General features: G+C 58.2%; 41 protein-coding genes and 7 pseudogenes (2 of these 48 only partly in view). 20 read left to right on the top strand and 28 right to left on the bottom strand.

Features of this window, described 5'->3' with window-relative positions; all coding sequences use genetic code 11:
* The 5 genes and pseudogenes from BRA471DRAFT_RS38145 to BRA471DRAFT_RS08415 all read left to right on the top strand — a co-directional run.
* Positions 1 to 134, top strand: partial view of a hypothetical protein gene (locus BRA471DRAFT_RS38145; protein WP_157234026.1) — the 3' portion only. 73 nt of this gene lie to the left of the window's left edge; the window shows 134 of its 207 coding nt (coding positions 74-207); its start codon lies off the left edge, out of view; its stop codon occupies positions 132 to 134.
* Positions 135 to 890: 756 nt separating this feature from the next.
* A pseudogene (locus tag BRA471DRAFT_RS08430) lies at positions 891 to 1,372 on the top strand (pyridoxal-phosphate dependent enzyme); the annotation flags it as partial.
* Positions 1,373 to 2,039: 667 nt separating this feature from the next.
* Positions 2,040 to 2,279, top strand: a complete 240-nt coding sequence (locus tag BRA471DRAFT_RS37395) for a protein L (RefSeq protein WP_088930952.1) — start codon at positions 2,040 to 2,042, stop codon at positions 2,277 to 2,279.
* A gap of 1,228 nt (positions 2,280 to 3,507) precedes the next feature.
* A complete protein-coding gene (locus BRA471DRAFT_RS08420) occupies positions 3,508 to 3,807 on the top strand; it encodes a S1/P1 nuclease (protein ID WP_157234025.1) in 300 nt (99 codons plus the stop codon).
* Positions 3,808 to 3,889: 82 nt separating this feature from the next.
* A complete protein-coding gene (locus BRA471DRAFT_RS08415; RefSeq protein WP_035973708.1) occupies positions 3,890 to 4,279 on the top strand; it encodes a hypothetical protein in 390 nt (129 codons plus the stop codon).
* 1,309 nt (positions 4,280 to 5,588) lie between these two features.
* Here BRA471DRAFT_RS08415 and BRA471DRAFT_RS08410 read toward each other — a convergent pair.
* Positions 5,589 to 6,161, bottom strand: coding sequence for a GNAT family N-acetyltransferase (locus BRA471DRAFT_RS08410; protein ID WP_007606211.1), 573 nt, complete (start codon positions 6,159 to 6,161; stop codon positions 5,589 to 5,591).
* A 1,573-nt stretch (positions 6,162 to 7,734) separates the two neighbouring features.
* On the opposite strand from BRA471DRAFT_RS08410, the pseudogene BRA471DRAFT_RS08405 reads away from it, so the two are divergent.
* A pseudogene (locus tag BRA471DRAFT_RS08405) lies at positions 7,735 to 9,381 on the top strand (MFS transporter).
* A gap of 258 nt (positions 9,382 to 9,639) precedes the next feature.
* On the opposite strand, the gene BRA471DRAFT_RS40070 reads toward BRA471DRAFT_RS08405, so the two are convergent.
* The 5 genes from BRA471DRAFT_RS40070 to BRA471DRAFT_RS08380 all read right to left on the bottom strand — a co-directional run bounded on the left by BRA471DRAFT_RS40070 (position 9,640) and on the right by BRA471DRAFT_RS08380 (position 13,903).
* On the bottom strand, positions 9,640 to 10,719 hold the full coding sequence (locus BRA471DRAFT_RS40070; protein ID WP_050992580.1) for a methyl-accepting chemotaxis protein: 1,080 nt from the start codon (positions 10,717 to 10,719) through the stop codon (positions 9,640 to 9,642).
* A 99-nt stretch (positions 10,720 to 10,818) separates the two neighbouring features.
* The gene (locus BRA471DRAFT_RS08395; protein WP_157234024.1) at positions 10,819 to 11,607 is read right to left on the bottom strand and encodes a hypothetical protein; all 789 of its coding nucleotides are present in this window, start codon (positions 11,605 to 11,607) and stop codon (positions 10,819 to 10,821) included.
* Positions 11,608 to 12,639: 1,032 nt separating this feature from the next.
* Positions 12,640 to 13,323 (bottom strand): hypothetical protein, encoded by a 684-nt coding sequence (locus BRA471DRAFT_RS40260; protein WP_007606209.1) that lies wholly within the window; start codon positions 13,321 to 13,323, stop codon positions 12,640 to 12,642.
* A complete protein-coding gene (locus BRA471DRAFT_RS08385; RefSeq protein WP_007606207.1) occupies positions 13,314 to 13,514 on the bottom strand; it encodes a hypothetical protein in 201 nt (66 codons plus the stop codon). Before BRA471DRAFT_RS08385 ends, BRA471DRAFT_RS40260 begins: the two co-directional genes overlap by 10 nt.
* 200 nt (positions 13,515 to 13,714) lie before the next feature.
* Positions 13,715 to 13,903: a hypothetical protein gene (locus BRA471DRAFT_RS08380; protein WP_007606206.1), complete on the bottom strand. Its 189-nt coding sequence runs from the start codon at positions 13,901 to 13,903 to the stop codon at positions 13,715 to 13,717.
* Positions 13,904 to 14,080: 177 nt separating this feature from the next.
* Here BRA471DRAFT_RS08380 and BRA471DRAFT_RS38140 point away from each other — a divergent pair, with 177 nt between their 5' ends.
* The 3 genes from BRA471DRAFT_RS38140 to BRA471DRAFT_RS38135 all read left to right on the top strand — a co-directional run bounded on the left by BRA471DRAFT_RS38140 (position 14,081) and on the right by BRA471DRAFT_RS38135 (position 16,702).
* Positions 14,081 to 14,242 carry a hypothetical protein gene (locus BRA471DRAFT_RS38140; protein WP_007606203.1) on the top strand — a complete coding sequence of 54 codons (162 nt, stop codon included), beginning with the start codon at positions 14,081 to 14,083 and terminating at the stop codon, positions 14,240 to 14,242.
* Positions 14,243 to 14,687: 445 nt separating this feature from the next.
* Positions 14,688 to 15,032: a hypothetical protein gene (locus BRA471DRAFT_RS08375; protein ID WP_157234023.1), complete on the top strand. Its 345-nt coding sequence runs from the start codon at positions 14,688 to 14,690 to the stop codon at positions 15,030 to 15,032.
* A gap of 1,385 nt (positions 15,033 to 16,417) precedes the next feature.
* The gene (locus BRA471DRAFT_RS38135) at positions 16,418 to 16,702 is read left to right on the top strand and encodes a hypothetical protein (protein WP_157234022.1); all 285 of its coding nucleotides are present in this window, start codon (positions 16,418 to 16,420) and stop codon (positions 16,700 to 16,702) included.
* Between the two features lie 2,066 nt (positions 16,703 to 18,768).
* Here BRA471DRAFT_RS38135 and panC read toward each other — a convergent pair.
* The 8 genes and pseudogenes from panC to bioB all read right to left on the bottom strand — a co-directional run bounded on the left by panC (position 18,769) and on the right by bioB (position 26,707).
* A complete protein-coding gene (gene panC, locus BRA471DRAFT_RS08365) occupies positions 18,769 to 19,716 on the bottom strand; it encodes a pantoate--beta-alanine ligase (protein WP_007606199.1) in 948 nt (315 codons plus the stop codon).
* A gap of 13 nt (positions 19,717 to 19,729) precedes the next feature.
* A complete protein-coding gene (gene panB, locus BRA471DRAFT_RS08360) occupies positions 19,730 to 20,602 on the bottom strand; it encodes a 3-methyl-2-oxobutanoate hydroxymethyltransferase (RefSeq protein ID WP_007606198.1) in 873 nt (290 codons plus the stop codon).
* A 68-nt stretch (positions 20,603 to 20,670) separates the two neighbouring features.
* A complete protein-coding gene (locus BRA471DRAFT_RS08355; RefSeq protein ID WP_007606197.1) occupies positions 20,671 to 21,483 on the bottom strand; it encodes a CoA ester lyase in 813 nt (270 codons plus the stop codon).
* A 680-nt stretch (positions 21,484 to 22,163) separates the two neighbouring features.
* Entirely contained in the window at positions 22,164 to 23,450 is a 1,287-nt protein-coding gene (locus BRA471DRAFT_RS08350) for an adenosylmethionine--8-amino-7-oxononanoate transaminase (protein ID WP_035974775.1), read from the bottom strand.
* Positions 23,451 to 23,561: 111 nt separating this feature from the next.
* Positions 23,562 to 24,080: pseudogene (gene bioD, locus BRA471DRAFT_RS39560) on the bottom strand (dethiobiotin synthase); the annotation flags it as partial.
* Positions 24,077 to 25,231 carry an 8-amino-7-oxononanoate synthase gene (locus tag BRA471DRAFT_RS08345; RefSeq protein ID WP_007606195.1) on the bottom strand — a complete coding sequence of 385 codons (1,155 nt, stop codon included), beginning with the start codon at positions 25,229 to 25,231 and terminating at the stop codon, positions 24,077 to 24,079. The gene BRA471DRAFT_RS08345 and the pseudogene bioD, both read right to left, overlap by 4 nt.
* 77 nt (positions 25,232 to 25,308) lie before the next feature.
* Entirely contained in the window at positions 25,309 to 25,662 is a 354-nt protein-coding gene (panD, locus tag BRA471DRAFT_RS08340; protein WP_007606192.1) for an aspartate 1-decarboxylase, read from the bottom strand.
* A 49-nt stretch (positions 25,663 to 25,711) separates the two neighbouring features.
* The gene (bioB, locus tag BRA471DRAFT_RS08335) at positions 25,712 to 26,707 is read right to left on the bottom strand and encodes a biotin synthase BioB (RefSeq protein ID WP_007606176.1); all 996 of its coding nucleotides are present in this window, start codon (positions 26,705 to 26,707) and stop codon (positions 25,712 to 25,714) included.
* Between the two features lie 366 nt (positions 26,708 to 27,073).
* Here bioB and BRA471DRAFT_RS08330 point away from each other — a divergent pair, with 366 nt between their 5' ends.
* The 3 genes from BRA471DRAFT_RS08330 to BRA471DRAFT_RS08320 all read left to right on the top strand — a co-directional run bounded on the left by BRA471DRAFT_RS08330 (position 27,074) and on the right by BRA471DRAFT_RS08320 (position 29,450).
* On the top strand, positions 27,074 to 27,379 hold the full coding sequence (locus tag BRA471DRAFT_RS08330) for a Dabb family protein (RefSeq protein WP_007606174.1): 306 nt from the start codon (positions 27,074 to 27,076) through the stop codon (positions 27,377 to 27,379).
* A gap of 98 nt (positions 27,380 to 27,477) precedes the next feature.
* Positions 27,478 to 28,872: an aminodeoxychorismate synthase component I gene (gene pabB, locus BRA471DRAFT_RS08325; RefSeq protein WP_007606172.1), complete on the top strand. Its 1,395-nt coding sequence runs from the start codon at positions 27,478 to 27,480 to the stop codon at positions 28,870 to 28,872.
* Positions 28,869 to 29,450: an aminodeoxychorismate/anthranilate synthase component II gene (locus BRA471DRAFT_RS08320; RefSeq protein ID WP_007606170.1), complete on the top strand. Its 582-nt coding sequence runs from the start codon at positions 28,869 to 28,871 to the stop codon at positions 29,448 to 29,450. The genes pabB and BRA471DRAFT_RS08320 overlap by 4 nt, the downstream gene beginning before the upstream one ends.
* Before the next feature lie 312 nt (positions 29,451 to 29,762).
* Here BRA471DRAFT_RS08320 and istB read toward each other — a convergent pair whose 3' ends face one another.
* Positions 29,763 to 30,506: an IS21-like element helper ATPase IstB gene (gene istB, locus BRA471DRAFT_RS08315; protein WP_007605871.1), complete on the bottom strand. Its 744-nt coding sequence runs from the start codon at positions 30,504 to 30,506 to the stop codon at positions 29,763 to 29,765.
* 11 nt (positions 30,507 to 30,517) lie between these two features.
* Positions 30,518 to 32,050 (bottom strand): IS21 family transposase, encoded by a 1,533-nt coding sequence (istA, locus tag BRA471DRAFT_RS08310; protein WP_083843304.1) that lies wholly within the window; start codon positions 32,048 to 32,050, stop codon positions 30,518 to 30,520.
* Positions 32,051 to 32,362: 312 nt separating this feature from the next.
* On the opposite strand from istA, the gene tnpB reads away from it, so the two are divergent.
* Entirely contained in the window at positions 32,363 to 32,704 is a 342-nt protein-coding gene (gene tnpB / locus BRA471DRAFT_RS36575; protein WP_007606167.1) for an IS66 family insertion sequence element accessory protein TnpB, read from the top strand.
* 44 nt (positions 32,705 to 32,748) lie between these two features.
* Positions 32,749 to 33,612: pseudogene (locus tag BRA471DRAFT_RS36570) on the top strand (transposase); the annotation flags it as partial.
* A gap of 227 nt (positions 33,613 to 33,839) precedes the next feature.
* On the opposite strand, the pseudogene BRA471DRAFT_RS08300 reads toward BRA471DRAFT_RS36570, so the two are convergent.
* Positions 33,840 to 34,845 (bottom strand): annotated as a pseudogene (locus BRA471DRAFT_RS08300) (IS110 family transposase).
* 63 nt (positions 34,846 to 34,908) lie between these two features.
* On the opposite strand from BRA471DRAFT_RS08300, the pseudogene BRA471DRAFT_RS38130 reads away from it, so the two are divergent.
* Positions 34,909 to 35,274 (top strand): annotated as a pseudogene (locus BRA471DRAFT_RS38130) (transposase); the annotation flags it as partial.
* A 336-nt stretch (positions 35,275 to 35,610) separates the two neighbouring features.
* On the opposite strand, the gene BRA471DRAFT_RS08295 reads toward BRA471DRAFT_RS38130, so the two are convergent.
* Both BRA471DRAFT_RS08295 and BRA471DRAFT_RS08290 read right to left on the bottom strand, forming a co-directional pair.
* Positions 35,611 to 37,122: a porin gene (locus BRA471DRAFT_RS08295; protein WP_007606166.1), complete on the bottom strand. Its 1,512-nt coding sequence runs from the start codon at positions 37,120 to 37,122 to the stop codon at positions 35,611 to 35,613.
* Between the two features lie 1,562 nt (positions 37,123 to 38,684).
* Positions 38,685 to 39,393: pseudogene (locus BRA471DRAFT_RS08290) on the bottom strand (CoA transferase subunit A).
* A gap of 825 nt (positions 39,394 to 40,218) precedes the next feature.
* Here BRA471DRAFT_RS08290 and BRA471DRAFT_RS08285 point away from each other — a divergent pair.
* Both BRA471DRAFT_RS08285 and BRA471DRAFT_RS40255 read left to right on the top strand, forming a co-directional pair.
* The gene (locus tag BRA471DRAFT_RS08285; RefSeq protein ID WP_007606164.1) at positions 40,219 to 41,628 is read left to right on the top strand and encodes a malonyl-CoA decarboxylase; all 1,410 of its coding nucleotides are present in this window, start codon (positions 40,219 to 40,221) and stop codon (positions 41,626 to 41,628) included.
* A gap of 1,209 nt (positions 41,629 to 42,837) precedes the next feature.
* Entirely contained in the window at positions 42,838 to 42,930 is a 93-nt protein-coding gene (locus BRA471DRAFT_RS40255; RefSeq protein ID WP_341850300.1) for a hypothetical protein, read from the top strand.
* Positions 42,931 to 43,049: 119 nt separating this feature from the next.
* Here the strand turns inward: BRA471DRAFT_RS40255 and BRA471DRAFT_RS36565 are convergent, their stop codons facing one another.
* Positions 43,050 to 43,859: a Crp/Fnr family transcriptional regulator gene (locus tag BRA471DRAFT_RS36565; RefSeq protein ID WP_007606162.1), complete on the bottom strand. Its 810-nt coding sequence runs from the start codon at positions 43,857 to 43,859 to the stop codon at positions 43,050 to 43,052.
* Between the two features lie 689 nt (positions 43,860 to 44,548).
* On the opposite strand from BRA471DRAFT_RS36565, the gene BRA471DRAFT_RS08280 reads away from it, so the two are divergent.
* The gene (locus BRA471DRAFT_RS08280; RefSeq protein WP_083843182.1) at positions 44,549 to 45,673 is read left to right on the top strand and encodes an IS630 family transposase; all 1,125 of its coding nucleotides are present in this window, start codon (positions 44,549 to 44,551) and stop codon (positions 45,671 to 45,673) included.
* 294 nt (positions 45,674 to 45,967) lie between these two features.
* Here BRA471DRAFT_RS08280 and BRA471DRAFT_RS08275 read toward each other — a convergent pair whose 3' ends face one another.
* From BRA471DRAFT_RS08275 to BRA471DRAFT_RS08265, 3 genes are all read right to left on the bottom strand, one after another.
* Positions 45,968 to 47,152, bottom strand: coding sequence for a Xaa-Pro peptidase family protein (locus BRA471DRAFT_RS08275; protein ID WP_035974773.1), 1,185 nt, complete (start codon positions 47,150 to 47,152; stop codon positions 45,968 to 45,970).
* 453 nt (positions 47,153 to 47,605) lie between these two features.
* On the bottom strand, positions 47,606 to 48,541 hold the full coding sequence (locus tag BRA471DRAFT_RS08270) for an electron transfer flavoprotein subunit alpha/FixB family protein (protein ID WP_007606159.1): 936 nt from the start codon (positions 48,539 to 48,541) through the stop codon (positions 47,606 to 47,608).
* Positions 48,541 to 49,290, bottom strand: a complete 750-nt coding sequence (locus BRA471DRAFT_RS08265; protein ID WP_007606157.1) for an electron transfer flavoprotein subunit beta/FixA family protein — start codon at positions 49,288 to 49,290, stop codon at positions 48,541 to 48,543. Before BRA471DRAFT_RS08265 ends, BRA471DRAFT_RS08270 begins: the two co-directional genes overlap by 1 nt.
* 991 nt (positions 49,291 to 50,281) lie before the next feature.
* Here BRA471DRAFT_RS08265 and BRA471DRAFT_RS08260 point away from each other — a divergent pair.
* Positions 50,282 to 51,052 carry an SDR family oxidoreductase gene (locus tag BRA471DRAFT_RS08260; RefSeq protein WP_007606155.1) on the top strand — a complete coding sequence of 257 codons (771 nt, stop codon included), beginning with the start codon at positions 50,282 to 50,284 and terminating at the stop codon, positions 51,050 to 51,052.
* Positions 51,053 to 51,246: 194 nt separating this feature from the next.
* Here the strand turns inward: BRA471DRAFT_RS08260 and BRA471DRAFT_RS08255 are convergent, their stop codons facing one another.
* The 4 genes from BRA471DRAFT_RS08255 to BRA471DRAFT_RS38120 are packed head-to-tail and all read right to left on the bottom strand — an operon-like array spanning position 51,247 to position 55,018.
* Positions 51,247 to 53,658, bottom strand: a complete 2,412-nt coding sequence (locus BRA471DRAFT_RS08255) for a CoA transferase (protein WP_007606151.1) — start codon at positions 53,656 to 53,658, stop codon at positions 51,247 to 51,249.
* A 40-nt stretch (positions 53,659 to 53,698) separates the two neighbouring features.
* On the bottom strand, positions 53,699 to 54,070 hold the full coding sequence (locus tag BRA471DRAFT_RS08250; RefSeq protein WP_007606150.1) for a hypothetical protein: 372 nt from the start codon (positions 54,068 to 54,070) through the stop codon (positions 53,699 to 53,701).
* Positions 54,060 to 54,674, bottom strand: a complete 615-nt coding sequence (locus BRA471DRAFT_RS08245) for an ABC transporter permease (protein ID WP_157234020.1) — start codon at positions 54,672 to 54,674, stop codon at positions 54,060 to 54,062. The genes BRA471DRAFT_RS08250 and BRA471DRAFT_RS08245 overlap by 11 nt, the downstream gene beginning before the upstream one ends.
* Positions 54,671 to 55,018: a hypothetical protein gene (locus BRA471DRAFT_RS38120; RefSeq protein WP_256379924.1), complete on the bottom strand. Its 348-nt coding sequence runs from the start codon at positions 55,016 to 55,018 to the stop codon at positions 54,671 to 54,673. The genes BRA471DRAFT_RS08245 and BRA471DRAFT_RS38120 overlap by 4 nt, the downstream gene beginning before the upstream one ends.
* A gap of 248 nt (positions 55,019 to 55,266) precedes the next feature.
* On the opposite strand from BRA471DRAFT_RS38120, the gene BRA471DRAFT_RS38115 reads away from it, so the two are divergent.
* Complete coding sequence (locus BRA471DRAFT_RS38115) at positions 55,267 to 55,404, top strand: hypothetical protein (RefSeq protein ID WP_157234018.1); 138 nt, start codon at positions 55,267 to 55,269, stop codon at positions 55,402 to 55,404.
* Positions 55,405 to 55,439: 35 nt separating this feature from the next.
* Here the strand turns inward: BRA471DRAFT_RS38115 and BRA471DRAFT_RS08240 are convergent, their stop codons facing one another.
* A protein-coding gene (locus BRA471DRAFT_RS08240) for a carboxyl transferase domain-containing protein (protein WP_007606149.1) crosses the window boundary here: on the bottom strand, positions 55,440 to 57,671 show its 3' portion. It continues 1,167 nt past the right edge of the window; the window shows 2,232 of its 3,399 coding nt (coding positions 1,168-3,399); its start codon lies beyond the right edge, outside the window; it ends in the stop codon at positions 55,440 to 55,442.

The following is a 57,671-nucleotide window of genomic DNA, read 5'->3' as shown; positions in this document are numbered from 1 at the left end:
CCGACGCTTTGGCGGCAGAAACGGAGCAACAACTGCTTCACAGCCGCCGGTCTGGCGTCGCAAAGGAATCCCTGCACCTCCTTGCAGGCCTCCGCATGCAGCTAATCGAGCGGGCGAGACGGCTGAGCAGCTGAGGATGGCTGGCGACCAAACCGAGGTGCAAGGATATTCCATCGCCTGGCCCCAACCTGCCGCCGAGCTCGTACGCTTCCCCGATCGAGAGAGGTCGAATGATTTCGACGGCGACAAAGCGGGGTCTTCGGTCTGGTGAGCGACAATCATCAAAAATGCTTGAGTGCTGTTTCTCATCCCAGGCAAGCGAGACTGTCCGGGAGAGATCGATGATTTTGCATACATGAGGAATGGCCGCACAGAATACAAAAGTTCGATGGGGCGGATCAATACTATGCGCTTAGGCTCCACCTTTCAGACCTCGGGATGAGGGTTGCTCGTGCAGCCCAAAATCGTCAATGCGAACACATGGGCACTGCCGCGTACAGCAGCGCACGCCGACGGGGTTTCGTAAGCGTTCGGACATCAGCTTCGGCGCGGAATTTTTTTATGAAGTTTGTCCTCGTAGCCATTCCTTCGCAGTGAATCGCCAATGTGGCCGCCACAACAAGCCGCATGACCGTATCCGGGCCGTTAGCCGATACAGCCTTGGCGAGCAGTCGCACGCCGTTTACCGCTCCGCTCTTCGATGGTTGTCGGCTCGCAAATGTCGCTTTGAAATACTCCGACTTTGGTCCCTTCCGGAGAAGCGGCCCGACAGCCCCCCTAGGACAAGGAGATTCCGCCTTTGGACAGCAATTCTGTGTTCGCGTACCGCTTTTCATCGGCACGAATGACGTGTTCTATTTGAAACACTTGCGACGCAAGAAAGTCTAACCATGTTGCTTCTCAACCAGCACACCGATCACGGCGCTCCTCTGGCTGCCTCCGATGCCAGGACGCTCAGCCTAGAAGCTGCGCACGAAGTCGAGCGCTTTCTTGAGCACCGAGATGGTCACAAGGCAACGCCGCTCATTCGTTGCCAGGTCTCGCCCGTGAGATCGGGGTGAGTTCGATTAACCTAAAGGATGAGGGCCATCGACTCGGTCTGGGTAGTTTCAAGGCCTTGGGCGGATCCTACGCCGTGATCAGGCTGATATTAGAGGAAGTAATTGTGCGGCTCGGCAGGGCTATTGACCCTTCCGAACTTCACATACCTGAAGTGAAGGACGTGGCGCGGGCCATGACGGTATCGTGCGCCACGGATGGCAACCATGGTAGGTCGGTAGCGCACGGGGCCCAGTTGATTGGCGCGAACTGTGTCATATTCGTTCATTCAGGCGTCAGCGAGGAGCGTACCACCGCCTTTTCTCGTTTCGGCAAAGCGTTTCGGCGATTTCTGCAATGCAGAGAGCAACTCCGATCCATCGGCTTGATCAGTCAAATCCAACGCCCCATGCTCCCCATCTCGATCTGCTTTGGCCTTTCTCGTTGACGGGATACCAATCGATGGTCAAGAGCTGCCGCGAGCCGCGTTCCCGACTGCATCGTTTTCAGCGACGTTGTCCCCATGGGTGGCCTTCCTCCCACCGGGCTTTTGATGGAGTTGCACATAGCGGCTGTCCAATAAGAGGTTCTGCGTTGTGTGAAGTAAGCATCGCTGAGACGGGCGTACGTTTCCAAGCACATTTGTCCCTGCTTGCTCCTGCGGCTGGGCGTGCGCATGAGAGAGGTCGATAGGATGACGCCTCCAGCGCTCCTGTGCCTGACTGTTCGAGGCTCGATCCTTTATCGCGCCACAGGCGAAACGGCGCAGGAATGCTGCGCAGCGCGGGCAAAAACGCATAATCCGAGCGCAGTCGTATGACTAACTTTGCCGCGCGATGGAGGGGTCGTACGTTGTTGGTGGGCAGCTGTACGAGACGGCACAGTTGAGTTGCGTCGAAACTCTGGACGTTGCTTGCCCAGGTGCGGTTCATTTCCCCGGCACTCGCGCCTCGAAAGCGAAGGCCATCTGGCAACATAATTAGTCGATTGGAAGAATTGGAATGGCTACGTACAAGAACGTGAACTATCTGGAAAAATCTAGCAGCGAGGCTTTTGATCAGGATCACGGTCCAGGAGCGACGGCTCCCTTTGCCGGAATTTACCGATGCATGGGGTGTCATCGCGAAATCGGCATTGCATCTAAGCATGTGTTGCCGCCACAAGGGCATCATGCGCACACGCAGGCGCAAGGATCGATTCGATGGCGATTGATCGTGTATGCCGACCATGATCCGAAATAGTGCCAAAGTCCGACGAAAGTCGGACTTTTTCTTTTTGGCATGCTGCGACTGAAGGCCACACTCGATTGCTGCGGCACGTGGTCGTTGCCGGTATGGATGGTCAAATGAACACGCTCCTTTCGGTTCAGCCAAATAGCAACATGTTCGACGTGTACGTAAACGACAAACGTGAATTGCTGGTCGTGCCTCGGGGGGCTCGACTACCTGTCATCGGAGCGATCGGTAAATGGCGAAAAAAGAAGACTCGGGTTGTCAGTGTCAGTCATGAGATCAGGTTGGCAGTCCAGAAGGACGGCCACTACATGCGAAAACTGAGAGATCTGAAAAAGCAATAGCAGATCCGTCCGGACTCTCGACCAGGGCATCCGGCAACGGCTGTCCGGACGGCGAGTAGTCCCAGGCGCGCTTGCATCTTTTCCGATTTGATCTTGTCTCCCGGATTGATCGAGTAACGCCAATAACCGGCTGAGTCTCGGCTCAGCGAGTATAGGTTGCCTGGATGTGTCCCCTCCTACTCCGTAGGTGGACTTATCCGACTTGGCACGGCCTGACCTAAGCTATCGGCATGGACTTAGTTAAGAGCAGGTCCGGCTTGTGCGCGCGGCTTCAGAGCAACACAAGCATGAGCGGACTTGATCGAGGAATTTAAATGAATACAAATGCGAGCAGACTGGAGCAGAGCAGTGCGATGCCCGCGGCCGTCAGAGCCAGGAGGCTCCCTGAGACAAGGTCGTGATTGCGCATGAACGCCCTCGATCGCGCCATAAAGCGAGAGCAGCGGCTTGCCTCGCATTATTCGAGCGGTTTGATACTTATGATTCAAATTCGCTGCATTGTTGCTGCCGATATGTGGATAGAACGCATTTTTTCTGCATGATGGGGCCCAGCTTCGCCGGCTTGCCGCAAGAGCAAACCGATATCAGTTCCTGTACTTTACAACCCAAGGGCGTTCATCTATTGGACGCTGCAACGCTTGCACAATTCTTCGTTCCAACACACCTGCTGTGAGCCGTTTCATAATTGCAATACAGCTCTTCGAGTAATCTCCTGACATGCGCGGACTCCTGATCGTACTCACCGTTTTTGTGATCATGTTGGCGGCACGTGGCCAGCACCAAAATGGTTTCGTGCCACGCCCGACCGCGCCCATGCCACCAGTCAGCGTGCCCTAATTCGATGACTTGGGTCGGGCAGCAAAGATTCCACTTGATCAATATTGGGGAAGCTCGTGACGTTGCTCAAACTCATACTCCCGATCTGCACCGCAGCTTTCGTGTCCAGCACCTCTTCCGCCCTGGCGTGGGGGCAACTAGGTCATTCCGTTATTGCGGAACTGGCGCAGCTACACTTGAGTCCGGCCGCACAAGCCAAGCTCAAGGAGCTAATCGGGGACACCTCTCTGGCCGCCATTTCGAACTGGGCCGATGAGTACAAATTCACGCCGGAAGGAAAGAACACCTATCGATCGCATTTTGTCGATATTGACACGGAACGTTCGACCTACGACGCAGCGATTGCAAGGACATGAACAATCAGGGCTCCTGCATCGTGCAGGGCCTTCCGGCAGCCATCGCGGTCCTGAAGGAAAATCGAGCTCCCAAGACGACAGGTTGCGCGCGCTCAAGCTCGTGGTTCATCTTGCCGGGATCTGGAGCAGCCGTTGCATGCAAGCGAACGCAACCGGCGGCAACAAACTGCATGTCGTCTTGCTGGCCAAGCGCTCCGACGGCACGGGATACACGAGGGCGTCAACCTTCCACAGCATGTGGGACGACTCTCTTATAGACCTTCAGGCCTATTCGTGGGGGAGCTACGCGGACGCGCTCGATGCCAATCCATTGCCAACGGTGGAAGCGCCGCCATATGACGAGGCACGCATCGCGGCCTGGGCGAACGATACGCACAGTCTCGGAATAAGGGCTTACCAGCTTCTGCCGCCAGGAACGCTCGATCATAACGACACGGGCCCCCTGTGGACATCAACAACGATTACGCTGTAGCCATAAAAGCGGACTTGGATGGCGAGTTGGCAAAAGGGGCAGCGCGCCTCAAAGCCATTCTCGATGACGTACTCGGAGGGTCTTAGGCCGGCCTTTCCTGAAGCTCTGGCACCTATCGCGTTGTTAACTCTTCATCGCAGAGATGATCGCTCCCGGCTCGCCATGACGGCAGGCTATTATGCTTAGAGTGGCCTGCTCACGAGAGAAATGTCAGGGCGCTCGGAAACTCTCACGCTTGAACGACGTTTATGAGGCAATCGCCCTCTCGGCATTCGCTCGCAATTGGATGATCCATTTTCGCCGCGCTGAACGTCAAAGCTCGCCCGGATATCACGAGAGTAATGTCGGTTGCACCCCGGACTTGCTATTGGGCGAGCGGAACGGCCATTTCTCGCCTAATCCAAAGAGTGACGACGGTAATGACGGTTGAAGCGTGGCTGCCGGCCACTTTCCCGCAGCAGTGGCGATGCGGCCGAAGTCTTCGAGACGACAGGACTTGACATCGGTACGCCAAGCCATCCCCGGTGACGGCGTTTGTGAATGAAACTCCCGCGCTTGCGTTGGCTGGGGATGATTGTTGTTAAACCATGGCGAACCGACCGGGGCGCAGCGGGTCGCCGTCGTAGGCAGTAGGCCGACCATCAGGCGGCACAGACGAGCGGGCGCGTCGGGCATCAGGCGGCGCAGATGAGCCGGCAGGTCGGCCAAAACCTACGCGGCGCGGCACCCCTCGCAGCCGCTGCCTGCCCTCAGCAAGAGAACGCCATAACGGTTGAGCTGATGAGCTGATGATGAGCGCATGGACGTTGGTGCCTCTGACTGCCGCGCGAGCGCCGATCGTTGCCCGTTGGCCCGCTTTTACCGCCTCGCCCTAAGCGAGTGCCTTGACCAAGTCGGGTCGATGGCTGGGCCTTACCCGCCGGGCCAGCTTTGGCCAAGTGACCCCGGCGCCGCTTTCCCAGACTCCCAGTCGACTCCTCAAGGTCCTGGTTCGGAGCTCAATCTGTGGCCGCTCGCGCTGCGGACACCTGCATAGGCGAGGCTAGCGCCGCTAGTGGGGTGGCAGCTTGCAAGCATGCGCTCGGAGGGGGATCGACCACACAGCGTCGGCCTCTGTTTCTCGCGTGAAGCGGATTGAACCGCAAGCATTCCGATGGCTCCCTCCGACGTCGCTGGCTTTTGCCTTTGGACCTTGGACAAGAGGACTGCTTAATTATGGCGAGCGGATCGGAGTGCGCTGCTGCGCGCCCTCCGATATATCGACCGAGCAAGCTCATTGTGGGCCAAGTGGTTGGCCGCGAATCGTCGCTCAGGCAAATCTTGCAGCGGATGAATCCGCAATACGGCGTCGGGGTGAACGTCGTTGACGAGGGCTCAACCGCGATGGCCCTGGAGGACACAGTTGCGCTCGCCGGCTGGCCACGTCATGCAATGGCAGTTTGAGCCGGGGCCCGATCTCTGCAAAACCGGCCTTGAGGTACAGTGCCGACTTGGGGCTACGGCTCCACACCTGCTGATTAGGCGCTCCCACCTCAAGCTGGCCCCAGCCTTTCTTCGTCCCCAGGGCCGCTGCGGCCTCAATGAGGCGCATCGCAATCCCCGACGACCGTTGATCCGGAACGACATAGAGCTCGGTAATTATGCCGTAACTTCCTCGCGCAAAAAGGGCGGCGCCCTCTGATAACATGATGATGCCGACTGGGCATTCCTGTGAAAAAGCGAGAAAGCCTGAGACGTGCTCCTTCATCGCAAGGAGGTCGGCGACCAGCTGCTCATCTAGTGTTGCCTGCGTGTGGCCCGCCCCAAGTTCGGCGAGCAGCGCAGTAACCATCCGGGTCACCGTTGTAGCATCATCGACAGACACTTCACGTGTGGTTACCATGTCACATTCTCCTTCTCACTACGTAGTTCAGCCGCTGCGTCAGCCCGGAAAGCTGCCGCGGTAATCGCCCAGAGCAGATATGCTGTCATGTTGAACGCCAGATGACACCTTGCTTCACACCATTGAGAGGCGATAACCATTAGCTCTGCTCCTGGCAAAGACCATCACCCGACGATCGAAGGAGCGCGGCTGCGCAATAGCCTCGCGACCTGCAATTTCAACACCGGGACGGAACGATTGAATTAAACAACAAGGGCGCCCCCTCGCTCGAACGCTCGGACGTGCGTCGTCCAGCGATAATGCGTTGCTCGAACAAGTCATTTCAGATCAGCAGCGCTCCGTTCTTGCAGCACGATCAGTTAATCAATAGTCTCAAAGAACGATTGATCGCGCGAGTCGAAGACGAACTATATTCCATCGCAATTGGAAAACTTGCTTTCTTAGATCGACGGCGCACGGATCATTTGTTGTCGCGTTATACTATTCAAGCCTTCAACTCACGATCTCGATCAAAGTTCGCCCGCACTGATGATCCCGTAAACGCCTCTCCTCCTGCGGGCCACTCGTTCAGTCGTCCGAACTCCTTCTCTCGATCCCGCGATGCTAGGGTTAGTTGCATGATGGCACCCCCTCCTCTCACGCCGATGTGAGGCGAACACGAGCTACCCGGGCAGTTCGGAACAAGGTTGCGGTGATCCATACCGGCAATCGCCACCGACACACCATGCCTCCCCAACTTTGTCGCGGTTAGTCAAGATCGGTTACTACCATCCATCTCGATTACGGATTTCAGTGCACGAAAGAACCATACAAGAAGACATCGGCGATTTACCGAAGCTATGAACTTATCATGCGCCACTCACGCTGATGAGGGGCTAAACGGGACATGTCGTTTCGACTTAGGGTTCCGCAAGCACCACAGATCGACATGGTTTCTCGGAGTTGGTATTGATTTTTTTGCAGAGCTTGCATACAACGCGAGCCCGCGTCTGCCTGGACTACCTTAGCCGAGCCTTGCTCGCTGCCATTATTTTTAGGTTGTGGGCGTGCGCTGAATCCGTTCGGATGAAACTGTTCGAATGGTCTTACGCGGCTGTTCGTCAGTTATGACGATGAAGATCCGAGCGGCTTGGATGCTGCAGCTTAGGGGGCGTTTGCGTCTCGGCGATCACCGCGCGCGTCCAAGCCACCTCTGAAAGCGCGATGATGGCAACCAAGCGGAGTGCGCGCGATTTTTCTTCGCTTCATCGCTTTATTGCGAGAGATTTCTGCACTGCTGATGCAGTAACCTAGCAATTGCCGAGAGCCGGCACTCTAGAACGATGGATGCAGGTGGCGCTGCTAATCCATCTGCGCTCGAAGCTGGCCAATGTGAGAACAATGTAAATTACGAGCTAAATCACGGGCTTATAGCCGTGGCTGATGATATCCCACTAGAGTGCGAGCGCCTCTATTAAGAATGACGTCTACAACCCAAGGACAAGCATTACCTGATCCTTGGCCGGAAGCTGCGCGTCATTGCGCCTCTTGGCGTTCGGACTTCTCGGTTCAGGCAGGTACGGCAAGGGCTGATATGAACGAGGCACGCAAACCCCAGACGTTGGTCGCCGACGGCATCACAGCGCCGCTCCGGCATATCACCTTTCGTCGCATCTGGCTGGCGGGCCTCCTCTCGAACGTGGGGGCTCTGATTCGGAGCGTCGGGGCTGCGTGGGCTATGACCCAAATGACCTCGTCGGCCGACATGGTCGCGCTCGTTCAGACTGCACTGACGCTTCCGATCATGCTGATTGCAATGCCAGCAGGAGCGGTAGCGGATATGCATGACCGCCGAATCGTGTCGCTGATCTCGCTCGGAATCACACTCATCGGTATAAGTGCGCTGACGGTGCTTGCATGGCACGATTTGGTCACACCGCTCCTGCTGCTCGCGTTTTGCTTCGTCGTTGGGAGCGGCTTGGCGCTAATGGATCCGACGTGGCAATCTTCGATAGGTGAGCAAGTGCCGCCCGACGCATTGCCGGCCGCGCCGCGCTGAACAGCATCAGCTACAATATCGCGCACTGCGTCGGCCCAGCCCTCGGCGGCATCGTCGTTGCGACCGCTGGCGCAGTCGCTGCATTCGCATTAAACGCGCTGCTTTATCTTCCCCTGATGCTCGCATTGCTGCTATGGAAGCGCGTGGTCCCACCCTCCCGACTGCCGCGTGAACAGTTCAGCCGCGCCATTGTCTCCGGCATTCGATACGTCACGAATTCCCCGTCCGTTAAAATCGTCTTGATCCGTTCGATAGTGACCGGTGTAATTGGCAGCGCGATCATCGGCCTGATGCCGATAGTCGCGCGAGATCTCCTGCATGGCGGCGCGCAGACCTATGGGCTCCTGCTGAGCGCCTTTGGTCTCGGAGCAGTAATCGGCGCACTTTATATACCCGAGATGCGCAAGCGTTTGAATGCCGAGCCATCCATTCGCGCCTGCGCGCTATCGATGGGTGGAAGCCTTCTCACAGTGGCTCTGAGCCGCGATCTGATCTTGATAGCGACCGCACTGGTGCTGGCGGGGGGCCGTATGGATGATGGCATGGGTGCTGTTCAACGTCGGCATACAGCTGTCAGCGCCCCGCTGGGTTGCCGGGCGCTCGCTCGCGGCTTATCAGGCGGCGGGATCAGGCGGGATTGCGATCGGTAGTTGGGGTGGGGGCAGGCTGACTGACGCCGCTGGTGTCGACACTGCGCTTCTGATGTTAGGCGCCCTATTGCTGCTCTCGCCTCTGATAGGCCTCCGGTCACCCATGCCGTGCATCGGCGCCCGGGGTCAAGAAGCCGAGCTGCTCGAGGATCCTGACGTGCAACCGGCGTTGACCGGCCGGAGCGGCCCTTTGATCGTCCTCCATAACGCGATGCTGGCAGTCCAGCTCTTCCGTCAGCGCAACGGCGCCTATGGATGATCAATCGCGCGCGACATTGCCGACCCGGAATCGTGGACGGAGCGCTATCACTGTCCGACTTGGTTCGACTACCTGCGTCAGCGTAACCGTGCGACGGTATCGCAGCGCGCGCTGGAGAGGGAGGCGGCATCGTTTCACATCGGTCATGACCCTGTGCGAGTTCGTCGCATGCTAGAGCGCCCGTTTGGATCAGTGCGCTCGAAGGACGACAACTCCAACCGCTTTGAGAGCGACGTCCTACTTAACGAAAATACCCCCGCCAGGAGCCGATAGCGCCAGCCTCGTTGGTGACGACTAAGCGGACGTCCATCTTTCCGAAGACCTCGCTCCGACATTTCTTGCGTCGGTATCAGAGTTGAGCGTAGGCGGCTGATCGATTGCACCTACGCCGGTTCGGTAAGCCTCAAAGCAGTGCCCCTCGCGCGCCTCGCAGGAAACACCGAATCCAGCTGCGAAGGACAATCAATAATTGAACTACGCGAGCGCGCGAGTTGATATCGCAGCTAGGCTGCTTGCACTCTCCCGAGGAAATTATCTAGCTCGTGCTTCAGCCGAGAGCTTTCCTCGGACAGCAATTCGGTGTACCTCAGCACCTGCATCGAAGCCCCCCGGTTTCTTTAGCGCGATGGGTGACATCACTGGCGCTTTCCGCCACCCGAGTAGTTCCGGCAGCAGCTTTCTGCAAATGAACGCCACTTTCTCGCTCGTCGTCTTCTGTTTCGCGATCGAGGCGACGACCCCCTTGGCGATCTCCGAAATACGAGCGATTATAACGCCTGTCTCGGTAATTGCGCCGACCGCTTCGGTGGTCGCGGTCTGAATGCCGTCGATTTGCTCTCGGATCTCAACGGTCGCTTGCGCCGTCTGCGTCGCGAGAGATTTCACTTCCTGGGCGACAACCGCAAAACCTCTACCGCGATCGCCGGCGCGCGCGGCTTCGATCGTCGCGTTCAATGCGAGCAAGTTGGTCTGGCGCGCAATCGCCGCGATTAGCTGAACCACGCTGCCGATCCGCTCGGCTGCGGCGGCCAAATCAACCATGCGCTGATCGCTAACTTCGGTTTTGCGAACCGGATCGCGGGCCATATCGGCGGTCGCCTCAACCTGGCGGCCGGCATCAGCAATCGTTGTCGCCATTTCGCTTGTCGAGGCCGCAACACGTTGGACATTGGCGGACGCCTCTTTCGATGAAGACGCGACCTGAATCGAGAGCTCCCGGCTTTGATCAGCCGAACCAGTGAGGCTTCGTGCCGACGATTCAAGTTGTGTGGAGGCGGTCGAGACGTTATCGATCACCTGCCCCACGGCTGCTTCAAATTCGCCTGCGAACCGAGCGATCTCGGCTTTACGCTGATCGGCAACAGTCTGATCCCGTTCGGTCTTGGCGTCGAGTTGCGCCTGTACCTTCTCGCGAGCTCTCAGCTTAAAGTTCTCTACTGCTTCGGCCATCTCACCAAGCTCGTCCCTCCGACCCAGACCTGGCAGAACCACATCAAACTGCCCTTGGCCGAGTTGGCGCATCGCCGACGCCATCAAAGCGACTGTTTTGGCAATGCGTTGACCGAACAGGAAAGCGAGTACGCCTACGAGCAGCGTTGCTAGCCCTTCCACCAGACCAACTTCTGCCGAATCTCTTCCGCCCGCATTTCCGCGGCCTGCGAATAGGCGTCAGCAACAGTCATGATTCGCACGATTACCGGGCGAATGCGGTCAGATTTGTCCCAGATCGCTTACCTGGTCGGTCAGCGTTTGCTGCGTTACCATGAATGACACAAAATTGTCTTTGTAAGCGCGAGCAAGTTTGAGAATGTCAGCTTTCGCTTCTGCAGGCAGGCTCGCCTTAGCAAGCTCGGTTTCAAACTCCGTCTCCAGGTTGGTCAGTTTTTCCCCATTGTCTTCGCCCCGCAGGATGAAGTCCTTTTCGTGCCGACGCATCATCAGCATCAAGATCGTGAGGCTCGGCTGGTTCGCTTCTGCCAGCTGTTGCTCCGCGGCGTGCACGGCCTTACGCAACTTGCCCTGAAATCCATCATCTTCATTGAAGCCGAGGTTGCGTTGAGCTGAGACCACGTTCTGAAAGCGGGTGGCAAAGAGATTGATAATCGGCTGCAGGGCGACGGCCTGCTTCAGCGGGCTATCGTCCGGCAAAGCGGACACCAATGTTTGCAGGCGAGATAGGGTTTCCATCTGACGCTCGTGATGATCGGCATGCCTCTTGATCAGCATTTCAGTCGGCCTGCGGCGGAAGTCGCTCGCGATTTGGCCGGATTCCAAGAAGCTTTGTGACAACGATACAACAAGAGCTTTCAGTTGATTGCTAGCGCTCGACTGGCGCTGGATCAGGCTCGCATAGTTCCAAGCGGCAATACAATTGCAGCCGTGACAACGACACCGGAAAGCCCGAGCAGCGCCATTTGCTCGCGCAGTCCGATTCGGAGTGCGCGGCGGATCGATGATCTCCGAGAACCACAGCAGGCAATGCCGCTCATTCTTGTCCATTTGCTCATGGGTTGACCCTGCAGGTGGTGTCCGATTGGCGCTCTGAACGCGCTTCAACGTTTAGCGAAAAATCGAGTTGTTTGGCTCGCGCGGTCGATAACAAGCCGCTGCGTAGTTTAGATTGATTTCGAAATCCTGAACTCGTGCACGAAAGGCGCACGTTATATCAGCAGAAATTGATTTTCTGTCCCGATCAAAATGACAGCGCTCCGATTTCCGGTTCGACGATTTTGCGTCACGGAGCAACCGCCGCGATTGAAGCATCGTTCGCGCATAAAACATGCGAAATTAGCATCTAAATGGAGATAAGCAGCGCGAAGAATCGGCTATGCGGATACGCAACTTGCGCGGCCGGACACGTCGCGCAAGTTCTGGAGTACTCGGTGAGTGGTCGATCTACTCACTTCAATACTCCCTTCAGTCGCCCGCTTTGGGCGTTTCCTCCCTGACTTGGCCGTGCGAAGACCTTGCACGGCCATTTTTCTTGGCTCATCGCGTCGCCAAGCCCAATCGAGAGCTTAGCGTTGACGTCGCCCCTCTTGAAGTGCGTGGACATCAGTAACGACTTCTGAAAAGAGGAATCCGCGCCTCCTCTGTCTGTCAGAATCGGCCGACAGGAGATCATCGAGGTCTGATTGGGTTATTCCGGAGACTGCGTAGAGCTGGGGTGAAGGTTAGAAGTCCCCGCGCTCAGGCTGATTTCTGATTAGGTCCATAGTATTCGCTGGGACGGCGGCCGGTGCTCAAGGCGATCAACAGACGATCGCTGGTACTCTCAACGTCTAACGCGGGATCCGTCTTTGCATCAATCCCGAGCACGCAGAGGTTCGCGGGCGCGCCCTCACGCCAACTGTCCGCGGCCCAATCGGGCCTTCGGCAGGCACGGCTGTTACGGCATGCACCAGCACGAAGACCCATCGCTACCGCGATCGATGCAGTCGTGGACAACTGTCTGGTTTGAAGGTGAACAAAATCGTCCGGCCGGCTCTGCTTAAATTACGTCAGGTTGGCACCCCCATCTCCGCCGCCAACTCAGCAGCCGTGCAGCCATATATTGAGTGCAACTCGGCGGTGGCGGGCACCTAACCCCTGTCCTACAGCATCCTTTTGAAGGATCTCAAAATGACGTCGACATATTGGAGGTGTTCGATCAAACGTGCATAAGCTCGCGTTGCCGACGCGCGGCGCATGCACATCCCATTGCGGGTTTCCACTTGCGGCTGAACGCACTACCAATTTCTGGAGGACCACTTCAGACGAAGATGCACGGAGCACGGCTAAAAGCGAGTCTCGCTTCGCGGTGCGACGTTGCTGCTGACGTTCATGACGCCGCCGAACCGACTCGACAGCTGGGGGTTGAGCCGCCATCGATGTCAGTTGCTCGGGAACGGCTAGCTCCGTCTCTGGCATCGCTTGCGCGGGACTCGGCCGCACCTCCATGAATTTGAGGGTGACACGGCCCGCATCGGTGATGCGCCATCCGCCGTTCACACGCTCAATGAGCCTCTGGGAAAAAATATCGAGGTTCGGCACACGGGCGGCCAATCTCTTCGTGCGCTCGGCCCAATCCCGACCGCTCGTCGCTAAGATGGCCATGTCGCGTTTAAGATCCACCATGCTCGCGAACCCATCGGGATAGCTCGCCAGAATCTTGAGGACTGTGACCTGGAAGTTCACGTGAGTGATGACATCAACTTTGCCGACGGCTAGCGCCACATAGTCGGCGCCTCGCGAAGGGCGTCTCGGCCGATCTGTTTGAGGCGGTCGGGCATTGTCTCGCCTCCGCTGGCCGCCTCCAGAAGTTTCGATGCAACATGCGCGCGGACGCCGGTCTCGTCCCGCGAAATTTCTTCGCAGACTTCGTCAAGGACCGCGCGCAGCAGCGCGGCAGTGGGGCCATCGAGCATTTCAAGATCTCCCCTCAATCTTTCGTGAGGAGGATAGTACGTACTGGACGCTCCTTGATTCAAGTGGATCAAGAACACCCCGCAACCAAATGCGGCTTCTCAGGAGCGACCTCGACGATCTCTCGGCGCCTGTAGGTCGCCTTCGAGCCCGCCCAGTCTTAGACCCTCCCGAACTCCGCACGGACTAGCTGCCGGTTGCATCATTTTTTCGCACTGCTTCTCTGGCACAGGCTGGCCGGAGCAGACGGCTGCTCGGGTCGCCCGAGTTCGCACCCGAGCAGCATCAGGTTGTACTGCAGCCAGATCGTTTGCTGCTTCTCCCGCTTGCTGCGCCGGCACAAGGCATTGGCGTACGTGCCCATCCGGAGTCGATAAAGGTGGTTGGTCATAGCTTGCCCTTACGCGCCCCGAAGTGAGGTGGCTTCATCGCAATCCGTCTTCGAACCAGAATAGTCAGTTCACGAAGACGCTGCGCTTGCACCCTTCATAATAACGATCTACCGAACGTGATTAACGCATGAAGGAATGGGCTAGCGACGGAATTCGGCAATTGTCGCGGATTTTGGATGAATTTCATTGCGCCGACCCGGATGATGAACACCGGCGATAAGCAACTGACCCTGCGCGGCCCCACGCTGATCCGAGTTGCCCAAAAGCCCGCATGGCCCCGGATCGACGTCTTAGCAACGTTGAAAACTGCTTGCGTATCTTCCTGGCGGGCGGCTTGAGGAAAAGCTCTACTCAACAGCCATTCATAACCTCTTGTCGCCGCTCAATCTGATGGCATGTCAGTTCACGCGTAGGGCCGAGTGAGACGAACAGTCGAGCTTGCGCGAAATGAGCAATCTCTCAGCGCGCCCGACGCTCCGGCTTCTATCAGATCTCTGAAGGGGCCTCCGGGCGTTTAAGCTGTACGCCACGTACAAGGCGCCTCCTTGACATCGTCGTTGCAATCGCAACGCGTGATCCGTCCGAAACGTACCGACTATTTGATTTCTTTCCTACCAGCGGCATGGTTCCTCCTTTCAAGCTGAAGTAAGTGGGACAACCAGCGATGGAATGCTGCTTACGATGTATTACTTATCCTTCCAACTCGATCGACCGCAGCTCCGGTCACGGTCAAGAGTCTTCTGCAAAGTATGCCATGTGTACGGTCTGTGACGCTCTGTTGTAGTGCCGAACAAGCAACGAACCTGCGCCAACCGTGGCCACATCAGCCGCGAAGGCAAATCCGAAATGCTGGGAACGAGCGAGCACCGCATCTTTTCTGCCAGTAGCTGTTGTCCCTCTTCCATCAACGAGGTCGGCGAGCCAATGCTTCGCTTCTATTTCAGTCTTGCTGGGCAGCAAAATGTCGACGACCCCTTTGGGCTGGCATTCGAGAACGAGCTGCAGGCGTTTCGTGCGGCCGAACGATTTGCGAGCGACTTAGCAAGTGTTCAGCCTTCGCTACGGGGCACAACTTGGGTGGTCGTCACACGTAAAGATCGAGACGAAATATATCTTATAGGCATATGATCGATATCCCGATTCGCGCCAATTCGAAGCTCGCGATACGCCCGCGTGTATCGCAGGCACGCGACCGAAGACAGGCGCGTCTAAGTGCGTTTGGCGAGACATGCCATCTCAAGCTAGGCGCGCAATCTCCCATCCAACGCACTATCGCAACAAGAGCGAGCCTTGGCTGCGCTAGGCGCAGCAGGTGGACTCGAATAGCGCTATCCGCTTCGTCGGACCTTTCGAAAGACGACCTGTGGGCCGTCGGCCCACAGCAGCTCAGCCAGCCGTTCACGTCCTCCCCTCCGCCGCACATACTCATCTGAGTATTGCAAGTCATGCTCGATCCGGTCCGCCTCAGACACAAGGATGTCTCTGGCGTCCGGCGACCGTGATTTCCGGCACCGGAGCTCAATCCTTTGCAGGGCTCAGCCGGATTTGACGCGCGGGTTATCCGTCAGTCCTGGGCTGCTCGCCGGCACGAGTCGCTGTGTTGAGCCACGACATCGAGGCTGCCCCGATCTGAAACCAGCAGGACGCTACGGTGATCAAGGCCTGGAGGCCGAGAGGAAAGATACCTATCGGGTCATCGGCGCTTGCTGCAAGGTAAGGGACGCTTGCTGCAAGGTAAGGGAAGAGGACATCGCTAAAATGGCTGCGTCGGTAGCAATCGTGATCGCAGCAATGTCTCCTTGACCTCACATCTCGCAGATAACCTGGTCCTAAGAACCGACCACATCCGGCGCAGGTCCTATGCCCACACGGAGAATTATGATTTACGAGGATGAATCGCATCGCGTTGGCTCGTTAGTGCCTTCAGGTTAGCTCTCTCGACGGCTTAGGCATGTTTCGCTGGAGACAATTGCCGTCCCTGACGAGCCGCAACAAGCAGGAAGCGCGGATGGTTCGCCTTCGGCGAGTCCACGAATGCAGGTTACGCATCGTGATGAGCAGCAGCACGGGGTGAGCCGGGGAATAGAATACGATAGGCGACAGATCAGCAGGAGATTATCGCGGCATTTTCCCCATTGCGCTCTCCCGCCGGGCGCATGATGCACGTTGAGCTTCATTCGCATGAGCTCCATGTACTCTCCTTCAAAGTCTCTCTGACACCCGATGAGTTGCACTAGACCACGCGCAGCCAGCGAACCATTTGTGGTCGGCCTCTCGGCGAGCCGCGAAGCGGTCTTCGCATTTCTTGGAACAAAGAGCAGTCCGTCAAGAAAAATGACGGATCAACCCGAACCTTCCGCCGCATACGCCGCAACACGTTACCCTACCATCGCTGGCATTACGGAAGCTGTTACGCATGTGAACCTCCTATTGATGTTACGTGGTCAGGCTTCGTGCTTCTATCAGCGCAGCACACCCGCACGCCAGGTGAGGCGTCGGCCTGTCAAGTCTCATTGCATGAACAGATCCGGACGCAACCGGTTGAGTGGCGCCTGCTGGGCGAAGCGGCACGCTCAATCACGTGCTTCGCAAGCCCGATCTTGATTGTTAAGAGTATCGATATTTCAATCCTGCTTAATGCAACCGATTTAAACCTTGGCGCTGTAATCCAGCGTATGGCCCGAATCGGTCGACGCAAATTGACCCCCAACGCCCTGGTGATTTTTGGCGCGCCTTTGGTTCGCCAGAATCGGACTCTTCCCGAGGAGTTTTCGGCCAATAGCTACTTCGGCCACTGACTCCGAGGACATCCGTGTTACGCGAGCCTCCTGGGTCGGCAGCGCATTGATGTCGCTGCGCATCGAGATTGATCGCTTCGGGCCAGAGGTCCTGCCTTGGGTATCGACATAGCGGCCGGCATTGAGGAAAGGCTTGACCCCGTTGAGCCCGAAGCGCTGGAGTTTGCCTTGGCTCCGCGGGTTGTCCCGAACGTGTCCGAGAGCCCCGACTCCCGATGCATCGCGTGGCGCAGCGCCATCACTGCCTCGCGCTGCGCATCCGACAAGAAGCTGTTGGTGCGTGCGCTCATGGGGCTTGGCTCCGTCATCTGCGCACTTCGCCAGGCGAGACCATCGACGTGCGAACATCGGACGGCGCTGCAGAGGACCATCGGTGGCGGCCGCGTCGACCTGTTCGATGCAGTAGCAAGTCTGCCGAGCAGCGCAAGCAGACGCCGAGTACCGCGCACCACGCGTGGTCGACCGCGCACTGTTCGCCGGCCTCGTCGTAAAGCGGCTTTACGCTGCCGATCGTGGCAACCATCTTCGACGGGGCCTGAAAGCCAATGGCTTAAGTGGCAGGTCCGCCAGAGTGCGCTTCGCCAATGGTCCCGAGTGCCACCATGATGCAGATGGCGACCAGCCGAGCCCCTGCCCTGCGCCTCTTTCCGCTTCAGATGCTGCGGCGCATGGCCCGACTTATTTAGCTCCAATCGCTTGGCTTGCGTTGTTCCTAGGAGAGGCGCTAAATGAAACAACTGCGTGTGGAGCTTCCTAAGCTCTCCCTCAAAGTCAGCTTGGTACTCTGTAAGAGGTATTGAGCCAGTTGCGGCCGGCGAACCATTCGTGGTCGGCCTCCCGGCGAGCCGCGAAGCGGTCCACACATTTCTTGGTGCAAAGGGCAGTTCGCCAAGAGTAGTGGCGGATCAGCCCGAACCTTCCGCCGCAGACGCCACAGCACTTTACTGTACCATGGAGGGCATTCTGAGAACTGTTGCGCATTCTCGCCTCCTGTTGATGCCATGCAGATAGCCGCCGCGCCTCGCCCGCACGTCAAGTGCGGCGTCGGCATTTCAAGTCTCGAAGTATGAACGGCCGGCGCAACGTTGACATGAAGTGCGCCTGCTGGGCGAAGCGGCACGCTGTATAGCGTATCTACGCCAGCCAAATCTTGATGGTTAACTATACCGATATTGCGATCCTACTTAATGCAATGTTTTGCGGTTTGCTGCTGTAATCCTGCGTCCATCTCGGATGAATCAACGAATTTCGATTGATCTCGCAGCGATTGCGCGCAAGCTCCGATCGCCAGCAATCTATGAGACCACCTTTTTGCTCGGCCCGCCGGGATGGACGGGATCCGATCAAAATACTTAGAGAGCGGGCGAGAACGTTGACGTGCCATTCTGAGCTGCTTGAATCCCGCGCAGGAAGCGGTCTCGTTAGCACCTTAGCTGTGAACTTGCCTTGACGCCGTCTGTATCGAATCCTACTTCACGACAGGAGGCGCACATGAAATACGCGATTGGACTACTCCTTGCCGGGTTACTCGTCGGTTCAGCACTGGCTCAAAAAAGTCATCGAGAACCTATGCTGATTGAGCAGATACGTCCCGGAGTGACCTACGAGGACTGCGTCACCCGGTGCCAAAAGTGCGGAAGCGGCAAAAATCCGTACTGCATCAAGAATTTCTGCACCGGTTATCCTCCCCGAAAGCCCGGCGCGGCACCGCTGCCAGTGGTCTGCCCACAATACTCATAGGCCAGTCACAGTTGGCAGCCTTTTTCATTCGGCGAACGTCGCCCTTGGCCTGTCGATCTTGAGATTGACTGATTGGGCTTCGGAAGGAATCGTAATGCCCTATGAACCGCCAAGGCTAATCGCAGCCAATTGCACATCGGCCGATCGCGATGCCGCAGCGCTACATCGAAGCAATCTTGCCCGATTTCTTGTCAAGCCAGAAGTGCGGCGTCCGTGTCGTCGTAGAGTGTTGCCCTATTGGTCGTGCGTCCCGTCGACGATATGCTCGACTTGCTTGTCGAAGATCGCCTATCGCAATCTCACCGGACCGTTCGGCTCGGCTGTCTTTACGATGAAGGCATCGACATCCGGTCGCAGGTCAGTGTGTCCTGTACTCGGTCGTCGAGCCAATGTAATTCCGGTACGGTCTTCGACGGTGCCGGCGCATCCGCTTCCGGGTTAAGGACCACATTATCAATCAGCCGGGTCCCGCCGACGTGGGCTGCCACGCAAAGAGCCGCAGGATGGCTGAGGGGGCTCGCGGCGGGTTTCAGAGTGTCGGCATCGACGAGCTCCACATAATGCAGCGGATCGACTTGATCCAAATGACGCCTGGCAATTGCTACGAGAACGTCGACCTCGCGCTCGCCTGCTCGGAATTTGGCGTCTGCCGCGAAGAGAGCGCGGCTAATGCAAAGGGCGCGCTGGCGCTGTTCGTCGTTTAGATAACGATTGCGACTGCTCATCGCGAGACCGTCCGGTTCTCGAACAGTTGGCACCGTGATGATCTCGACTGGAAAGTTGAGATCCGTGGCCATCCGACGCACGACAGCGCATTGCTGAAAGTCCTTTTGTCCCAAGAACACGGCATCTGGCTGCACCATATTGAGCAGCTTGCACACGACCGTCGCTACACCGCGAAAGTGCCCCGGCCTGAAAGCTCCACACAACGGCTTTGAGAGTTCGCCTGGTTCGACAAAGGTCTCAAAGCCTCCGGGATAGACCTCCCGCGGATCCGGTGCAAAGACGATCGAGACACCCCCATCTCGGCACAGCCTTTCATCACGAAGAAAGTCGCGCGGATACGTGCTGAGATCCTCATTCGGCCCAAACTGAGTGGGATTTACAAAGATACTTACGACCGTAGCGTCGCTTTGCGCCCGGCTTGCCTCGACCAGCGCCAAATGACCCTCGTGCAGGTAACCCATCGTCGGGACGAACCCGACGCGCCTGCCAGCCTTGCGAGCTTTCGCGAGAGCCAAACGAAGCCCGGCGAGCGTTGTAATCGTTTCCATGTCGATTTCCACGTCAGGGTGAATTCGAACGCGTCCAGTTTGAGATCTGGTCTTCGAGGCCTTTGGGAAGCCGATAGGATTCCTGCAGGGTCGGAAATGTGCCATTGCGGACGTCCGCGGCCCAGCGTGACAGCGCCTCCTGCAATAACTTAAAGCCCTCTACATAGGCGCGAACGAATCTGGGACGACGGCCTTCTGTCAAGCCCAGCACATCATGGAATACCAGGACTTGACCCGAGCACTCCGGTCCTGCACCGATCCCAATTGTCGGTATCGTCAGGGATTCGGTCGCTCGTGCACCGAGTTCGGCGGGGATGCCCTCCAAGACCAGCGCGAAGCATCCTGCCTCCTGGAGTCTGCGCGCATCGTCGAGCAGGCGTATGGCGTCGTCGGCTCTCTGGCCCTGTACCTTGAATCCACCCATGACATTGACGCTCTGCGGAGTGAGGCCAAGATGGCCCATGACAGGAATTTCGCAGTCGACCAGGGCGCGGACTGTCTCCACACGATTGGCACCACCCTCCAGTTTCACGGCGGCGGCGCCACGCCGCACAAAATCGCCCGCGTTGCGTATCGTCTCCTTGATACCGAGATGAAAGCTTAGAAAGGGCATATCGGCAACGAGCAAGGCGCGGGGCCTTGTGCGCACGACAGCTTCGAGGTGATGTTTCATCATCGCCATGCTGACCGGCAAAGTGTCTTCGAATCCGAGGCAGACGTTTCCGACGCTATCACCGATAAGGATAATGTCGACGATGGGATCGGCGATACGTGCCGTAACCGCATCGTAAGCGGTGCTCATTACGATACGACGCTTTTGCTCCTTCCATCGCTGCAGAACAGGAATCGTGACGCGTTCAATGTGCGGCTCCGAAGTGTAGCTCATGCTAGATTCCGATCTATCCAGTGCTGGGCTGATCTCATCGACTGCCGCCGCCATCAAACCTTCAGCTTTCAGCGGAGCGGCGCAGTTTTCGCTCTGGCAAGAATAGAGCGAGCATGGTTTCGGACCGGGGTATGGACCATGGTGCCATCGACTGCAACCGCGCCCTCCCCCGCCGTAAGCACCTTGTGTGCCCAGGCGATTTCTCCTTCGTCGGGGCGAAAACCTGCGCTAATTGGCCCAATCTGACGAGCATGGATCGCGAGTTTTCCGCCGAATCCGAGATCGCGGGCATAGCGGGCGTCTTCCCTCGCAAGGTCAGCGTCATCGACCGAGGTCGTGACGCCATCAAGTGGAGGCACTTTTGCTGCAAGTCGGGAGGCAAGCACCAGACTGGATCGCGCGAAAAGCAAGGCTTCACGGGTGTGGGAGCACCCCAGTTCGGCGAAGAAATCGATAGAGTCGAAAGCTAGTCGATTTATTCCGGGGAACGCCGCAATTTCGAAGGCATCCCTGAGCCCACGGGCTGTCTCAATGAGCGCAATTATCGGTAGGCGCCGCCTTAGATCAGCTGCCAACCGCAACAGGGGCCTGCCTTTTTCCGCCTTTGGAAGGACAACTCCATCGATGGGAAGCGAAGAGACGAGCGCCACGTCATCGCTATGCCAGGGGCTACCCATTTCGTTGATGCGCACGAGGACGGAATGATTCGAAAGACCAAGGTAGAGGTGAAGGGATCGACGCGCTTCGCGTTTTGCCTCCGGCGGGACCGCATCCTCGAGGTCCAGAATGACGGCGTCCGCCCCCGAAGCGGCGGCCTCCTTGAACCGCTCAGGCCGGTTTGCCGAAACAAAGAGCGGCGCAATAACGTCGAGCCCGGACATCTGCATCAATCCACTTTCGCTCTCAGAGACTCAAGTTGCCGGACGATCCACAAACGCAATGGTTCATGGACATAAAACGCGGGCAACAGCCATGAACGCCACCAATCTCTCGAAGGCAGCGCCCGCGATGGGCACGCGGACTCTTCGATGTGGTCCGTCTGATTGGATGCAGTCACAGCAAGCAAGCCAGACTCGTTCCGCCAGCGCCCTTCAACTTTCGAGAGGCAAAAGGCCCACGCGGCTTACCGAGCTAGATTTCGCGAATAGCTCACAGCTGAACGCGCATCCGATGACCACTTGAGTCTACCTGCATAGCGGCGTTTGTAATTGGAGAAGCGCCTCCATTGTCCTCGACGCACGCCAAGCTGGCGCAGGAGTTCAGCGATTTTAGGCATTTTAGGCAAGATTCCAGCCAAACTGGCAAACGAGCCTGGCTCCGCTCAATTAGCCATCTTCCCTCGTCATCCAACAAATGCCGGTTCTGCACACTGCTACTGGTCGGGAGGGCGGGCACATCGCATTTCCGGGCCATGACGGTGCCAGGCGGGCGGCTTCACTAGTGCCTGCTTACAGCCGAATAGCTGTAGAATTCTTGTCTGAGCCTGGCTCCTGGGACACTGAGGGTCACTTCGGAGATGATCATTCTAGCTGCCCAAACGACCAAAGCTCCGTCCCGATTGCTAGCCTCCGGACACGCAGAGTCCGTCCACCGCATCGGCAGCATCTCGAATGCCGGCGTAGATTTCGTCAAGATCTGCTGCCGTTACGCAATAAGGCGGCATCACGTAGATCGTATTCCCGAGTGGTCGTAACAACAGATTTCGGTCTTTAAAGAAGGAGTAAAGCTTTGGACCTATGCCCGCGAGATAGCCAGCATCGTCAACTTTGAGATCGAGCGCGGTGATAGTGCCGGTCCGACGGACGTTCTCAAAACGCGTGTCGGCGCGGAAGGGCTCGATTGCCTCTTCTTGCATAGCTGCGACCGACGTCACGCGGCCACGGGTTTCCGGAACCTCCCAGAGTTCCAAGTTCGCCTTTGCAGCGGCACAGGCGACCGGGTTTGCCGTATATGAGCTGGAATGAAAGAACGTACGCGTTCGATCACTCGAATAGTGAGCTTCAAAAATCTCTTCACGGCAGAGTGTCACAGCGAGTGGAAGCGCTCCTCCCGTGATTCCCTTGGAATAGCAGACGATATCGGGCGTAACATTCGCGTGCTCGCAGGCGAACAAGGTTCCGGTGCGGCCCCAGCCTGTCATGATTTCATCAGCAATGAAAAGGATGTCCGAGACCTCGCAGATCCGCTTCATCTCTCTGAGCACCCAGGACGGATACATCAGCATGCCACCTGCCCCCAATATCAGGGGCTCCACGATAAAGGCCGCCGGACGTTCGTTTTGGCATGCAGATGCAAGCGCATTAAGCGTTTCCCGCTCTCGTCCTTTCGCGGGAAACGGAATGGAGGTAACGTCGAACAGCAATGGACCGTACGCTGCATTGAAGACGCCGCGAGCACCAACCGACATGGCTCCCACAGTATCGCCGTGATACGAATGTTGCATCACCACAATGCGTGTTCGTTCTTTGCGGCTGTGATGCCAATAACCGAGCGCCATTTTTATTGCCACTTCCACACTAGCTGAGCCGCTGTCGGAAAAGAACACATAATCAAGGCCGCGCGGAGCAAGTCTCAGAAGTCGTGCTGCAACTTCCTCAGCGGGATCGTGGGTATAGCCGGCGAAAATGATCTGGTCGAGTTTGCCTGCCTGTTCTTGAATGGCGCGTACAATCGGTGGATGACAATGACCATGGGTCACGACCCACCAGGATGAGATTGCGTCGATGATACGGCGACCATCTGCCGTGTGGAGATAGGCGCCATCGCCACGCACGACCTTGCTCATTTTGCCTTCAAGCGCGTGCTGCGTAAATGGATGCCAGATGGGTGAGGTCTTCCTTTGCTTCATGGTCTCAAATCGTCGTGGATGAAATGCGGATTTGAACGCAACCTTAAGCCTTTTCGATGTGAGCGGAGAAAGCAACGGCAATCGCCCCAACCAACGCACCCCTCCGATTTCGCAAATTGCGTTCTCAGTTTCGGCATTTTGATCACCGATGAATGCAACCCCGAGAATAGGAATCTGGCGCCTTCGCAGCGCTTCTATCGACAGCAGCGAATGGTTGATCGTGCCCAACGCCGTGCTCGCGCAAAGCACGACTGGAAGCCGCCATCGCTCGAAGATATCCACATAGAGTGTGCCGCCATCTAAGGGCACCATGAGCCCGCCGGCGCCCTCGATCACGAGAGGCCGGTCCCCAATGTCCGGCAGGTTGAGCGAATCGATATCGATGCGAATTCCGTCAAGCTCGGCGGCATGATGGGGCGAAGCGGGCGTTCGAAGCCTATATACCTCCGGCACGATACGATCAGGCGAGAGACCGCCTAGCTTTGCGACAAGCTGGCTATCAGTCTCTTCGTCAAGCCCAGCCTGAATCGGCTTCCAATAATTGGCTCCGATAAGATCGGCGAGCCCTGCGCAGAACACCGATTTCCCGATGCCCGTACTTGTGCCGGTTACTACTATCCGCAGGCTCATCGAGGCCAGCCCATGGTCTGCTCCATCAGAGCATCGAGCATCGTACGCACGTCCTGCTCTCCAACGTTGAGCGTTAATGATATTCGCAATCGGGCTGTGCCTGCCGGTACGGTTGGCGGTCGGATTCCGCGAATATCGAAGCCACGCTCCTGCATCGCCGAGGCGAGCTGCATCGCTTGTGCATTGTCGCCGACGATATAAGGCACAATGTGCGAGTCCGAAGGACATCGTAGACCACGCGCCTTCATCTCGCGATGTGTGAAAGCGACCAAGTCTGCCAAGCGCTGCTGCCGTTCGGGTTCTTGCTGCAAGATCAACAGCGCCTCGCGGATGCCAACTGCCATCAAAGGCGATGGCGCAGTCGCGAAGATAAACGGACGAGAGCGATTGATCATGAAATCGCGCATCGCCTTGGAGGCAGTTACAAGTGCCCCCGCAGCGCCCAGAGCTTTGCCGCAGGTATGGATGACCACCAGATTTTCACTTTTCTCATAGGGCGCGGTTAGTCCTCGTCCCTGGTCTCCGTACACACCGGTGGCATGCGCCTCGTCCACCATCAGGAACGCCTCATGCCTGCTCGCGATCGCGACCAGGTCTTTAAGCGGCGCGAAATCGCCATCCATGCTGTAGACACTTTCGACGACGATCCAGACGCGCCCCATTCCGCCCTCGGACCGCCAGGCACGGATGGTGTCTTCGACTGATTGGGGATCGTTATGACCGCTTATCCGAAACTCCGCCCGGCCGGCTCGCGCGCCTTCATGGATACTCGCGTGCACAAGAGAATCGAGTATGAGTAGATCGCCGCGCTGCGGCAGCGTTGTCAGGATAGCGAAGTTTGCGACATATCCGCCCCCAAAGAAAAGCGCCGTCTCCGCACCAAAGAACCTCGCAGCTTCCGCTTCGAGATTTTCGTGCTCCTCGCAATTTCCACGGAGAAGTCGTGATCCGCCGGCTCCAATCGGTATGCCCGCCTCGAGCGCAGCCAAGAGAGCGTTTTTCATACGCGGCGCGCTCGCGAGCGCCAAGTAGTCGTTCGAGGTGAAATCAACCCCCGCTCGGCGCTTCAGAGTTCGCAAGCGGTTGTCATCTTTCAGGGCACGCAAGGCCCGAACATAGGTGTCGACATTGCCGATACCGGCAGGGTTCATTGCTCACTCCGAGGACAGATACGAGCCGGCTTTGATGGCCGCAAAGGACACAAATCGAGGGACCCGACGAGCAGTTGCTAGTCTGACAGAATGCGGTTTTCCCGGCCGACCCGCACGACGCGTGGCCTGAACGTCCTTGCTTCCGCGTCATCAAACAACGCATATGCAACAATGATTATCTTGTCTCCAGGCATTGCCAGTCTCGCGGCCGCACCATTTAAACCGATTATGCCCGACCCTGGCGGCGCTTCGATCACGTTGGTGGCAAACCGCGCTCCAGTGTCGATGTTGTAGATTTCAACGCGTTCGTTGGTCAGAAATCCTGCCGCTTGCGATAGGGCGCGATCAATGGAAATCGAACCTTCGCAGTGCAGATCGGCTTCGGTCACGGATGCCCGGTGGATTTTGCCTTTCATCAAAGTAATCTTCATTGTTCACCTGAGCTGGCGTTTTTGCGCATAGAGCGCTCGCAGATCCGCTTCATGCAAGATTCGATTTGACGCTGAGTCGGACTAGCAAATTCGCGTCAGGGTCGCGCTGCGGATTCTTGGTGGTCAGCAGCACATCACCCATGAAGATCGAATTTGCTCCGGCAAGGAAGCACCGCGCCTGCAGTTCATCGGTCATATATTGGCTTCCGGCGGACATCCGGACGACGCTCTTCGGCATCATGATCCGGGCGGTCGCGACCAGGCGAACCAAGGCGATCGGATCGGGGCGCTCAACGGTGTCATTGACGGGCACACTCGAGACTTCATTCCACAGGTTGATCGGAACGCTTTCCGGATGGCTCGGCAGATTGGCTAGCAGCACCAGCATGCCGAGCCGGTCTTCGACGCGCTCGCCCATGCCGATAATGCCGCCGCAGCAGACCTCGATTCCGGCCTCGCGGGCATGCGCCAGGGTGGCAATGCGATTCTGCAAGGTGCGGGTGGTGACTATCTTGCCGTAGAACTCCGGCGAAGTATCAACGTTATGATTGTAGAAATCGAGCCCAGCCCCGGCGAGCCGAGCAGCCTGCGTGGGCGTCAGCATGCCAAGCGTGACGCATGTCTCCATGCCAAGATCCTTGACTGCGCTAACCATCTCGCAGACCTGATCGAGATCGCGATCTTTTGGACTACGCCAAGCCGCCACCATGCAGAAGCGAGTGGCGCCGGCGTGCTTGGCGCACCGCGCCGCCGCTACCACGGCGTCGGGATCCATCAGGCGGGTGGCTTTTAACCCCGTGTCGTAGTGCGCACTCTGTGAGCAGTAGCCGCAATCTTCCGGGCAGCTGCCTGTCTTTATGCTGAGCAGGCTTCCCGTTTCGACGTGATTTGGGTCGAAGTTCACGCTATGAATGCTCTGCGCCTGATGCATCAAGTCGGAAAATCGAAGGCCATAGAGCGCTTCGGCTTCGGCAAGCTTCCAGTCATTGCGGACCGGAGCAATGGTTTTGCTACCGTTCTGCTGGTGTCCTACAGCAGCAACCATAAGATCGGCTTCCCACTAGCTAGATTGTCGGGCGCAGCCCACAACCGGAGCTTCTACGCTCTCCCGAATGGGGAAAAATCGCCAACTTTCATCAAACGCGCGCGCATCATGCGCCTAGTTGTGCTTTGGCGCGGAAATCCGTCGTCAAGCTCGGCCAGCTCAGTGACTCGTGAAGATAAGGCCGAGCGCAGTGCGGCCGGGTTCAGACCGGCGGGAGCGGCGCGGATGGCGAAGTCTCGCTCATGTCGCGCACGTTGGGGACACTGGGAGACCTCGTCGGCCCCAACAGAAGTGGCGGCAGCCGTTGCGGTGAAGCCGATCCCGAGATAATTGAGAGACCCAGTCATAGGATCACGACCCTCATCCATGATTCGTCACATCGTGTTGTTTACTGCCAAGGATAAAGCTCACATCGATCGTATGATGGAGGGATTGTCGATTCTGACCACAATTCCACATGCGCGCCGGATCGAGGTTGCTCGCAACCAGAAGAGCGATCAGATAGGAAACGAAATTGACGTTGTGGTCTATGGTGAGTTCGACAACGAGATGGAACTCGCATCCTACAAAGCGCATGAGCTATACAAGGAATCGATCAGGCGGGTACGACCGCTCCGAGAGATACGGTTCGCGGCCGACTACTATGTATCAACAGAGCCGGTGTCGCACTGAATGGACTTAATAACCCGAGTTACCCTGCAAAAGGCAGCTGTAGATTGTGGGCCCCCGATCAGTCGTTTTCATGAGTTTGCGGCAGGCGGCTGATAGAGATGCATGTCCGCGAGTTGCAGTGGATTGAGCCTGTCCCGGCGATGCGACGTCTCGCGCATCGCCCGCACCTCACGTTTCTGGATAGCGCGGCGCGACATAAGTTGCTCGGACGCTACTCGTATCTGACCTGCGACCCGTTCAGCACCTATAGGGTCGATGACGGGCAAGCGAGCTGCAACGGAGCGGCTCTCGACGGAGATCCATGGACAGCTCTTCGCGAGCTGCTCAATAAATATCCCCAAGAGCATCACGACGATCTGCCGCCATTTCAAGGAGGTGCGGCCGGTTTCTTTGCTTACGATCTGAATAGGACATTGGAGCGACTGCCGCTGCCGGCAATTCCCGGTCAGGGTTTGCCGCAATCCATGCTGCATTTCTATGACATGGTCCTCAGCTTCGATCACCGCGACAACAGATGCTGGATTGTTTCTACTGGATGGCCGGAGCAGGATTCCGCGCGTCGAAGATCGCGCGCACACCGACGAGCGGACGAATTTGTTGGACTGCTTGCTGGCTCAGAAACACCCCGAGATTTCTTGCCGGGCAAAGCGGGCGCGTGGCATTCAAACTTCAGTCGGGAGGGCTACATTGCGGCGGTAAGCCGGGTTATCGAGCTCATCCTTGCTGGAGACGTGTTCCAAGCCAATATCTCGCAGCGCTTCAGCGCCAAGCTACCAGCCTCATTTGATCCGCTTCATTTCTATTCCCAGCTGCGGGCATTCAATCCGGCCCCGTTTGCAGCTCTCCTACGGTATGGCGATCTCACCATCGCATCGAGCTCCCCGGAACGCTTCCTAAAGCTTGATGGGAGGCGTGTCGAAACGCGCCCCATCAAAGGCACGATTGCGCGGTCTGGTGAGTCCAGGGAAGACCAGCGTCGAGCCGAAATGCTAGTTACATCCGCAAAGGACCGGGCTGAGAACACGATGATCGTCGACCTTCTGCGCAATGATTTGTCGCGCGTTTGCACCGCGGATTCAGTCGATGTTCCCGCGCTTTGCAAGCTCGAATCCTATGCCTCAGTCCACCACCTCGTCTCGGTCGTTGCAGGTGAGCTTGCACCAAATCGTGATGCTGTCTCGCTTCTTTGCGCTTGTTTTCCCGGCGGCTCAATTACTGGGGCCCCAAAGGTACGATCGATGGAAATTATCACGGAGATCGAGGGTGTTGCACGCGAGGTCTATTGCGGGTCGATCGGCTTCATCGGCTTCAACCGGCGCATGGACACGAATATAGCGATACGCACTGTAACGATAGAGAACGGCCTGGCTGCTTTTCATGCAGGAGGCGGTGTAACGGCAATGTCCAACGCGGAGGCCGAATACGAGGAGACGCTGGCCAAAGCGCAACGAATCTTTGACGCGTTTGATGCTGTCACATCCGGTGTATCTTGATTGTCATAATCGACAACTACGACTCTTTCGTCTTCAATATTGCGCGCTATTTCCGCAAACTTGGTGAAGCAACGGAGGTGATCCGCAATGACGCCGTCGGTCTCAGCGATATTATTAACTTGAAGCCACGCGCTATCGTTATCTCGCCCGGCCCCTGCACTCCAACTGAGGCCGGATTATCCACAACCGTTGTCCGCCAATTTTCAGGTCATATTCCAATTCTCGGCATTTGTCTTGGGCACCAGTGCATCGGCAGCGTTTTTGGGGGACGGGTGGTGCGTGCAAGACGTCCTATGCACGGCCGGTCTTCGTACGTAACGCATGTTGGTCGAGGACTGTTCAACGAGATCCCTTCGCCAGTTTGCGTGGGCCGCTATCATTCTCTTGTTGTTGAACTCGATGGGGCATCCGATCCGCAGCTCGCAGTGACAGCTCGTTCGGAGGAAGGGGAGATTATGGCCATCGCGCATCGCCATCATCTAACGTTTGGCGTACAATTCCATCCAGAGTCGATCCTTACTCATCAGGGGCACACCGTCCTGATGAACTTCTTGCGGCTGGCAGAGCGCTCCGTCTAGATGGAAATCGGCGATCGCACGCGCACATCGCGTTCAAGCGCGCGAACGCGAATGCGGATTCCGACGAAGTCGCCCAGGCGTACCGATATGAAGTCGCCCGTGGATTCCGAGACGATGTCGCCCACCTTTCCGATTTGATCTCGCCCAGCGGCGAGGCGTTCTGGCCGGCTGGTTCTCTGGCATCGGTCAAGCCGCGTGGTCAATCTGGAATCGCGACTTCAACCTGTTTTTCTTCTTCTGCGGTTGCTGTGGGCATGTGGGCAACGCGATTGCGTTGTCCAAGCGCAGCGGCATGTCCACAGCGCCACGGGCTCAAGTCTTTCGGGCGGATTGCCGGGTTCGGCGCAGGCTCTCACCGGTGAGGTCGAGCCGATGGGCATTGTGGACGAGGCGATCGAGCACGGCGTCGGCATAGGTGGGATCTCCAATGAGCAGATGCCACTGGTCCACGGGGAGCTGGCTGGTGACGATGGTGGAGCGATGACCGTAGCGATCTTCGAGGATTTCCAGGAGGTCGTGACGGGCACCGGCGTCGAGCGGCTCGAGTCCCCAATCATCGAGGATCAGCAGATCGACACGGCCAAGGCCGCGCAACAGGCGTGGATGGCGGCCGTCGCCGCGGGCGAGCGCCAGATCGTCGAACAGTCGCGGGACGCGCTGATAGAGCACGGAGCGATTGTCGCGACAGGCCTTGTGGCCGAGCGCCGAGGCGAGCCAACTCTTGCCAACGCCGGCCGGGCCGCAGATCAGGAGATTGACGTGGTCGTCGATCCAGCGGCCCTCGACAAGCTTAGCGAACAGCGGGCGGTCGAGACCGCGCGGGGTGCGGTAGTCGATGTCCTCGACGCACGCCTGCTGGCGCAGCTTGGCGTAACGCAGGCGAGTGGCGAGCCGTTTGTCGTGCCGCAGCGAGGCTTCACGTTCGAGCAGCAGCGCAAGCCATTCGGTGTGACCGAGGCTTGCGGCCTCACCGGTGGCTTCGATGTCGGCGAAGGCCTTGGCCATGCCGTGGAGGCCGAGGGCGTTGAGGCGGTCGAGGGTCGGATGGGTGAGCAAGGGATGATCTCCTAATTGTAGTAGCGCGGTCCGCGGATGTTGGCATGCAGGATCGGCGCATCGTCCGCGGAACGCTGGTGAGCAGAACGCCGATCGAGATTGTTGGCGAGGATCGACTTGACCGAACCATAGGTGCGCGCGCCGATGTCGATTGCCCGCGCAGCCGCGGCGTCCAGCCGTTCGCGCCCATAGGAGGCGGCGAGCCTGAGGATGCCGAGGCAGGCGCGGAAGCCTTGCTCGGGGTGCGAGCGCTCGTCGAGAATGAGGTCGCACAACGCGCTGGTCGCCGGCCCGATCGCGGCGGCGTCCTGGCGGATACGCGCGATGGTCCAGCCGGCGTAGCGCCGATGGCTGGAGGCCATGTGCTCCGGCACGGTGGTGTGTTTGTGATTGCCGCTCATGCGCTGATGCGCGGCGATCCGCTCGCCCTTGTGGAAGATCTCGACGGTACGGGCCGTGAACCGCACCTCGACCTCGGCGCGGGCGAAGCGATGCGGAACGCTGTAGTAATGCTTCTCCACCTCGACGTGGTAATCGAGACTGACGCGGCGGATCCGCCACTCGGCGAGGACATAGGGGGACGCCGGCAATGGCTTGAGCGCCGGCCGGTCGACCTCCTCGAGCAACCGGCGGCGTGTCACGCCGAGCCGCCGGATCGGCCGTTCCTCATTCAGCCTCGTGAGCAGTTCGCCGATCGCCGCATTGACCTCGGCCAGGCTGTAGAAGGTGCGATGGCGCAGGCGGCCGAGCAGCCAGCGCTCGACGATGAGGACGGCCTGCTCGACCTTGGCCTTGTCGCGCGGCTTGCGCGGCCGCGCCGGCAAGATGGCGGTGCCGTAATGCGCCGCCATCTCCGCGTAGGTACGATTGATCTGCGGGTCGTACAGGCTCGCCTTAATGACCGCGACCTTGGTGTTGTCGGGCACCACCAGCGCCGGTATGCCGCCGATCGCCGCGAAGGCGCCAACATGGGCGCTGATCCAGTCGGCGAGCCCCTGCGTCCACGTCGCCTGCGCGTAGGTGAAGCTCGATGCGCCGAGCACGGCGACGAAGATCTGCGCCGTTCTGCGCTCACCGGTCAGGCGGTCGACCACCACCGGCACGCCATCGCCGGCATAGTCGACGAACAACTTGTCGCCGGCCGCATGGGCCTGGCGCATCGTCACCGACAGGCGGCCCTCCCAGGCGCGGTAGAGCTCACAGAAGCGCGAGTACCGGTATCCGCCGGGCTCGGTGGCGATATATTCCTCCCACAGGATCGACAGCGTCACGTGCTTGCGTTTGAGCTCGCGGTGCACGGTCGCCCAGTCGGGCTCGGCGATGCGGCGGTGACCCTGACGGTTGCCATTGCCGGTCTTCGCGAACAGGCGAAGTTCCAGAACCGTGTCGGTGACGTCGTCTGGCAACGGCCAGCTCAAGCCCGCGGCCTCGAACCGCCGGAGCGCCAGGCGCACCGTCGAGGGCGCCGCGCCCACCCGTCGCGCAATCTCGCGGCTCGGCAGCCCGGCCGCCTTCATTCTGATCACATCGCGCACACGGCGCATCGCAAGCCTCTCCGTCGGCATCCAGGGTCCCCTTCGCAAAGCCGAAAGAGTTGACCCTATGGGAGCCAGAAGAGGCCTCGTCACCCGGGCGACATCATCCCGGAATGGTGGGCGACATCATTTCGGAACGGGTGGGCGACTTCAAATCGGAATGGTGGGCGAGATCATCTCGGAATCCTGGGCGACATCGATCGGAATCCGCACGCGAATTTCGGACGTCTAACTCTATTAAAGCGGGATGGGGTTAGATAGTCGATTGCGCGCGTCATTGTTGATGCAGGCGTCGACGTTGGGGCGCTTCCTGGATCCGCAATGATTCCGGTCTCTACGGGAGTTCGGGTGTGGTTGGCGACGGGCCACACGGACATGCGCAAAGGCTTCGCCTCATTGTCGTTGCAGGTGCAAGAGGTGCTGCGCCGCGATCCGCTGAGTGGTCATGTGTTCTGCTTCCGCGGACGTAGGGGTGATTTGTTGAAAGTGATCTGGCATGACGGCCAGGGAGCATGCCTGTCTACAAAGAAACCCGAGAGAGGTATCGTTCTGTCTGGCCGTCGCTGGCGGACGTCGATCTCGCAGGCGCAGATGAGCTACCTTTTGTCCGGCGTTGATTGGCGCAATCCTCAAGAGGCTTGGCGTCCGACGAGCGTGGGCTGAGAGTTTGTCGTTGAATTTGGCGGTGAATGTGATTCCATCTGATTATGGGATCTGCCGCTGACGGACTGCTGTCCGATCTCGCCGCTGCACATGCAATGATCCTGGCCGAGCGCGCCGCAAGGCTTGCGACGGAAGCCAAGCTTGCTGAAGCGGCCAATGCCCACGCGAATCAATCGAGCACTGAAGGGCTGATCGCCCACCTCAAGCTCGAGATCGAGAAGCTGCCGCGGACGTTCTATGGCACGCGCTCGGAGCGGTCGGCGCGGCTGCTCGATCAGCTAGAGCTGGAGCTTCAGGAGCTTGAGGCGGCTGCAACTGAGGATGAACTTGCAGCCGAGAAGGCAGCAGGCAAGACGCAGACGGTGCGCTCGTTGAGCGCAGGCGGCCCGTCCGCCAGGCCTTCCCCGACGACATCGTGCGAGAACGCGTGGTCCTGCCGGCTCCGACGCAATGCCCCTGCTGCGGGTCGGCGCGGCTGTCGAAGCTCGGCGAAAGCGTGACCTCGACGCTGGAGGAGATCCCACGCCGGTTCAAGGTGATCGACACGGAGCGGGAGAAGTTCAGTTGCCGGGACTGCGAGGCAATCACACAGTCACCGGCACCGTTCTATGCCACGCCGCGGGGCTATATCGGACCGCAGCTTCTGGCGACGATCCTGTTCGACAAATTTGGTCAGCATCAGCCGTTAAACCGTTAAACTGACAGAGCCAGCGCTTCAAATGCGAGGGGATCGACCTGTCGGACTCGACGCTGGCGGACCACGTTGGCGCCGGAGCGTTCGCGGTCAGCCCTATCTTTGAACGGATCGAAGCCCATGGCTCTCCGCCGATAGCCTCCATGGCGACGACACCAAGATCCCGATCCTGGCGAAGGGAAGGACGGACACCGGGCGGATTTGGACCTATCTATGGACGGTCCCCGCTTTGCAAGGCCATTTGCTTTGTTTTGGCTAACGATCGTTTGCCGCTATCTATCCGGCTTTATGGCATGCCACGAGCCTTGATGAGATCCGCGGATCGGCGCCCAATTACGTTGGCGAGCTCTGAAGCTCGATAGGTCCAACGGGCTTAGCCGACCCCGGTCCGACCGGTTGCCATCACTCTGCTTTGCCCTCGCAAACGGAACCACGCTCGATTTATACTTGCGCGCGGTATTCTTCACCATTGGCCATGATCGCCCAAGCGATCCGTGCAGTTTTGTGAGCGAGCGCCACCGTCACGACATTGAAGGGACGCGTGCCGAGCAGCTCTGTTATCCAGGTATTGGTGACCTGATGGATACGGACGCGATGAACGGCCGCTCGGGCGCCATGTATTAGCAACTTACGAATGTAGCCGTCGCCACGCTTGCTGATACCGCCCCAAACGCTCCCTTCCCCCGGTCGAATGCTGCTTCGGTACTAATCCAAGCCAGGCGGCGAAATGCCTTGCCGAAGCGAACTGTTGTGGATGATCGACAGACGCCGCCAGGGCGGGTGGCGGCAAATGGGCCGATGCCCGCCACCTTCATGAGACGCCGACAGACTTCATTGTCTTTGGCAGTTGCAAGGATCATTTTCTCGTGGCTTTCAATGTGTAGCTCAAGGTCTTCGATCTGATCGACAAGGATTGAAAGAGCGCTACGCGCGCTCTGTGGGATGCGCTCGTCAACGTCCACGAGTGCCATGAGCTCTCTCGCGTTTGCTTTTCCCTTCCCGGTCACGATTCCCAACTCGCCCAAATGACCACGCAGAGCATTTATCGCGCCTGTGCGCTGTCGAATAAGCAAATCTCGCGTGCGATGTAGCATTAAAATTCCCTGCTGTTCGACGGTTTTTACAGGGACAAAGCGCATGCCAGGCCGTTGGACGGCTTCCCAGCACGCCTCCGCATCAGCAGCATCATGCTTGTTTGTCTTCACGTAGGCTCGGACGTAGCGGGCCGGCATAAGACGTGCTTTGTGACCAAGCTTTATTAGTTCACGAGCCCAATGATGAGCGCTGCCGCAAGCCTCAAGACCAACGAGACAACTTGGAAGCCGTGAAAAGAAATCGAGAACCTTCCCGCGCCGCGGGCGAGCTTCTTGCGGATAATTTCTCCATCCGCCGTAATCCAGTGGATTTGAAACCAGCTCTTCGAGATATCAAGCCCGATTGTCACCATAGCTTGTCCTCCTTCTTGAGGTGCCCTTTCGCAGCTTATCAGGGCGGGGACCGTCCATCTCATTATGTCCGCGACGATCGGCCATTTGGCGGGCAAGGTCCGTCGGCGGCGCTGTTTTACGCCTCGCGCGATCGGCGCGGCGAACATCCGGCGCGGCATCTTCAGGACTTCGCCGGCATCCTTCAAGTCGACGCCTATAGCGGGTTCAACGCGCTCTTCCATCCCGGGCGCAAGGCGGCGCTCGCCACGGCCGCCTTCTGCTGGGCGCACGGCCGCAGAGCATTCTTCGAACTGGCCGATATCGCCCAGAACGCGAGGCGCGGGCGGTCGGCGACAGCGATCTCGCCCATTGCGCTGGAAGCGGTCCGTCGGATTGACCAGCTGTTCGAGATCGAGCGCGAGATCCACAATGGCTCTGGGACGTGGCGAACGGAATGGACACAGAGGATGGCGCATCTGGGTTTACGGCATAGGTGACGACCAGTCATGGCGTTCACCGACTTCGGCATCGAAAACCTGACGGAACTCATCAGGATGCACAAGGAGGACCCCGAACTCCTCAAGCGGTGGAATCGGTGAGCCCCTGTCCGCGGCCTAGCTCGGATGGATACGTTCTCAAGTCTCAATCGCATATTTGACGCAGATGCTGGCCAGAGAGTTTCAACATATTAAAAGGCCTCCGGTGGGCATACCGGAGGCCTTCTTGGAGGTTAAACTTAGAGTGATAGAACCGCTCTTTCTCCTTCCGCTCGTTTGACTATGAAATCAGAACACGCGCTGGGCGCGAAAATACATGGAGAAGCTGCCCTGGTCCTTAAGCTCGTACGCGGCGCCAGGCTTGGCGATAGCGGACTGTGCCGGGAGTGCCACGGTGCTTCCGCTTGCAAACTTCTGATCGAGCATCATGTATGCGAGCTCGGCCGAAAAAGTCAGGTTCTTGACTGGCGTCCAACCCGTTTTCGTGCCGATAACCGAGTAGTTAAAGTCGGGGTTACAGCCTCCACCGCCGCTTGAGAGCGCCAAGTTTGTCACGAGGGCACCGCAAATATAGCCTTTGGCAGTATTATTGTAACGCACGGCAGCATATGCACCAAAGATGGTGCTCGCCCAATGGGGATCCCAGTTGTGCGTGTACCCGCCATTGAAACCGTATGTCGTGGTTAACTGCTGGCCGGAGCCACTCGCGAACACCGAGTCAGACACACCAGCGAGGCTGACGCTCTGGTACGCGCCCGCGAGACCCGTGCCTCCATACATCGCGAAGCTAGGAGCCGCCATATAGTCCTGGAAGTTGTAACGGCTTGCACCGTTCGTATAGACCGCTGACATGTTGATTGTGTCACCCGCACCGGTCGGGATGTTCTTAATCGACAGTGCCAACTGACCCGCCCAGCCCCACTTGTCGTCCGGATGGCCAGTGATCTCTGAGGCGCCATAGTATGCAGCATGGTTGTCATGCGCCGCAAATGAACCTTTGAAGTAACCCCAAGCCTGATCAACAGTAACCGACGCGATGAGGTCTGGAGCTCGCGAACCGCCGAAGTCGTTCGCGCCCCATGTACCGGTTGCCATGCCCGCAGCTGTTGCCGCGCTCACGTTCCAGATAGCGAGTTGCTTATTCGCGACCTGATCTTCAGCAGACAACGACGCCGTGATGCCCTGGCCAAAGTCAAAAGTGTAGGCGAATTCGTTGACGGGATCCCACCCGGCGGAGCCTGGCAGCTCGTAGGCATTCGCGGGATACTGGGCCCAAGGGGTGCTGAACTGTGAAGTAGCTCTACCGAACGTGAAGCCAGCGAACTGGATGAACGTGTAATAGAGAGCGGGCGTAGCCTGTGCGACCTGATTACCGACCGCCGTCGAATAGCTCGTGCCCCCGTTCCCGGCACCGGTATAGGCGCCCCCTGTAAAGGTCCAGGCCAGCTCGGCGAAGGTGCGGACCACACCGAACTCGGTGGCGGTACGCGTATCGATCGAGAGGTCTTGACGAGCACGCGCGCTGTAATACTCACTAAGGCGGTTACGCGCGCCCCCCACACCGTTGTCGGCTGCTTCAAAATGGTAGCTGGTGTTCAGGGTGACTTCCGCACGCGCATAGCCGCCCAATTTAATACAGGTGTCGGTGCCTGGGATGTAGTAAAAACCGGCACCATATAGTGAGCACACCTTCACGTACTCAATCGCCTTGGCCTTGACGGGGAGATCGGCTGCTTGCGCCCCGCCCACCGCGATCAGACCTGCCGCCGAACCCAGAAAAAGGCGCTTCGCCATCTTCATTAAAGACCTCCAAACGTTTCACATCAAGAGTGGCCGCTCTCACCCCAGAGACTTGCCACCTCTGCCCCCATCATTCTCGATCTGAAGGGCCTTCTCGAACGCCTACTGATGTTGAACCAGCGGCGTCGCGGCGCGGATCATTCCGCCGCTCGCATCGCCACGTTGACAGATTGCGATAGGTTGCGGCATGAAAACTCCGTACGGATCGTACCGATAAGCGCGCCACTGGAACGAGCGTGGTTCGACCGCCTCATAACTGTACTATTTGTACGATCAGCGCAGAAAAGCGTACGATTCGTACTTTCGTTCCGTAGCACTGCTCCGATAGAGTTTGATTGCGGCCGAACGCGCGAACATCCGACCATACGCTTAGGGCCCAGATGTTCACGCGGTAATGTCATACTTAGGATGATTGCTGCCGATAAGTATGAGCGCCTATCAGAGCTAGCACCTCGATAACATTCGAGTGCGGAATGCGATGGGTCGTTCCCCGTATGTCGGGAGTCCCTACGACTAAACGCCGTCGCAAGCCCTTCACACCTTCACAACTTTCGCCGATCTTTTCGAAGGGCGACTCGCTACCCATGAGACACCGCCAATGTAGCGTCGTCGGCGACAGCTTTGGCCGCGGCTGCTTGGGATTCGACGATTGCTCCCTAAGCGTTGGCGCTGATGAGCGGCCAGCTCAACACTACTTGGCGTACCAGGCCCTGCCATTCTCGTCGCCGACTTACTCTTACCGCGCCTGGGGCGGCGCGCGGCAAGAAACGAGGCTAAACCCGGGTTAACCACTCTGAACGTAGTCGCCTGCTCGGAATCAGACAGGGTTAGTGGTACCACTATGAATCGAACCCTGCGTCCAGCGTCCTCCGAGCGCAAATGGAGGCGACGCAGCCGCGCCCAAGCGTGGGGTGCGATTGATAGCTGGCGGAAGGCCCGAAGAGGCCAAGTTTCGCATTTGGCCAACGCGGCGAACGACTAGGAGGCGCGCTCCGAGCTCCCTCGCAGTCCGGCGCTACTGGTGATTGTGACCGCCTAGGCGGTGATCATGTTTTTGCTGTCGTTCTAGATTGAGGAGCCACCCTCGTTACCCTTGCAGTCCGCGGGGATGCGGACGATCTGCACCCCACGATGTCGTCTGAGCCAAGGGATTGCGCGTAAGCCCTTCTCGATGAGGTTGAGTGCGGATTATCTTGGCATTGGCGAGAGCCATTGTTACGGGTCATAGCGCCTCATAACCCCATAGGGAATGCTGTGCGTCGAGCCAATCAATTTCGCACAATAGATGCGGGTGCCCATGAGAATTGCCTTAACTCCGAGCACCATTCTGCGATGTTAATAATCGCGCACGGGACAATCACGTGTCTCGCGCCGCTGATGTTCTCGGGCGTCGGAGTTTTCCGACAAGCCGGTGATCGGCTCATCTCGGCTCTCCTCTAGTGGCCCTTAGGGCGTTTCCTCCCTCCACTTCGCCGCGCGCAATTTTCGCCGGTCTTTTTTTGCGTTCATTCATCAAAGGCGGTTGTCGGGAAAACCGGTGTCCACTTCTCCGGATCATGCGCTTAAGCGGCGGTGCGCGGGCGGGTGTTGCGGAATTCGATGCGCTTCTTGGCCGTGCCGACCTCGACGATGCGCTTCACGAAGATGCCGGGCGTGTGGATGTGGACGGGGTTGAGCTCGCCCGCCGGAACCAGATGCTCCGACTTCGGCCACCGTGATCTTGCCGGCGGTCGCCATCATCGGGTTAAAGTTGCGCGCGGTCTTGCGGTAGATCAGATTGCCGGCGGTAGCGCCCTTCCAGGCGTGCACGATAGCAAGGTTGGCGAACAGGCCGCGCTCCATCAGATACTTCTCGCCGTCGAGCTCCTTCACTTCCTTGCCCTCGGCGATCAGCGTGCCGACGCCGGTCTTGGTATAGAAGGCCGGGATACCGGCGCCGCCGGCGCGGATGCGCTCGGCCAGCGTGCCCTGCGGGTTGAATTCGAGCTCCAGCTCGCCGGCGAGGAATTGCTGGGCGAACAGCTTGTTCTCGCCGACATCGGACGAGATCATCTTCTTGATCTGGCGGGTTTCAAGCAAGCGGCTGAGGCCGATGCCGTCGACGCCGGCATTGTTGGAGACCACCGTCAGACCCTAGACGCCGGAGTCGCGGATCGCCTCCGAGAACGTCTCGGCGATGCCGCAAAGGCCGAAGCCGCCCGACATGATCATCATGCCATCATTCAGAACGCCCTCGAGCGCCGACTTCGAGTCGGGATAAAGCTTATTCATGAACGACTGACCTACTGGAGGGGCGCCGACGGCTAGGATGCCAGCGGGGGGTCGACTACGTATCCTTAGATTGAGGAGGAGAGTCGGCAGGTCTTGGCAGTGCGCGCATACATCCGGCTACTTTTCTCCAAATATTACAGGAATCCATCAATCGAGTAGAGAGCGTCAGTTCGATAGCGGCACCGATTGCGGTGTGGCCTGCTCCGCAAAGCTCAGCGAGCTCGTAGTTCGACCGCGTCCCAGTCCCGAGTGATCGAACACATAAGGATCAAAACACCTTGATGGGGTAAGCAAGAGCTTAACCCGAAGCATTCTCGGATACTACCAATAGGAGGCCAATCCATTGTCGGGAAACATTTTTTATCGATGGCGGCCACGGCAATCAGCCATAGCCCAAGCTCACCGTGACGGGCGCGTGGCCACTAACTCCGCGCAAAGAGGCGAGCGACGCTCAAAAATCTCCGCCAATCATCGTAGGACTCCGAATATGGGATCGGCGGTGAAATCCTAAGCAGAACGCGCGGCTGAATCGACATTTTCCATCTGGTGCATTCGCGACGTAGGAGCCCGCGGCATTTAGCAACACACGAGGCGCCTGCTTGTGCGTCTCGCGTCCCGCCCGGCCATAGGCGCGCATCGATAAGGCTCGATGCGCGCCTGTGCACTGACCGCAAAAATGTGCCGGATAGATGCAGGCGCGAACACACTGTCGTTTCAATTGCAAGTGGGGTACGCAGTCGCTTTGTCACGTTTGACGCTTCACCTCTGGCTTGGCCACTTGATGATCTGGCATTTACCGCTCGACAAATCGCGGAGGCATCAACCATGTTCAAAGATACAAGGCGCGGAAGTTTCATTCCGGCAGAACTCCTGCACACTCTTATCGAAACTATGACGCAACGCGGTCGAGCGGTACTACGTATTAGGCCGCAGGACGGCAACTCTGATCATCACGATCTCGAGCTCTTGGGCGAAGCTCTACTATCTCGACGTGGTGAGGCCTCTGGAGTCGCAATCGCTCAAGCGCTCCTCGCCGCTTTCGAGCAGGCGGCTGCTCCACAACGGTTAAAGTTCCTCTCCTCCCTGGTAGACAGGTTCGGGCCAGATCGTCGCGCCGTCGATCTGGCGATAGCCGCCTATAGGCGCAGCGAGGACAGCGGCAAAAATCAGCTTGCCTGGCTTCACACGGCAGCGGAGCCACGCCGGCAGGAGCTCTTACGGCGTCTTAATTCTGCGGTTGGCGGAACCGCTTCTCTTGTGCGCATGCGGGAGGTGCTCTTGTCGTTGTTGTCCAAGCACCCTGAACTCAAGCCGGTCGATGACGATTTTGTTCATTTGTTCTCATCCTGGTTTAACCGGGGCTTTCTCGTGCTGAAACCAATCGACTGGAGTACTTCCGCCAACATCCTCGAAAAACTCATCAAGTATGAAGCGGTCCATGCAATCCAGGATTGGGACGATCTGCGAAACCGCCTAGCGCCACCCGACCGCCGCTGCTATGCGTTCTTTCATCCGCAGTTGAGCGACGAGCCCCTTATCTTTGTCGAGATCGCGCTAACCAAGGAGATACCATCAGCGATAGGTCCGCTGCTGGACAAATCGCGGCACGCGATCGACCCTCATCACGCCACGACCGCAGTGTTCTATTCGATCTCAAATACGCAAAAGGGACTGGCAGGCGTCTCATTTGGGAGTTTCTTGATCAAGCAGGTTGCTGAGGATCTCGCTCGCGAACTTCCGGACTTGAAGACCTTCGCCACGCTATCCCCTGTTCCCGGATTCGCGGCTTGGATCAAGCGCGAATTGAGGATCGAGGCCTCGGCAGTTGTCAATGAGGAAACGAGGCGCGCGCTGGCTGCGCTTGCGGACGGCGGTGACATCGAGAATGCGAGAGGGGCTCTCACGTCGCTGGCTGCCTACTATTTTCTCAGAGCAAAACTTCCATCCGGGAAGCCGCTCGATCCGGTCGCCCGCTTCCACTTGGGCAACGGCGCGCGCTTGGAGCGCCTGAATCTTTCGGGTGACCTATCGGCTAAGGGGATGATGCAATCCTATGGCCTTATGGTTAACTATCTTTACGCGCTCGACGACATCGAGGCGAACCACGAGGCTTTTGCGGAGCACGGTACAGTCGTTGCCTCGGAGAAAGTGAAGAATGCGCTTCGCGGGAAGCTCTTTTCGCGCGATCTCGTTCCGATCTCTCAGACACACTCTAAGCGGAAGATCCCGTTATGACTTGGCACTTATGCGACCGTCTGCTCGCCTCGCTGGCGTCCGATCAGTCTGTCTGCTTCGAGAAAGACGACAGCAACTCGGTTACCTACGCCGAACTCGGTGCGCTCAGCGGCCGTATCGCAAATTAGCTAGTTCGCATTGGCATCGACTTCAACGATCGCTTCGCAGCTAAGATCGAAAAGTCAGTCGAGGCGGTCTCGCACTTTATGTCGCGGCGCTCCGCGCTGGCGCGACCTGTCTGCAGCTTAATACCGCATATACGCCAGTGGAGGCTGAATATTTTATCCTCGACGCACAACGGACATTAATTGTGCGATCCGCGGCAGCAAGCTGACCTGCGTTCCATTGCTGCAAAGGTGGCGGGCGGATCGAGACCCTCGATCAGCAGGGTAAGGGCACGCTCATGGGTCCTGCAGCAACCTTGCTGCTGATTTCGATTAGGCCGCGTGCGACGGACGATCTTGCAGCCATCCTCTACATATCGGGCACGACCGGGAGGTCGGGAGGTCTTAGGGTGCCACGTTGAGTCGTGGCAATATCTTGTGAACGGGCTGATGGCTGGTCGGCCAATGGCGTTACTCGCACGGAGACCCTCTAATCCATGCTTTTCCAATATACCACGTTCACGGACTGTTCGTAGTCCGCAATGTGACGTTCGCCGTACGGCTCGTATTCTGTTCATGCAGAAGTGCGATGCCGACGGCGTCATTGCTGTGATGTAGCCGCTCGACGGTGCTGATGGGCGCGACAACGTTCTACATCGACTGCTGCAAAGCAAGAATCTAAAAGCAAGCCGCTATGAGGTTCTTCATTTCCGGCTCTGCGCCGCTACTGGCGGAAACCCATTGCGCTTGGAAAGAGAGAGTTGATCACAAACTCCTCGAACATTACCGGAATGACGGAGACCGGCAGTCTTCCCTGGTTATTCGAACATGCCGGATAGGACAGCTGCAGATTTCCGTGTTGACAGCTTTTTCCATCACTGGAGACCTCGGCACGATCGATGGTCGCGGCTACCTCCACATTGTTGGGCGCGCACAAGACTCATTAGCAGAGGAGTCAAAATGTCTCTCCCAGACAAGTCGAGAGGGACATCGATTTGATCCCTGGGGCCTCAGGATCGGTCGTGGGCGCCTTAGCTGAGAGTGACTGCGCGTTCGGAGGAAGGCGGGATCTTGGCCATCACACTGCTTCGATCCAACTTTCGGCGTGCAATTCCATCCAGAATCGATCCTCACGCGAGAAGGGGACAGGCTGATGGCGAACTTTTTGCAAAGTACAGAGGGAGTTGGCCGGCACTAATGGAGGATCATGTCAGCGTTCACCGTAGCTTAGTACGCGCCGGATGTACCCAAGGCCCGAGTCAACTCTTGACAGCATTGTAAACGAGAGCCTCTTGGCAGATTCGCTAATCGGTTCGATCACTGAATTGCCGGTTCAGTTGAGGCATAAGCGCTCGAGATAAACTTATAACAACTACATGCCTTTTGCTCAAGGCCGTGACGGTCATTGATATGCAAGATGCCGCGCATCTTGCGAATTAACCGTTGTTTTTCAAATCGGATGAGAGCTTCCGTTACCCCAGCGCGACGTAATCCCAGCACAGAAGCAAGATAATCGTGCGTCACTGGAAGCACATGCGTATCAACAGCATCGCTGGCCAAACAGAGCCAAGAAGCAAGGCGCTTCTCGCAATCGTGCCAAACTCCGCACAATCCTGTTTGAGCGCACTGCAAGCTCAGTGCTTGAACGTACCGAAGTAGATGTTCGCGGATTTCAGGACGCTCGTGCATCACCCGGCGCAGGTCCTCGATGCGCATTCTGTGCGCACTTCCGGCAACAATTACAACAGATTGATGTGTTGAAAGATGCCCTCCCACCAAGAGCGAAGCACCGACGGCGCCTTGATGGCCTATCACAGCGTTCTCAAGGATGTTTCCCGCTGCGACCACCCTTAGAGAGATGAGGCCGGATTCGATGAAGTAGACATGATCAACACGTCTCTTGGGCTCTTGGAGGACCATGCGATCCTTCAGCACAATCGGCTCGAGGAGTTCACCGGCCGCTGCAAGATCTTGCAGCGAAAATCTCGATAGAATGTCATTTTTAACGAAGGACCGCGCACGTGAACGAACTCCATAAGGCGGGGAAACGATTAGCTCTGCGCCAGTCGCCGGTTTAGGATCCCGAGGGTTGGCAAGATCGAGAACAGTCGGTACGTAGACGGTCATAGTGCAGTGGCCTCCTAATTGGATTCCGCTGGGTCAACCCGCTGACATTCACAAAATGATTACGTAGTATAAAAATAGTTCCGTACTTATTTATGCAAATATCCCCCCTCTCTATGGGTGAATTGAGCGTCCGAAGCGCGATCTTTGGTGGATTTCACTATCTGTCGATCCCGCGCAAGTTCCGCCCACGGGTTGGCGGCCCGCTGTTTGTATCCGGTCACTCGATCTGAGTTCTTCGCAAAACTTACTTGCCTTGATCGTCGACAGAAAGACGCCCTCTTGCATGTCGCAGCGAAATGCGCCTGCCGTGCCGTGCGCCTAGGCCGAACCATTCCGTGGTCTTGAGCGGGCTCACGGTGCTCAGACAGCAACGCCGCTGTATCAGCCAAGCTCTGCAAGGCGCTCTCCAAAGCGCTTATTTTGGGGCCACTCACCGAGCCGTCAGCTCGCGCTCAAGTGTGCACGCAGCGGAGAAGCATGTTCTCGAAGTGGCGCAGCGGCATGGGTCGGCGGCGCCGTGGCTCAGGTAGTGGACTAAGTACTGGTCTAAGAAGGTTGGTTGCGCAGCAGGTTTCCGTCATTGAGCAGCACCTCGCCAACCAGCCACAAAGACACCGACACGACGCACGCGCTATCGCTGCCGATTGCATTTGCGGCAGCTATACTGCATTCACTAGACGATCGATTCCATGAAACCTGCGATGCTGGAGCAGGCTGAATGGGTGGAACGGACGGGCAGTTGGCGGATTCCTCGTTTGCGGTCGGCAAAACGAGGAGCCGTATCATGGCTGGATGGCGGCGAGCGGTCGAGTTGGCGAAGACCGACCAAGAGATCGCAACATTGGCGGCTCTTTCGCGGTCGAGAACTGAAGTCGCGAGACGGGTGTCGCGGGCGCAGATGCTGCTGGCCTATCGCGAGAACCCTTCGTGTTTTGCGCAGTGGGCCAAAGACTCGGAGTCCATCATCAGACGGTGCAGCGCTGTGTCGAGCGAGCGCTGGCCGATGGGCCGCTGGCCGCCCTTACGATCGCCCGCGCCCCGGCAAGCAACCAACCATCACGCCTGAGGCCAAAGCCTGGTTGGTGTCGTTGGCGTGTGACGAGGCGAAGGACCATGGCTATCCACATGAGTTGTGGACGACGCGGCTGTTGGCGCGCCATGCGCGCGAACACGGGCCGGCGGCAGAGCATGCATGCTTGACCAATTTGGTCCAGGGAACGGTGTGCAAGATCCTCGGCAAGGAGGAAATCAAGCCACACAAGGTGCGCTACTATCTTGAAAATCGCGATGCTGAGTTCCAACGGAAGATGGCCGAGGTCCTGTGCGTCTATCGTGAAGTCGCAGTCCTGAAAAACGCCCCTGCCAAGTCGAAGAGACGGGGAAAGCCGGTGGCGATCGTGTCGTGCGACGAAAAGCCGGGAATCCAGGCCATCGCAACGACGGCGCCGGATTTGCCGCCCGAACCCGGCATCCACGCCGGCTTTGCGCGCGACCACGAGTACAAGCGGCACGGCACGCTCAGCCTGTTGGCCGGGATTGATCTGCTCCCCGGCAAGGTCCACGCTCTCGTCAGAGACCGTCACCGCAGCCGCGAGTTCATAGAACTCCTCAGACTTCTCGATGTCGCTTATCCGAGGAGCACCACGATCAAGTTGATCCTCGACAATCATTCCGCGCACATCTCGAGAGAAACCAGAGCCTGGCCCGCTACCCGACCAAGCGGGCGCTTCGAGTTCACCTTAACGCCCAAGCAAGGCTCGTGGCTCAACCTCATCGAGGGCTTCTTCTCCAAGTTCGCTCGTTCGGTGATATGATTCGAACCAAGAAAACCCTGATCTAGGTTGTGCAGATATTCGATATTCGGCTCACTACACCAAGTACGACTACGTCAGTTCCTTGACCGCTCGCTTGAGGCCTGCCCACGGTCGGCTGCAACCGGACTTTCCGCGGTTTCTCCTCCGCTCTCCAAGATGATCTTGAGTTATCTCGCGGTCGATTTTACTCACGACCCCGGCCAATGTCTGAGGACCATTATGCGGCGCGTGATCGATTTAGTGGGGTCTCAATGTGTCATTTCACCAAGCTGTGGGGACCGGACTATCACTCAATTAGAGTACAAAGAGCTCGCGCGGCGCACAAGTCAGCGCCTCAACACCCGTGTCAGTTACGCGGATTGTTTCGCTCACCGTAACGCCGAACTCCTCCTCAACCCAGTTACCGAGCATCAGATGAAAGGTCATGTTGGTCTGGAGAACAGTCATATCTTCCCTGCCAAAACTTGCGGTCGGTTCAATCCAAGCAGTGAATTGATTTTCGATGCCAATGGAATAGCCACATCGCGATTCCTTCGGAAAGCCGTGCTTCTCAATCGCGCTGTACATGGCGTGCGCGACCTCACTGCAAGTGCGTCCAGGTCGGATGAGATCGAGTGCCGTTTCGATAGCAGCGACCTGCGCATCATGTAGACGGCGTACGCGGTCGGCAGGCGCACCGATTGAGAAGGTACGCATAAGAGCTGCAAGATAGTTATACCGATTTCCGCTGACTTCCGAATTGATCTGCATGCCATCGCTGAAGACACTCTCGCTCCACAAAATATGGGGCGTACCCGTGCGCGGGGTTGAGGAAATCAACGGCGGCCGCAATCCGGTCGCAGCGGGACCGCCCTTAACGCCATTAACCTGCGCCGCCATGATCTCAACTGCTGCATCGGCTTCTCGCACACCAGGGCGGATAACGTCTCTAGCCCGCATAACGGCCGCGTCAGCAAGCGCGGCAGCCTCGCGCATAACCGCGATCTCCAGGTCTGATTTGACGCCGCGGATCCAGTCCACCACTCTCGTGCAATCGACGATCCGGGCCTGCGGCAATTTCCCTATGAACTTCTCTACGGCCGGGGCCATTAGGTTGCCCTGTTCAAGGCCAATCCCGCCCTGCGCCACACCGACGTCATGGAGGAAATCAATCACCGCATCGTAGCCGTCGGTATTTGCCTTACCTACTAGATTTTCCGAGTAGCCGATAATCTTTTCTCGGGCCATGAAGCTCTGGTGAGCTGCTCCTGGCGCGCACATCTTGCGTACGATAAGAGTCGGCTCTTCATCTTGGATCGAGACGACAAGCGCATGCACAGCCAGCATACGCGTCACGTTGCCGGTCAGATAAGTGATATTGCCCCAACTCGAAATGATAAGTGCATCGATTTCACGCCGGGCCATTTCCGATTTGACTGCTGCCAATCTGCGCAGATATTCTGTTCTTGGGAAGGCCTGCGGCGCTTTTGCGATTGCCATCGTTGTAGGCTCCATGTTGTCGCGTAAAATTACGCTTTGCGGAACAAAGCGAAAGCTCGCTGCGCGATAATACATCGGTACACCACCTCAGCTACCGAATTTACTTTCTATAACCCGACCTAACGAATATTATCGAAGGATCCTGCGATTTTATGCAGTTTATCGGCGGAATCGAGTCCGCCGCAGTCGGGCAATCAGGCTGTCATCCGCCTTGAGCTTACTTGGCCTACTCCAAATAGGCAGCGAGGCACGCAAATTGCGATCGGCGCTGTACCGCGATCGAATAGGTCCTGGAAGCTTTATTGTGGAGACCGAGACAACGGCGACCTCTCCTCCAGGATCGAAACGGTATCGAGACTCGCCACGGTGCATGGCTGTCTCGTTTCACAAGGAAGTCAATTGCGCACTGGTCGCCCACAATTGAGAACCTTTCGATTCTGGGCAGAATCGGCGCTACTTGCCGAGTGCCTCGGTGAGCTCCGGAACCGCCTGGTAGAGGTCGGCGACCAAGCCGTAATCGGCAACCTGGAAGATCGGCGCGTCCTCATCCTTGTTGATCGCGACGATCACCTTGGAGTCCTTCATGCCGGCCAGATGCTGGATCGCGCCGGAAATGCCGACCGCGACATAGAGCTCGGGGGCCACGACCTTGCCGGTCTGGCCGACCTGCCAGTCGTTCGGGGCATAGCCCGCGTCCACCGCCGCACGCGAAGCGCCGACGCCAGCGCCGAGCTTGTCGGCGAGCGGCTCGATGTACTTTGCGAAGTTCTCGCGGCTCTGCATGGCGCGGCCACCGGAGACGATGATCGTGGCCGAGGTCAGCTCGGGACGGTCGCTCTTGGCGACTTCCTCGCCGACAAAGGACGACAGGCCCGGATCAGCCGCCGCCGCGACGCTCTCGACCGACGCGCTGCCGCCTTCACCTGCTGCGGCGAAGGTGGAGGTGCGCACCGTGATGACCTTCTTGGCGTCCTTCGACTTCACCGTCTGGATAGCGTTGCCGGCGTAGATCGGACGCTCATAGGTGTCGGGGGCAACCACCTTGGTGATTTCCGAGACCTGCATGACGTCGAGCAGGGCTGCGACGCGCGGCATCACGTTCTTGAAGCGCGAGGTCGCGGGCGCGACGATGGCGTCGTAGGACGGCGCCAGCGAAACGATCAGCGCGGCCAGTGGCTCGGCCAGATCGTGCGCGTAAAGCGCGCCGTCGGCGAGCAGCACTTTCTTCACACCGGCAAGCTTTGCGGCGGCTTCCGCCGCAGCCTTGGCGTTCTCACCGGCCACCAGAACCTCGACGTCCGCGCCGAGCGCGGCCGCTGCGGTCAGGGCCTTGTTGGTCGCATCCTTGAGCGACGCATTGTCGTGTTCGGCAATCAGAAGCGTCGTCATCAGAGCACCCCGGCTTCGTTCTTGAGTTTCGACACCAGCTCGGCGACGTCCTTGACCTTGACGCCCGCCTTGCGGCCCGCCGGCTCGGTCGTGTTGAGAACCTCTAGGCGCGCGGTGAGATCGACGCCGTAATCGGCGGCGGTCTTGTCCGCGATCGGCTTCTTTTTGGCCTTCATGATGTTGGGCAGCGACGCATAGCGCGGCTCGTTGAGACGGAGATCGGTGGTGACGATCGCCGGTCCCTTCAGCTTCACGGTCTGCAAGCCGCCGTCGACTTCGCGGGTGACCTTGAAGTCGCTTCCTTCAACCTCGAGCTTCGAGGCGAAGGTCGCCTGCGACCAGCCGAGCAGCGCGGCCAGCATCTGGCCGGTCTGATTGCTGTCGTCGTCGATCGCCTGCTTGCCGAGAATGATCAGGCCCGGCTGCTCTTCGTCCGCAATCTTCTTCAGGATCTTGGCGACCGCGAGCGGCTCGACCGCGCCCTCTGCCTTCACCAGGATGCCGCGATCGGCGCCCATGGCGAGACCGGTGCGGATCGTTTCCGACGCCTGCGCCGGCCCGATGGAGACCACCACGACTTCGGTCGCCTTGCCGGCTTCCTTCAGGCGCAGCGCTTCTTCGACCGCAATTTCGTCGAACGGGTTCATGGACATTTTGACGTTGGCGAGTTCAACGCCCGATCCATCGCTCTTGACGCGGACCTTGACGTTGTAATCGACCACCCGCTTTACCGGCACCAAGATCTTCATCGATCCTCTTTCATTTGAGTGTTTTTCGATCGCATCTGTGGATTACCGGCCTGGACGATATTCCCCGACATCGACGGATTGCCGTAGGAAAGGCCGGCTGATCTCTTTGGACGCGTCGCTCTGACCGCAGGCCCCTGCAAAGAAAGATGCGGTCAAAATTAATGTCCACCCGTCTTGCGCTTGCCGCGTAGTTTCGTCCGCAAACCACTTCTCTCTCGGCGCGTCGAATCGGAAATGGGAGGATGAATAGCCGTAAGCGTGGCGCGATGCACGACACTCAATATGCTCCGCGGATCGAACGGAAATCGCGCTAATCTGCAGCGTCGCAAGCCGAAAATCTGCGATTGATCAGAAACCGGCGCAGCTTCCATGTGTTAGTGGGGACACGTACATAGCACTTGCCCACTGACGTTGCGGATGCCTTTGAGCCACACATTTGCTAGTTTTGCCGAATTTTCTGTCGGCTGTCTGGTCGCTGCGCCCATCCTAATTCTGGCAATCGGCGGGAGGCCGAAGCCAAGCGATGCTCTTCGCAAGGCTACTAACATAAAGGTCAAGGGGCAATGGTGATTAGCGAGCCATAAGCAGCAAGCCCCCTCCGAGACTGAGCGACTCCTGTATGCCTCATCTGTAAGAAGGAGCACGTGCACTCCGATTGCTCTTAGATCGCTCGCTTCGATCGTCGCTTGAGGATTCAATCGCCGTCAACGCGACCAGATCTATCTAGCGCCGGGAGACGCGATTCCTCTCCACTCGATCACGAGTGCGCGGCTCGCCTCACCAAGGGACTCCCGACACCACCGCTCCGAAGTCAACCGGCTTTTGCTTCGCGAAGGTGCTCCGGAACCGAGCCTGATTCCGGAGAATTATTGGGATTTGACGCATAATTTCTGCGCAACGATTTGCATTTGGAGCATTCAACACAAACTAAAGTGTATAGTTCGCTATGGAAGGCGACGCCATGCAACCGGTCAGCTAAGAGACAAAATGAATGGCCAAGCGCGACGAACAGCGGTCCGGCGCGGACGGATGGACGCTTGAGGGGCGAGTAGCGCTCGTTACGGGAGCCGCAGGAGGGCTTGGGAAAGCCATCGTGGCCGAACTGCGCGACCGCGGCGCCCTCGTGTATGGCGCGGACATTGGCGGCGATGGCGTCTTCCATGCGGATCTCTCCACTGCGAGCGGAAATCGGGACATGGTCGCGCATGTACTCGCCACCACTGGGCGTCTTGACGTCCTCGTGTTGAATGCTGGATGTCAATTCGTGTCACCACTGGATCGTTTTCCAGATGTCGAATGGGATCGCCTTCGAGCGGTGATGCTGGATGGCCCCTTCTTCGCACTAAAGGCTGCATGGTCGGCTTTGACGAAAACTCCCGGTGGTCGCGTTGTCGTCACCGCGTCAGTGGCGAGCTACGGTGGTGCACGCCAGAAGGTTGCGTACACTGCCGCAAAGCACGGAGCTCTCGGTCTGGTCCGCGTTGCCGCTTTGGAAGGTGCGGTCCATGGTCTGACTATCAACGCCGTCGCGCCGGGCTGGATGGATACCGCGCTAATGCGAGGTCAGCTAGAGGCTCAGGCTGCAAACCGAGGTGTGAGCATCGACGAGGTAGTTGCTCTTTTCCGCGCGGCGCAGCCAGGGAATCGCTTTGTCGATGTTCGTGAGGTCGCAGCGGTCATTGGTTTTCTCGCGAGCCCTTGCGCTTCCGGAATCAATGGCACATGCATTCCCGTCGATCTCGGTGCAAGTGCAGGCGCATAGGCAAAAAACCGCCAGGTGATCTACGTTCATTAGATGGCGGCGTCCAGTGGGCTTGATGGAACGAGGGTCGGGCGACAGCATGTCTCATACCGCTACCCAAGACGCTTAAGAGGCGCCGTGGCGGCGTCACACCCGCGGATCCCGCTCGATTTCGCCCGCGCCTGAATTGGGGGTAGGCCGACGTGTGGGGGGCCTCAGCCCTTCGCGTTCTTAGGTAAGCACTGATCGTCTGGTTTCCGCGGCATGCTCCGAAGTGATGCTGGAGCGAAGGTGATAACACCCTCATTCACCAGCGCCTCGTAGGGCGCGCGCTCGAGTCCGACATGCCGTTCAAGAACCGGCCAGCTGTGCTCGCCAAGTAGCGGCGCCGGGGTGTGCGCTCCGAGACGTTTGCCGTCTTGCAAGATAGCAACGCCTGCTTGACGCTGCGGTCCTGAGATCTCGCGAATAAGATCGATAAAGAAGCCGGCCGCGATAAGGTGTGGGTTTTTCAAAATCTCCTCGGTGTGCAAGGCGGGAGCTGCCGCAACACCAGCCTGTTGGAGTATCGCGGCCGCTTGATGTGGCTCCTGCTTTTTCGTCCAAGCCGAGATGGCAGCATCGATCTCGTCGTGGCGTCGCCTTCGAGATTCAGCCAAGTCGAATCCTGCATCCCCAATCCATTCGCTGTGTCCGATCACGCGCGCGAGGCTTGCGAACATCTCTGTGCTTTCGACAGCGATGGCGAGCCACCGGTCCTCGCCTGCGCACGGGTAGATGCCGTGCGGCGCAAAGAACGAATGTCGGTTCCCCCGGCGCAGCGGAGCGGTGGGATCGGCCTGATATTGCAGCAGTGCCGGCGTGGTGAACTGCAGCATCGATTCCACCATACTGATATTGACGTATTGTCCCTCGCCGGTACGACGCTTGTGAAGCAGAGCTGTAAGAAGTGAGGCACAGCCGTAGAGGCCGCCGACCGGATCGCCGTAGGCCATATGCGCCATCGTCGGTGGCGTACCGGGACCGCCCATGAAATGGGGCAGCCCGGACCCTTGTTCTAAGGTCGAACCGTATGCACGCGTGCCTGACCAGGCGTTGCCAGTTCCGAACGCGGACATTGAGGTCATGATGATGTTGGCGTTCACCGCGACGAGATCGGCGTACCCTAGGCCCAGCTTGTCCATTACGCCGGCAGCCTGGTTCTCGATGACAGCGTCGGCCTTGGCAACAAGTGCGAGCGCGAGCTTCTTGCCAGCAGGGCTCGTGAGGTCGAGGCTGATACCGCGCTTGCCGCGATTAAGTGCGCAGTAGTGCTTGGTGTTCTCATATTGCTTTGCCGCGATATATTCCGGCGTCCAGTTCACGCCTCGCCACCAATCGGGATAGCGGCCCGCCTCGATTTTCAGAACTTCCGCGCCCAAGTCGGCAAGCAACCGGCTCGCCAACGGTCCGGCCCACCCCATTGTAAAATCCGCAACCGTGAGGCCGGATAAAGGCGAGTCATGCTGAAGCGGCTCTCCATGCGATGCATGAGCAGACGGCCCTGGTTGAGCGATTAGCTCGCCGTCCACCGCGTTGAGCGTCTCACGCGTTGGCGTCTTGCTGAGACTGAACGGGGTGCGAGGCACCTTGAACAGGCCGCTTCGCGTGAATAGTTTTGCAAGCGACTCACGCGCCGCGAAAATTGGATGGATCAAAATTCCGGCAGCGTCGGGCACCACCACGATCGGGACCCGGTGGCTGCGGCCACGTTCCGCCCACTGCTCAGCTGTGCCCACGCTTAGGGCCTTAATCATTGCCTTTTCGACTTCATCGAGCCGCTCAAACCGCAACTGTCGTGTCGCGAGCTTTTCGTCGGTCCCTTCCTTTTCCATCCCCAGGACGATGCATAGCGATTTCCATTGATCCGGCGTCGTCGCAGTGATGCCAACCCAGCCGTCCTTGCAAGGGTAAATGCCAAGCGGTCCATGAGGCGAAAAGCGGTTGACGCCCTGCCGCTTTATCGGCGCACCGTCTTGTTCAACATAATAAATGTGCATTTCGCTGACCACGAGGTTCGCCTCGAGAATGCTGAGCTCGAAACGGCGCGTAACTTGGGTTGGCTTGGCCAGCATTGCGGCGAGCGCCGCGATATAGGCTGTGACCCCGCCGATCATCGTCGCGTGACGGTCGCCTGCATGCAGAGGCGGCCCCCCGACCGGCCCTGCGAGATGTGGCATCGCGGTCAGGGCCTGAATGACAAGATCGCTTCCCTTCCACGCCTCGTAGGGGCCCTGACGGCCGAACCACGTTAGATCGACGGTTGCTTTCTTGGGATTGACGTCGAACGCGCTGAAATTGGAGTCTTCACCGATTAACACGACATCGGCCGCCTGGCACAGACGTTGAATGGCCTCCAATTCCAATGGCGCGCCGGACACGAACTTGTCGGCAGACAGGTAGGCGTAAAAAGCCTGCTCCGGGTCGGTCCGTTCACGTACGATCGTCGGCGCGTCGCCAACCATCTTGACGGCTGTCACCGATGCTCCGGCATCGGCGAGCAGCCGGCCGCAGTATGCGCTTGCGGCTCCGTTGCCGATCTCGATCACCGTCATACCCGCCAAGGCGCGCTGATTCTTTGATTGCATTTCTTCCAAGTCCTAATGAACGACGCTCGTCAGCGAGGATCTAGAATGTCGCGAAGCGCGTCGCCGATGAAGTTGAAGACCAATACGAGCCGAAAGATCCGATTGCGCCGAGGCTGACCAACAACGCAACTTGACAGCCGTAGATCAGCCGCGAGAATCTATCGCGTCCGAAATGGAGCCAGTACGCGGCCGTCATCATGTTGAGGAGATCGCCGAAGTCCATGCCATCGGGATCGAACGACGCAATATGTTCGGCAAAGATCGCGCAAATCAGCATGACAGCGAGCACCACAATGCCAACGACGGCGGTAGGAATGGGAGCCAGCTTCCAAAGCATTACGAGTTGCGGGTTTATCTTGAGCGCTGTGAACAGCGGCGACCGCACCTGATCGGCAATCGCATCAGACGCCATATCTGATCCCCGGAACCAGCCATGCGCAGATGATATCGCAATCAGCACGCCCAGCGCCAAGAACAGAACTGCGACCTGCACGACCGAAAAATTGAGCTGAAAGATCCCCAGTACGAGAAAGCTGCTCAAGCCGGGGATGCCGAGAAGTAATGACGACCGCCCCAGCAAAGATTTGCCCGATCTGCAGACCCAGCAATGTCATAACGGGCAGCAGCGCGTTGCGCAGCCAATGAATCCAGATCACGACGACATTCGGCATGCTTTTCGCGCGCGCCGTCCCGACGTAGTCCTCCGCCACAACCTCGAGCATGACAGAACGTGTCTGGCGCATGAGGAGCGCGCAACTAGTAACAGCGAGTGCCATCGCTGGCAGGAGCGCTAGCCCTCCGGGCAGACAGTCGCTAAACGGCACATAGTCTTGCACCGGAAGCCACCGCGGCTCCATGCCGAGCAGCAAGTTCGTGATGACTCCGCACCAGCATCCGAGCATCGCAACGGCGGCCACGGAGAGTACCGTGGCGCGATAATCGGCAAATCGTCCGCAATAGATTACCGAAGCGGTTCCTGCCCGCAGCGAGAGTATAACGGCAAGCAGCACGCTCATCGCGCCGAAACCGGGAGCGAGTTGGACCCTCTCCGCCAGTTGGCCCGCCACGCGAGGATTGTTCTGTACCGAGCGGCAGAGGTCACCTTGCACGAGGTTGCCGAGCAGAGCGCGTATTTAACAACGACCGGGTGATCGACATTGTGTTCCTTGCGAATGACGTCGAGCTGCTGCTCGTCCAGCACCTCGCCGGCGCCAACGAAAGCACGCGCCGGATCGCCGGGAACGGTCCATAGCATGCCGGAGATCAGATCGGTGGTGATGTACAGCAACGAAATCACGTGGAATACCCGCCGGAGCAGGAAGCCAAGTATTAGGTCCGCCCCGGCATGAGTCCCGCCCACGATGTACTACTCCCGTTCAACGCTCGGGGACCTCGCTGTGATTGTCGCCACCCGATCGTGCTCAATGAAAATATAAAGTCGGTCGACACGTAAAGATCGCGAAGAACCGTGCAGAGACTGCAGAAAGCCTGCAAAATGATGGCCTCTGATTGCGGATTCCGACGTGAAGCCGGCGGGTCAATCGTCGGCTACGGTTGCGATCTGTAGCCGGCCGGAGATTCCGATTAGTAATCTGCCGAAGGAGACCGGTGCTGATCGAACGCGGGCAGCCCGGTGAGTCGGTGGCGCAAGAAGCGCCGCGGCACGGGCTGAACGCGAAGCCGGTTGCACAGGTGCAGGGGATCAGCAGCGGCGAGTCGATGACGTGCCGCTGCGGTGCGACGTGAAATCTCTGCCGTGGCCTTCAGAATGATCAGATTCTTTACCAGCCGTCGACGAACGGCCGCTTCTTGCCGGTGCGAGCCGGCGGCGGCGGGACCGAGCGCAATCCCGCAAGAATCCACTCTCTCGTTTCAGCCGGATCAATCACGTCATCGATCTCGAAGAACGATGCTTCGTTGACCGCCTTTCCGAGTTCGTAGCGATCGGCAACCATGCGCTTGAAGGTCGATAAGCGCTCCGCCGGATCCTCTATCGCGGAGAGCTCATTGCGCCGATCGAGTTTCACTTGGCCCTCCAGCCCCATGCCGCCAAATTCACCGGTTGGCCACGAGATTGTGAACACTGTAGCATGGAAGCTGCCGCCAGCCATGCCCATCGCGCCAAGACCATATCCTTTGCGAATGATTACGGTGAAGGTCGGCACACTGACATTGGCGCCGACGAGATACGCTCGGCAGCAATGTCGAACTAGCCCCGTCTTCTCATGTTCAGGGCCGACCATATTGCCCGGCGTGTCACACAGGAATAGCAGCGGAATGTCATGTGCATCGCACAATTGCATGAACCGCGCAGCTTTGTCTGCTGCAGGACTGTCAATAGCGCCAGCCAGATGCACTGGATTATTCGCCACGACTCCGATCGGTTTGCCTTCTATCCGTATCAGCGCTGTGATCATGCCGGGACCGAATCCACGGCGGATCTCCAGCATCGAACCAGTGTCGGCCATTGTCTCGATAACCTTGCGCATGTCATAGGCGCGTAGACGATCCCTCGGCACGACGTGCCGGAGCAGGCGCTGGTCGGAGCAACTCCAGCCAGACGTTGCTCCCTGAAAGTACGAGAGGTACTGCTTAGCCACAGCGACCGCCTGGGTCTCGTCCTCAACCGCAATATCGACCACACCGTTCGGGACTTGCACGCTCATGGGTCCGACTTCTTCTGGCTTGAACACTCCAAGCCCGCCCCCTTCAATCATCGCAGGTCCAGCCATACCGATCGTCGAGTTTGCCGTCGCGATGATCACGTCGCAACAACCGAGCAAAACAGCATTCCCAGCAAAACACCGCCCCGATGTGATTCCGACCAGCGGCACGAGACCGCTCAAGCGCGCAAAGCGATTGAATGTAACGAGCTCCAATCCTGCAACGGAGCGGTGATCGGAGTCACCCGGGCGGCCGCCACCACCTTCGGCAAACAGAACCAGTGGAATGCGCCAGTTCTCGGCAAGGCTGAACATCCGGTCCATCTTCTCGTGACCTTTCGTGCCCTGTGTGCCGGCAATTACCGTGTAGTCGTAAGCGACGACAGCCGCACGGCTTTCCTTGTCAGTGAAATGATCACCGTTGATGGTTGCGAGGCCCATGATCAGGCCGTCTGCCTGGGTCGTTTCGATCAATTGCTCCATAGGCGTCGTGCTCCGCCGAGCGGCAACGACCAGCGCGCCGTATTCATGAAAGGAGCCGGAATCTACGAGAGCTTCAATGTTCTCGCGAGCCGTACGTTGGCCGGTGCGCCTACGCTTTGCAACGGCCGCCGGGCGATTGATATCTTTGGTCTTCTCATGCCGCTCCAGCACCTCTGCGAGATCCGGCCGGATTTCATCGAGATCGATCTCTTGGTCATTCTCAGGCGCGTGCCCCGCATCGTCGCTCGGCTCTATAAACGCTAAGGGATGGCCTTCAAAAATCGTATCACCAATTGCGATGGTGAGCAATTTGAGGCGTCCACCAACCACAGCCGTGATCAGGTGCTGCATCTTCATCGCCTCCATGACGAGGATCTGCTGGCCTTTGCGGACCAAGTCGCCCTCCTTGACGCTGATCGAGACGATCGTTCCTTGCATCAGCGCCAGCAGCGGCACGGTGCCATCAGGCCGAGCTAAACCAGTGTGGTCGTTGATCGCCTGTCTGCCGCCATTTCCGGTTGCCTCATCGCGTCTCTCCTGACCATAGGTGAGCACCGCGAGCGGATCGCGCGCATTGATGCGGGCGCCGGCCGAGTGATGTATTTGCGTTTCAGATTCCGGCTTAAAGTAGAGGCTTGGATGGGCGTCATTGTCCACTGCCAGCAGATCGGCAATCCGCTCCTCCACGAATCGCGTATGGATGCGGCCGGCGCGGAAGTCGGGGTGCTTTAGGATCGATTTCAGAAAATCGACGTTGGTTGGCGCGCCCGCGATGCGGAACTCCGACAGTGCTCGGTAGGCCCGCTCGCCAACGTCGGCGAAATCGTCGGATCGCGCATGCACGATCACCTTGGCGAGCAGCGAGTC

The organism is Bradyrhizobium sp. WSM471 (assembly GCF_000244915.1).
Taxonomy (GTDB): domain Bacteria; phylum Pseudomonadota; class Alphaproteobacteria; order Rhizobiales; family Xanthobacteraceae; genus Bradyrhizobium.
This window is presented reverse-complemented; position numbering and strand designations above follow the sequence as displayed.

Excerpts from the sequence above, each read along its gene's own strand:
- BRA471DRAFT_RS08250 (WP_007606150.1), bottom strand. The coding sequence starts at position 54,070 with ATGGCGTCTGATGCGATTGCCGATCAGGTGCGGTCGCCGCTGTTCACA.
- BRA471DRAFT_RS08265 (WP_007606157.1), bottom strand. The coding sequence starts at position 49,290 with ATGAAGATCTTGGTGCCGGTAAAGCGGGTGGTCGATTACAACGTCAAG.
- BRA471DRAFT_RS08255 (WP_007606151.1), bottom strand. The coding sequence starts at position 53,658 with ATGCAATCAAAGAATCAGCGCGCCTTGGCGGGTATGACGGTGATCGAG.
- BRA471DRAFT_RS08330 (WP_007606174.1), top strand. The coding sequence starts at position 27,074 with ATGATTCGTCACATCGTGTTGTTTACTGCCAAGGATAAAGCTCACATC.
- BRA471DRAFT_RS08385 (WP_007606207.1), bottom strand. The coding sequence starts at position 13,514 with ATGCTCGATGGCCCCACTGCCGCGCTGCTGCGCGCGGTCCTTGACGAA.
- BRA471DRAFT_RS08285 (WP_007606164.1), top strand. The coding sequence starts at position 40,219 with ATGTTCAAAGATACAAGGCGCGGAAGTTTCATTCCGGCAGAACTCCTG.
- BRA471DRAFT_RS08350 (WP_035974775.1), bottom strand. The coding sequence starts at position 23,450 with ATGAAGCAAAGGAAGACCTCACCCATCTGGCATCCATTTACGCAGCAC.
- BRA471DRAFT_RS08280 (WP_083843182.1), top strand. The coding sequence starts at position 44,549 with ATGAAACCTGCGATGCTGGAGCAGGCTGAATGGGTGGAACGGACGGGC.
- istA (WP_083843304.1), bottom strand. The coding sequence starts at position 32,050 with ATGCGCCGTGTGCGCGATGTGATCAGAATGAAGGCGGCCGGGCTGCCG.
- panB (WP_007606198.1), bottom strand. The coding sequence starts at position 20,602 with ATGAGCTACACTTCGGAGCCGCACATTGAACGCGTCACGATTCCTGTT.
- BRA471DRAFT_RS08270 (WP_007606159.1), bottom strand. The coding sequence starts at position 48,541 with ATGACGACGCTTCTGATTGCCGAACACGACAATGCGTCGCTCAAGGAT.
- pabB (WP_007606172.1), top strand. The coding sequence starts at position 27,478 with ATGCATGTCCGCGAGTTGCAGTGGATTGAGCCTGTCCCGGCGATGCGA.
- BRA471DRAFT_RS08410 (WP_007606211.1), bottom strand. The coding sequence starts at position 6,161 with ATGGTAACCACACGTGAAGTGTCTGTCGATGATGCTACAACGGTGACC.
- BRA471DRAFT_RS36565 (WP_007606162.1), bottom strand. The coding sequence starts at position 43,859 with ATGACCGTCTACGTACCGACTGTTCTCGATCTTGCCAACCCTCGGGAT.
- BRA471DRAFT_RS08380 (WP_007606206.1), bottom strand. The coding sequence starts at position 13,903 with ATGACCAACCACCTTTATCGACTCCGGATGGGCACGTACGCCAATGCC.
- BRA471DRAFT_RS08355 (WP_007606197.1), bottom strand. The coding sequence starts at position 21,483 with ATGTCCGGGCTCGACGTTATTGCGCCGCTCTTTGTTTCGGCAAACCGG.
- tnpB (WP_007606167.1), top strand. The coding sequence starts at position 32,363 with ATGATTCCGGTCTCTACGGGAGTTCGGGTGTGGTTGGCGACGGGCCAC.
- BRA471DRAFT_RS08395 (WP_157234024.1), bottom strand. The coding sequence starts at position 11,607 with ATGGACAAGAATGAGCGGCATTGCCTGCTGTGGTTCTCGGAGATCATC.
- BRA471DRAFT_RS37395 (WP_088930952.1), top strand. The coding sequence starts at position 2,040 with ATGGCTACGTACAAGAACGTGAACTATCTGGAAAAATCTAGCAGCGAG.
- panC (WP_007606199.1), bottom strand. The coding sequence starts at position 19,716 with ATGGAAACGATTACAACGCTCGCCGGGCTTCGTTTGGCTCTCGCGAAA.
- BRA471DRAFT_RS08275 (WP_035974773.1), bottom strand. The coding sequence starts at position 47,152 with ATGGCAATCGCAAAAGCGCCGCAGGCCTTCCCAAGAACAGAATATCTG.
- BRA471DRAFT_RS08345 (WP_007606195.1), bottom strand. The coding sequence starts at position 25,231 with ATGAACCCTGCCGGTATCGGCAATGTCGACACCTATGTTCGGGCCTTG.
- BRA471DRAFT_RS08260 (WP_007606155.1), top strand. The coding sequence starts at position 50,282 with ATGGCCAAGCGCGACGAACAGCGGTCCGGCGCGGACGGATGGACGCTT.
- bioB (WP_007606176.1), bottom strand. The coding sequence starts at position 26,707 with ATGGTTGCTGCTGTAGGACACCAGCAGAACGGTAGCAAAACCATTGCT.
- BRA471DRAFT_RS38140 (WP_007606203.1), top strand. The coding sequence starts at position 14,081 with ATGAATTTCATTGCGCCGACCCGGATGATGAACACCGGCGATAAGCAA.
- BRA471DRAFT_RS08295 (WP_007606166.1), bottom strand. The coding sequence starts at position 37,122 with ATGAAGATGGCGAAGCGCCTTTTTCTGGGTTCGGCGGCAGGTCTGATC.
- panD (WP_007606192.1), bottom strand. The coding sequence starts at position 25,662 with ATGAAGATTACTTTGATGAAAGGCAAAATCCACCGGGCATCCGTGACC.
- BRA471DRAFT_RS08245 (WP_157234020.1), bottom strand. The coding sequence starts at position 54,674 with ATGAGCGTGCTGCTTGCCGTTATACTCTCGCTGCGGGCAGGAACCGCT.